The sequence below is a fragment of the Hymenobacter wooponensis genome, assembly GCF_004745865.1.
GTDB lineage: Bacteria > Bacteroidota > Bacteroidia > Cytophagales > Hymenobacteraceae > Hymenobacter > Hymenobacter wooponensis.
This window is the reverse complement of record NZ_SRKZ01000011.1, coordinates 1-55,458: the sequence shown is the minus strand read 5'-3', so window position 1 is coordinate 55,458 and position 55,458 is coordinate 1. Positions and strand designations below refer to the sequence as shown.

At 63.2% G+C, this 55,458-nt stretch carries 58 protein-coding genes and 1 pseudogene (1 of these 59 only partly in view); 30 read left to right on the top strand and 29 right to left on the bottom strand.

Annotation, left to right across the window (positions count from 1 at the left end; genetic code table 11):
- The 8 genes from traM to EU557_RS24715 form a co-directional block, all read right to left on the bottom strand.
- Positions 1-39, bottom strand: partial view of a conjugative transposon protein TraM gene (gene traM, locus EU557_RS24750; protein WP_135533118.1) — the 5' end (the start) only. It extends 1,353 nt beyond the left edge of the window; only the first 39 of its 1,392 coding nucleotides appear in the window; the start codon lies at positions 37-39; its stop codon lies beyond the left edge, outside the window.
- Between the two features lie 20 nt (positions 40-59).
- Positions 60-962, bottom strand: coding sequence for a DUF4138 domain-containing protein (locus EU557_RS24745; protein WP_135533117.1), 903 nt, complete (start codon positions 960-962; stop codon positions 60-62).
- Between the two features lie 12 nt (positions 963-974).
- Positions 975-1,724 (bottom strand): conjugal transfer protein TraK, encoded by a 750-nt coding sequence (locus EU557_RS24740; RefSeq protein ID WP_135533116.1) that lies wholly within the window; start codon positions 1,722-1,724, stop codon positions 975-977.
- A gap of 114 nt (positions 1,725-1,838) precedes the next feature.
- Positions 1,839-2,981, bottom strand: coding sequence for a hypothetical protein (locus tag EU557_RS24735; protein WP_135533115.1), 1,143 nt, complete (start codon positions 2,979-2,981; stop codon positions 1,839-1,841).
- Complete coding sequence (locus EU557_RS24730; RefSeq protein WP_135533114.1) at positions 2,978-5,596, bottom strand: VirB4 family type IV secretion system protein; 2,619 nt, start codon at positions 5,594-5,596, stop codon at positions 2,978-2,980. The genes EU557_RS24735 and EU557_RS24730 overlap by 4 nt, the downstream gene beginning before the upstream one ends.
- Positions 5,565-5,891 (bottom strand): hypothetical protein, encoded by a 327-nt coding sequence (locus EU557_RS24725; RefSeq protein WP_135398388.1) that lies wholly within the window; start codon positions 5,889-5,891, stop codon positions 5,565-5,567. Before EU557_RS24725 ends, EU557_RS24730 begins: the two co-directional genes overlap by 32 nt.
- A 19-nt stretch (positions 5,892-5,910) precedes the next feature.
- Positions 5,911-6,291 carry a hypothetical protein gene (locus tag EU557_RS24720; protein WP_135533113.1) on the bottom strand — a complete coding sequence of 127 codons (381 nt, stop codon included), beginning with the start codon at positions 6,289-6,291 and terminating at the stop codon, positions 5,911-5,913.
- Positions 6,292-6,594: 303 nt separating this feature from the next.
- Positions 6,595-7,368, bottom strand: a complete 774-nt coding sequence (locus EU557_RS24715) for a hypothetical protein (protein WP_135533112.1) — start codon at positions 7,366-7,368, stop codon at positions 6,595-6,597.
- 268 nt (positions 7,369-7,636) lie between these two features.
- Between EU557_RS24715 and EU557_RS24710 the strand changes: the two genes are divergently transcribed.
- Complete coding sequence (locus tag EU557_RS24710; RefSeq protein ID WP_135533111.1) at positions 7,637-8,047, top strand: hypothetical protein; 411 nt, start codon at positions 7,637-7,639, stop codon at positions 8,045-8,047.
- A gap of 104 nt (positions 8,048-8,151) precedes the next feature.
- Complete coding sequence (locus EU557_RS24705; RefSeq protein ID WP_135533110.1) at positions 8,152-10,749, top strand: toprim domain-containing protein; 2,598 nt, start codon at positions 8,152-8,154, stop codon at positions 10,747-10,749.
- Between the two features lie 93 nt (positions 10,750-10,842).
- Here EU557_RS24705 and EU557_RS24700 read toward each other — a convergent pair whose 3' ends face one another.
- Positions 10,843-12,387: a SulP family inorganic anion transporter gene (locus EU557_RS24700; RefSeq protein WP_135398399.1), complete on the bottom strand. Its 1,545-nt coding sequence runs from the start codon at positions 12,385-12,387 to the stop codon at positions 10,843-10,845.
- A 599-nt stretch (positions 12,388-12,986) separates the two neighbouring features.
- Here EU557_RS24700 and EU557_RS24695 point away from each other — a divergent pair.
- The 10 genes from EU557_RS24695 to EU557_RS24650 all read left to right on the top strand — a co-directional run bounded on the left by EU557_RS24695 (position 12,987) and on the right by EU557_RS24650 (position 19,646).
- The gene (locus EU557_RS24695; protein ID WP_135533109.1) at positions 12,987-14,042 is read left to right on the top strand and encodes an ArdC family protein; all 1,056 of its coding nucleotides are present in this window, start codon (positions 12,987-12,989) and stop codon (positions 14,040-14,042) included.
- Between the two features lie 97 nt (positions 14,043-14,139).
- Positions 14,140-14,430: a hypothetical protein gene (locus EU557_RS24690; RefSeq protein WP_092743627.1), complete on the top strand. Its 291-nt coding sequence runs from the start codon at positions 14,140-14,142 to the stop codon at positions 14,428-14,430.
- Between the two features lie 34 nt (positions 14,431-14,464).
- The gene (locus EU557_RS24685) at positions 14,465-14,800 is read left to right on the top strand and encodes a hypothetical protein (protein ID WP_135533108.1); all 336 of its coding nucleotides are present in this window, start codon (positions 14,465-14,467) and stop codon (positions 14,798-14,800) included.
- Positions 14,801-14,856: 56 nt separating this feature from the next.
- Entirely contained in the window at positions 14,857-15,279 is a 423-nt protein-coding gene (locus EU557_RS24680) for a hypothetical protein (RefSeq protein WP_135533107.1), read from the top strand.
- 224 nt (positions 15,280-15,503) lie between these two features.
- Positions 15,504-16,157, top strand: a complete 654-nt coding sequence (locus EU557_RS24675) for a hypothetical protein (protein WP_135533106.1) — start codon at positions 15,504-15,506, stop codon at positions 16,155-16,157.
- Between the two features lie 167 nt (positions 16,158-16,324).
- Positions 16,325-16,612, top strand: coding sequence for a hypothetical protein (locus EU557_RS24670; protein WP_092743619.1), 288 nt, complete (start codon positions 16,325-16,327; stop codon positions 16,610-16,612).
- A 23-nt stretch (positions 16,613-16,635) separates the two neighbouring features.
- A complete protein-coding gene (locus tag EU557_RS24665; RefSeq protein ID WP_135533105.1) occupies positions 16,636-17,388 on the top strand; it encodes a hypothetical protein in 753 nt (250 codons plus the stop codon).
- A 225-nt stretch (positions 17,389-17,613) separates the two neighbouring features.
- Positions 17,614-18,732, top strand: coding sequence for an RES domain-containing protein (locus tag EU557_RS24660; protein WP_135533104.1), 1,119 nt, complete (start codon positions 17,614-17,616; stop codon positions 18,730-18,732).
- 201 nt (positions 18,733-18,933) lie between these two features.
- Positions 18,934-19,251: a hypothetical protein gene (locus EU557_RS24655; RefSeq protein WP_092743615.1), complete on the top strand. Its 318-nt coding sequence runs from the start codon at positions 18,934-18,936 to the stop codon at positions 19,249-19,251.
- Between the two features lie 14 nt (positions 19,252-19,265).
- Complete coding sequence (locus EU557_RS24650) at positions 19,266-19,646, top strand: hypothetical protein (RefSeq protein WP_135533103.1); 381 nt, start codon at positions 19,266-19,268, stop codon at positions 19,644-19,646.
- A gap of 137 nt (positions 19,647-19,783) precedes the next feature.
- On the opposite strand, the gene EU557_RS24645 is transcribed toward EU557_RS24650, so the two are convergent.
- The 7 genes from EU557_RS24645 to EU557_RS24615 all read right to left on the bottom strand — a co-directional run bounded on the left by EU557_RS24645 (position 19,784) and on the right by EU557_RS24615 (position 29,499).
- Positions 19,784-20,398, bottom strand: coding sequence for a TlpA family protein disulfide reductase (locus EU557_RS24645; protein WP_167855356.1), 615 nt, complete (start codon positions 20,396-20,398; stop codon positions 19,784-19,786).
- A 52-nt stretch (positions 20,399-20,450) separates the two neighbouring features.
- The gene (locus tag EU557_RS24640; protein WP_135533102.1) at positions 20,451-21,620 is read right to left on the bottom strand and encodes an efflux RND transporter periplasmic adaptor subunit; all 1,170 of its coding nucleotides are present in this window, start codon (positions 21,618-21,620) and stop codon (positions 20,451-20,453) included.
- Between the two features lie 27 nt (positions 21,621-21,647).
- A complete protein-coding gene (locus tag EU557_RS24635) occupies positions 21,648-24,815 on the bottom strand; it encodes an efflux RND transporter permease subunit (RefSeq protein WP_135533101.1) in 3,168 nt (1,055 codons plus the stop codon).
- A gap of 4 nt (positions 24,816-24,819) precedes the next feature.
- Positions 24,820-26,226, bottom strand: coding sequence for a TolC family protein (locus tag EU557_RS24630; protein WP_135533100.1), 1,407 nt, complete (start codon positions 26,224-26,226; stop codon positions 24,820-24,822).
- A 239-nt stretch (positions 26,227-26,465) separates the two neighbouring features.
- On the bottom strand, positions 26,466-26,837 hold the full coding sequence (locus EU557_RS24625; RefSeq protein WP_135533099.1) for a hypothetical protein: 372 nt from the start codon (positions 26,835-26,837) through the stop codon (positions 26,466-26,468).
- Positions 26,838-27,037: 200 nt separating this feature from the next.
- On the bottom strand, positions 27,038-27,733 hold the full coding sequence (locus EU557_RS24620) for a VIT1/CCC1 transporter family protein (RefSeq protein ID WP_135533098.1): 696 nt from the start codon (positions 27,731-27,733) through the stop codon (positions 27,038-27,040).
- Between the two features lie 107 nt (positions 27,734-27,840).
- A complete protein-coding gene (locus EU557_RS24615) occupies positions 27,841-29,499 on the bottom strand; it encodes a bifunctional metallophosphatase/5'-nucleotidase (RefSeq protein WP_167855355.1) in 1,659 nt (552 codons plus the stop codon).
- A 79-nt stretch (positions 29,500-29,578) separates the two neighbouring features.
- Between EU557_RS24615 and EU557_RS24610 the strand changes: the two genes are divergently transcribed.
- The 18 genes from EU557_RS24610 to EU557_RS24525 all read left to right on the top strand — a co-directional run bounded on the left by EU557_RS24610 (position 29,579) and on the right by EU557_RS24525 (position 46,774).
- Positions 29,579-29,902, top strand: a complete 324-nt coding sequence (locus EU557_RS24610; protein ID WP_240737424.1) for an ArsR/SmtB family transcription factor — start codon at positions 29,579-29,581, stop codon at positions 29,900-29,902.
- Between the two features lie 70 nt (positions 29,903-29,972).
- The gene (locus EU557_RS24605) at positions 29,973-30,788 is read left to right on the top strand and encodes a sulfite exporter TauE/SafE family protein (RefSeq protein ID WP_135533096.1); all 816 of its coding nucleotides are present in this window, start codon (positions 29,973-29,975) and stop codon (positions 30,786-30,788) included.
- A gap of 92 nt (positions 30,789-30,880) precedes the next feature.
- A complete protein-coding gene (locus tag EU557_RS24600; protein WP_135533095.1) occupies positions 30,881-32,236 on the top strand; it encodes an MBL fold metallo-hydrolase in 1,356 nt (451 codons plus the stop codon).
- A gap of 81 nt (positions 32,237-32,317) precedes the next feature.
- A complete protein-coding gene (locus EU557_RS24595; protein WP_135533094.1) occupies positions 32,318-32,656 on the top strand; it encodes a rhodanese-like domain-containing protein in 339 nt (112 codons plus the stop codon).
- A gap of 94 nt (positions 32,657-32,750) precedes the next feature.
- Positions 32,751-33,311: a YeeE/YedE family protein gene (locus EU557_RS24590; protein WP_135398437.1), complete on the top strand. Its 561-nt coding sequence runs from the start codon at positions 32,751-32,753 to the stop codon at positions 33,309-33,311.
- A gap of 17 nt (positions 33,312-33,328) precedes the next feature.
- Complete coding sequence (locus EU557_RS24585; protein WP_135533093.1) at positions 33,329-33,949, top strand: class I SAM-dependent methyltransferase; 621 nt, start codon at positions 33,329-33,331, stop codon at positions 33,947-33,949.
- A gap of 21 nt (positions 33,950-33,970) precedes the next feature.
- Positions 33,971-34,381: a DUF6691 family protein gene (locus EU557_RS24580; RefSeq protein ID WP_135533092.1), complete on the top strand. Its 411-nt coding sequence runs from the start codon at positions 33,971-33,973 to the stop codon at positions 34,379-34,381.
- Between the two features lie 41 nt (positions 34,382-34,422).
- Positions 34,423-35,880, top strand: coding sequence for a hypothetical protein (locus EU557_RS24575; protein ID WP_135533091.1), 1,458 nt, complete (start codon positions 34,423-34,425; stop codon positions 35,878-35,880).
- Between the two features lie 24 nt (positions 35,881-35,904).
- On the top strand, positions 35,905-36,372 hold the full coding sequence (locus EU557_RS24570; protein ID WP_135533090.1) for a DsrE family protein: 468 nt from the start codon (positions 35,905-35,907) through the stop codon (positions 36,370-36,372).
- Positions 36,373-36,400: 28 nt separating this feature from the next.
- On the top strand, positions 36,401-37,738 hold the full coding sequence (locus EU557_RS24565) for an MFS transporter (RefSeq protein WP_135533089.1): 1,338 nt from the start codon (positions 36,401-36,403) through the stop codon (positions 37,736-37,738).
- A 128-nt stretch (positions 37,739-37,866) separates the two neighbouring features.
- A complete protein-coding gene (locus EU557_RS24560) occupies positions 37,867-39,303 on the top strand; it encodes a bifunctional metallophosphatase/5'-nucleotidase (RefSeq protein WP_245326382.1) in 1,437 nt (478 codons plus the stop codon).
- A 46-nt stretch (positions 39,304-39,349) separates the two neighbouring features.
- Positions 39,350-39,601, top strand: coding sequence for a YidH family protein (locus EU557_RS24555; protein WP_135398464.1), 252 nt, complete (start codon positions 39,350-39,352; stop codon positions 39,599-39,601).
- A gap of 295 nt (positions 39,602-39,896) precedes the next feature.
- Positions 39,897-41,009 carry a sensor histidine kinase gene (locus tag EU557_RS24550; RefSeq protein WP_135533088.1) on the top strand — a complete coding sequence of 371 codons (1,113 nt, stop codon included), beginning with the start codon at positions 39,897-39,899 and terminating at the stop codon, positions 41,007-41,009.
- On the top strand, positions 41,006-41,785 hold the full coding sequence (locus EU557_RS24545; protein WP_135533087.1) for a LytR/AlgR family response regulator transcription factor: 780 nt from the start codon (positions 41,006-41,008) through the stop codon (positions 41,783-41,785). Before EU557_RS24550 ends, EU557_RS24545 begins: the two co-directional genes overlap by 4 nt.
- 130 nt (positions 41,786-41,915) lie before the next feature.
- Positions 41,916-42,350: a CopM family metallochaperone gene (gene copM, locus EU557_RS24540; protein WP_200799947.1), complete on the top strand. Its 435-nt coding sequence runs from the start codon at positions 41,916-41,918 to the stop codon at positions 42,348-42,350.
- 96 nt (positions 42,351-42,446) lie between these two features.
- On the top strand, positions 42,447-43,853 hold the full coding sequence (locus EU557_RS24535; protein ID WP_135533086.1) for a YncE family protein: 1,407 nt from the start codon (positions 42,447-42,449) through the stop codon (positions 43,851-43,853).
- 111 nt (positions 43,854-43,964) lie between these two features.
- The gene (locus EU557_RS24530) at positions 43,965-45,194 is read left to right on the top strand and encodes a hypothetical protein (protein ID WP_073112403.1); all 1,230 of its coding nucleotides are present in this window, start codon (positions 43,965-43,967) and stop codon (positions 45,192-45,194) included.
- A gap of 107 nt (positions 45,195-45,301) precedes the next feature.
- Positions 45,302-46,774 (top strand): YncE family protein, encoded by a 1,473-nt coding sequence (locus tag EU557_RS24525; protein WP_135533085.1) that lies wholly within the window; start codon positions 45,302-45,304, stop codon positions 46,772-46,774.
- Between the two features lie 102 nt (positions 46,775-46,876).
- Here the strand turns inward: EU557_RS24525 and EU557_RS24520 are convergent, their stop codons facing one another.
- The 13 genes and pseudogenes from EU557_RS24520 to EU557_RS24460 form a co-directional block, all read right to left on the bottom strand.
- Positions 46,877-47,158: a YidH family protein gene (locus tag EU557_RS24520; RefSeq protein WP_135533084.1), complete on the bottom strand. Its 282-nt coding sequence runs from the start codon at positions 47,156-47,158 to the stop codon at positions 46,877-46,879.
- A gap of 9 nt (positions 47,159-47,167) precedes the next feature.
- Complete coding sequence (locus EU557_RS24515) at positions 47,168-47,830, bottom strand: MBL fold metallo-hydrolase (RefSeq protein ID WP_019949214.1); 663 nt, start codon at positions 47,828-47,830, stop codon at positions 47,168-47,170.
- Positions 47,831-47,918: 88 nt separating this feature from the next.
- Entirely contained in the window at positions 47,919-48,404 is a 486-nt protein-coding gene (locus EU557_RS24510) for a hypothetical protein (protein ID WP_135533083.1), read from the bottom strand.
- 83 nt (positions 48,405-48,487) lie between these two features.
- Entirely contained in the window at positions 48,488-49,138 is a 651-nt protein-coding gene (locus EU557_RS24505) for a TMEM175 family protein (RefSeq protein WP_084539176.1), read from the bottom strand.
- Between the two features lie 3 nt (positions 49,139-49,141).
- The gene (locus EU557_RS24500) at positions 49,142-49,429 is read right to left on the bottom strand and encodes a hypothetical protein (RefSeq protein ID WP_073112411.1); all 288 of its coding nucleotides are present in this window, start codon (positions 49,427-49,429) and stop codon (positions 49,142-49,144) included.
- A 65-nt stretch (positions 49,430-49,494) separates the two neighbouring features.
- A complete protein-coding gene (locus tag EU557_RS24495) occupies positions 49,495-49,719 on the bottom strand; it encodes a hypothetical protein (RefSeq protein ID WP_135533082.1) in 225 nt (74 codons plus the stop codon).
- 98 nt (positions 49,720-49,817) lie between these two features.
- Positions 49,818-50,582: a substrate-binding domain-containing protein gene (locus EU557_RS24490; RefSeq protein WP_073112416.1), complete on the bottom strand. Its 765-nt coding sequence runs from the start codon at positions 50,580-50,582 to the stop codon at positions 49,818-49,820.
- Positions 50,583-50,595: 13 nt separating this feature from the next.
- Positions 50,596-51,552 carry a molybdate ABC transporter substrate-binding protein gene (locus tag EU557_RS24485; RefSeq protein ID WP_019949220.1) on the bottom strand — a complete coding sequence of 319 codons (957 nt, stop codon included), beginning with the start codon at positions 51,550-51,552 and terminating at the stop codon, positions 50,596-50,598.
- A gap of 53 nt (positions 51,553-51,605) precedes the next feature.
- Positions 51,606-52,100 carry a DsrE family protein gene (locus tag EU557_RS24480; protein WP_019949221.1) on the bottom strand — a complete coding sequence of 165 codons (495 nt, stop codon included), beginning with the start codon at positions 52,098-52,100 and terminating at the stop codon, positions 51,606-51,608.
- A 74-nt stretch (positions 52,101-52,174) separates the two neighbouring features.
- Positions 52,175-53,305 (bottom strand): c-type cytochrome, encoded by a 1,131-nt coding sequence (locus EU557_RS24475; protein ID WP_019949222.1) that lies wholly within the window; start codon positions 53,303-53,305, stop codon positions 52,175-52,177.
- A gap of 140 nt (positions 53,306-53,445) precedes the next feature.
- Positions 53,446-54,516 carry a YeiH family protein gene (locus EU557_RS24470; RefSeq protein ID WP_210116127.1) on the bottom strand — a complete coding sequence of 357 codons (1,071 nt, stop codon included), beginning with the start codon at positions 54,514-54,516 and terminating at the stop codon, positions 53,446-53,448.
- Positions 54,517-54,743: 227 nt separating this feature from the next.
- Positions 54,744-55,145 (bottom strand): hypothetical protein, encoded by a 402-nt coding sequence (locus EU557_RS24465; protein WP_135533081.1) that lies wholly within the window; start codon positions 55,143-55,145, stop codon positions 54,744-54,746.
- A 126-nt stretch (positions 55,146-55,271) separates the two neighbouring features.
- Positions 55,272-55,458: pseudogene (locus EU557_RS24460) on the bottom strand (LysR substrate-binding domain-containing protein); the annotation flags it as partial.

Here is a 55,458-nt window from a genome sequence, read left to right as displayed (position 1 = left end):
TTGAACGGCCGGCTGATTTGGGGAGGTGATGGGTTCCATAGTAAAAGGGGCCGGCGGCCTTAAATGGTGGAGGCGCGGTTAATGACCCGCGATGGCACCGGCAGTACCAGCACCCGTGCCCCGTTAAGTTCGCGCAGGGTTACTTCCAGGTAGCCGCGTTCCGTGGCCGCGTACAGGGGAATGGCGTAGGTCAGGTAGCCGGTGGTGCGGCCGGTGATAATCTGATTGGCCAGCCCGCCCGAGGGAGCCAGCGGCCGGCGCGCTTCGTTCTTTTTGCGGGCCAGAAACTTCTTCTGGGCGTTTTCCACCAGCTGAAAATCGGTGAAATCGACGTTGTAGTCGATGTTGGTCTTGTTGATGACCTTGAAACGCAGGTAGGTGAAATCCTTGTCGTTGCGTACGTTGGCCAGCGACAGCACCAGGTCATTATCCACCACGGCTACTGCCTGATGCTCTTCCTTGGCTTTGCGCAGCTTGCTGAGCTTGCCCTCGACCTCGTTTTTCTTCGCCAGCTCCTTGTCCAGCGCCAGCTCGTTTTCCGGGGCCGAGCCGGCCGCCGTGCCGGTGCCGCTCATGCCCAGGGCACCGTCCTTCTGAAAGTCATAGAGCTGCAGAACCGGCCGGTTGACAAACACGAGACGCCCCATCCAATACTTCGAGCCGTAGCGAATGAGCATGGGCGTAGGGGGCGCATTCTTGCGTTTGGCACGCACGAACACGGCATTTGCTTCGATTTTGACCAGGTAGTTATTGGCCATGCCCACATCGACGAGCGACACCGGGCCACCGAACACGAGGTAGGTAGTGGAGCTGTCCGAAACGGCCACGTCCAGCAGAGTTTCATTGGCCACCACCACCGAGGAGGGCGGGCGCTGGGTGCGGGCGGTTTGGGCCGAGGCCCCGGCAGCGGAAAAAAGCAGGCCCAGCAGGGCCGGCAGGATATAGTTAGGCATGATTGACATCAGGTTTAGGGGTTAGCGAGGAGCCGGGCCAGCCGGCGCAGGAGTGGCAGCAGCCGGAGCCGGGGCCTCATCGGGGGCCGGGGCCAGGCCACTTTGCGCTTCCTGCAGGCGACGCTGCCGGTCGGCTTCCTGCGACTGCAGCAGCTCCGTTTCTTCCCGCGTCAGCGTGGGCGTGTAGGGGATGTAGTCGAAGTTGGTAATCAGCAGCCCGTAGGGGTTGGCATCCGAGCGGTTGGTTTCTTCCAGGTTGAATTTGGCGGCCAGCGGGAGGGGCTCTTTCTGTTGGCCGCCGATGAAAATGCGCTGCTTGATGTAGACCTGACCGGCCCAGGGGCGCTTGCTCATGTCCACGAGCACACTATCCACCGTCACGACGTTGCGGGCCGCGTACCGCTCGTAGTTCTGCAGCACCTGACCCCGCGTGAAGCCCTCGTAAATCCGGCGGCCCCCGCGGCCCTCAATCAGCGGCAGGGCCGCATCCAGGTTGGCCTTGTAAGTGTATTGGTCGTGGCCGAACATGGTTTGCATGAACTGGCGCACCAAGTTGCGGGCCTCGTAGGCGGTGTGGGCATCCGTGCCGGCCGAAAGAGCCGCCACCGAGCCGGACTGCGAAACGACGTACACGCGCTTACCGCTGTTCTCGTAGGCCCGGTACACTAGGAAGCCCGAGGCCAGGGCGACTAGCAGCAGGGCTAAAACACTCCCCAGCGCCAGGTTGCGCATGGTGGAGAAGGAGGTACTCAAATCTTTGGCGGAATCCATCGTATAACTGGTTAGAAAGTCAGGCTGGAAGGTTGAAATCAGGTCGTTTGGGCATTTTCTTCCCTACCGCCCCCTTGAGTAAGCAGCAGAGAGTACCCTTTCAGAAGAGGGGATTTAGGTAGTCCAGAGGCCCGAGGCCCGCTGCCGGTAGGAGGGGTTCAGGGCGTCCGACATGGTAATGGAGGGCAGGCCCGAGGAGGCGGAGCTACTTGCTTCGCCGCTCCCCCCGCTGCTGCCGCCACCGCCACCAGAACTACCCCCACTGCTGCCAGCACTGCCGCTACCACTGCTACCGCCGCCGCCAGCGTTGCCCATTGCCCGACCCACGGCTGAGGCAAGACCGCCCCCGCCGGGAGCCGCCACCCCGGCCACCGTCGTCGCCGCGCCCATTGCCATACCGGCCATCTGGCCGGCGAAGCCCTGCACGGCCGAGGAGCCGATAAACATGGACGTGAGGTAGGGCACGATGATGTAGAGCATCACGAAGGCCACCGACATGAGCATGAACTTGGTGTCATCCACCGATTGGGCCGGCCCGCCGCTGGCCAGGATGCCGCCCGCTACCCGCTGGGTGTCGGCAAAAAAGCCGTACATGGTATCCAGCAGCACGAACGTGAGCCCCCACATCTGTACGGCGATGAAGTTCTGCAGCCACTTCATGGCCAGCTGACCGAAGGCCGGAATGACGGAAAGCGTCATGGCGATAGGGCCGGAAACGTAGAGGAAGCCAAGGATGAACTGTTGCAGGAACGTCATTATTTCCCGGACGATAAGCACGGTAGTGGCCGTGAAAAGCCGCGTCATAATGCCCGAGAAGGTGAAGGAACTGAGCGTGTCGGAGATGCTGCTAATCATGGCTGCCGCCCCCGATACAATGTCGCCCATACCGATATTGTCATTGCTGGCCGCTGCCGCCACCGCCGGCGGCGTGGTCAGGGCGCTGAGCGCTTCGGCCGCGGACTGGTCGGTAGAGAACAGGGCCGTAAAGGCCGCAATGCCGGTACCCAGGGTATCAATCAGGCTCTGGTAGAAAAAGAGCAGGAAGAATATCCAGGTAGCCTTGATAATCGGCCCCCAGTCCATTGCCAGGCCGCTACCGCTGATAAAGCCGCGCCCGATGGTGTAGAGCAGGGCGATGCCCATCAGCGAGGGCGTCAAAAACCGACAGGCCGTGAGCACAATGGCTAAGGTCTGGTCACAGGCGCGCAAAAAGCCCGGGTCGATGCCGTAGGCCACCATTAGAAAGTTGCTCATCATTTTCCCCCGAGCTTGCGGCTCTGCTTATCTTCGACAAACTGGTCCACGGCGTAGTCGAGGCGCTGCACTTTCACGTCCTCGTACTGTATCTCCCCATCGGTGCCGACCACGAGCTGGCCGGCCTTGTCCACTTTGGGGCGGCGGTTGGTCTGCTGGTAGAACTTCACCAGCTTGTTGAGGTGGTTGCGCTCCACCGGCTTGGAAGTCAGGATAGCATCGAGCTGGGGTGAGGCCTCCAGGGCAAATACCTTCCCTTTGGCTCCTTGCTTGATGAAGAACTCGCGCAACGCTTCCGTAGAGCGCACCGACTTAATCAGGTCCATCTCGTGGCCCGTCAGACCGAGTGGCGCCTGCAGCTGGGCCAGCGAGTCCGGGTTGATGTGGCGCAGGATAATTTTGGTAGCCGAGTTGTTGATGATGGCCGGGCCAATCTTGCTGCTGGTAATCTCGGTGATGCCCTGGGTAATAATGGTCACCGAGCCGTTGGTTTTTCGAATCGTGCGGTACATGGATTCAATGAACTCCGAGAGCACCCCGCTGAGCATCGTCCAGGCTTCGTCCAGGGCGATGTACTTCACGTCATCCGGGAACTTGCGGAACAGGTCCAGGCTCAGCTCGGTGATGAGCATGGCCACCACCGGGTACAGGTCGGGGTCGGCCTGCACTTTGGCCAGGTCGAAGCAGATGAGCCGGTACTCGCTCAAATCCACGTCGCGCTTGGCGTTGAGCACCCGCTCGTAGCGCCCGCCGCTGATGTACTGACCCAGCACCAGGAAAAACTGGTGCATGTCGATGTACTTCATGTTTTTCTGGTACTGCCGGCGCGCCCCGTCCAGCGGGTCCGCTTCCTGCCCTTCGCCGGGCACCGACACCGGCTTTTGCATATCGGCGTCGTAGCGCTCCACGAAGCGGTAGAAGCTCTCCATGCCGGGAAACTCCTCATCCTTCTGCCCCAGCTTGTCGTGCTCGTTGAGATACACGTAGTATTCAATCAGAAACCGGCTGAGGATGGTGCGCTCCGACTTATCCAGGCCCGTATCCTTGCCCCCTTTCCAGAGGGCGGCAATCAGGGCCAGATGGAAGTTGGTTTTCTCATCGTTGTAGAGCCACTTGTTCCCGTTGGCTTTGTCCCGCGGCACGATGAAGGGGTTGAACTCAATCGGGCGCTGCGGGTCGTACTCGAAGTAGGTGTTGTCGAAATCCTCCCCATTCAGGGATTGCAGCACGTTGCGGTAGGTGCCGCCCACGTCCATGATGATTTGCCGCGCCCCCTTCTCGTAGCGCTGCACAATCAGGTTGCCGAAAGTGTAGGACTTGCCCGAGCCGGAAGGCCCGATAACCATGGCGTTCTGATTGTCCAGCGCCGTGTTGAACAGGTTGACCTGCACCAGATTGCGGAAGCGGTCCGTGAGGTATTCCCCTACCGGGTCGGTTTTGTAGGTAGCGGTCCAGTGCATGTAGCAGGCCCCCCGGTCGGCGGTGGTGGTCAGCCAGCGGTCGGGCACCTGGTTGGCGTTGCCCGGCAGCAGGCCGAAGAACACCGGCAGGGCCAGGTAGCTTTCCACGACGCTTTCCGTGCCGAACATATAGCGGAAGGCGGCCGTGGCCCGCTCGACGTTTTCCCGCCGGCTGGTATCGTTGGTATCCCACAGCATAACCGAGAGATGCAGGCCCACAATCTGCTTGTTTTCGGCCCGAACCTCGGCGGTAAATTCCTCGACTTCGGCCGCTCGCAGGTGGTTATCCTGGGTGGCCAGGAACGAAAGCGAGGCATTTAGCTTGCGGTCGGTATCCAGGCTGCTCAGCTCAGCGCGGGTATCCTGAATCATCAGGGCCTGCGTGAGCACGTGCGGGCACTGGAGAATATGCGTGAGCGGGTAGAGCATGGGCGCGGTGACGCCGTAGCTGTTTTTCACGGCCGGGTAAGCGTCCGAGCCCTGCCCCACCATCGACAGGACATTGACCTTCTGCTCGCCCACGCTGAACGTGCCCATATCGTTGCCCATCTCGCGCTCCTGCCGGGTTGGCTGGCCGTCGAAATTGAGGTTGAAGTACTGCAGGTACAACTGGTGGATTTCCTGGCTGCTGAGCCGCTCGAAGGTGACGCCGCCCAGGTTCTTGATACCCTGAATGAATTCGACCGCGCCGCTTTCGGCCACCTCCAAGGTTTGCACCAGCTGCGCAAACGGATTCTTGAGTACGGCCTCGCCGGCGCGGGCCACCAGGGCATTGACTGCGTTGGTTTTGGGCGACTTTACCGCCGCCGGCGCAAACGAGACAAACAAGTAAGACTTCTGGAACAGCACCAGCCGCTCGAAGAAGTGCTTGTTCATCTTGTTTTCAAAGTAGGTCTGCTGGGTTTTGTCTTCCCGATAAGGCCGGTCGTAATAGATGTCCGTTTTCTGCACGATGCTGCCCACCGGCAGTGCCCGCAGCACCCCGACGAGGGCGGCCTGGAAGGCCTCATAGTCTTCAATGGTCCAGCTTTCCATTTCGGCCGGCTCGACCAGGAAGCCCACGCCGACGCGCCCATCCTTGAACACGACCTTGTCGCCCTCGAAGCTATGCACCGGCATCACCGCGCTAAACGCGGTGGTTTTTGGCTTTTTTGTCATGAGCGGGAGTTGGTAAAGGCCCCACGGCCAGGCGGCGGGGCTGAATGAAGGTGAAGGAGAGCCACCCCATCAGGAAGCCGGGCGCTTGCTTGCGGCTCAGGTAGCGCAGGCCCATAATGAGGCCCAGTTCCACGATGATGACGAGCAGGTAGATAATGCGGGGGATTTTGACCGCCATCCCCAGAAATCCGAGCAGCAGCACGGAACCGATGAACAGGCCAACCATGATGCCCAGGTCCTGAATATTCATGCCCAGGACCTGGGCTGGTCGCTCAATAGACTTATAGGAGCGCATGAGAGCGAAAACTCAGGGCTTAGCGTACGCCACCTTCGCCGCCGCCTACGGCACCTACCAAATCGTCCTTGAACAGCTGGAAACCGAACCACAGAATTACCCCGCCGACGAGCCAGCCCAGGGAGCCGAGCGCATCCGGGGCACCCTGCACGAATTTCATGACCACGCGAATCAGGCCGATAATCAGGATAATGGCGAAAATGACCTGCACGATGCCCACGACGGTTTCCTGTACTCCTTCGAGGGCACCTTGGGCGCTACCGCTTTGAGCAAAAGCCGCCCGGTTGGACAACGCCAGTGCCGTCAGCATGGCGTAGGCGCGTTTCTCTGCTTTGGATGGTTGGTAGGCGTGTCCGGCAACAGCCAATTTCTTGGCCAGGAAAAGGGGGTTGGTGAACATGGGGGAAAGGGTGTTGGAAATGGAGTGTGAGGGCGCTTATCTCCCCGGAAGCGGTGGAAAACGGATTAGGCGCAGCGCAGCAGTTGGCTAATTGGCGCAGGGCTGACGCACGGCAGCGCCCCAGCCAGATAGGTCCTGGCCCGGTGCTTAGAAGCAGCTGGGAGCGGCTGGGGCGGGCACTGGAAGAAGTGGGAAGGCCGGGGCGGCGGGTAGCGGGGATGAGTGAGGTAGCATAGCGGGAGGGTAGAAATGAGAATGGGTAGTTGCTCGTAAGTAGGCCGGGTGCCGGCCGCCGGGGCCGGCTTACTTTCCGGGATATAGCCCCGTCAGCGCCGCTTTCTGGCTGGCATTCTTGGCCGCGAGGGCTGCCCGCTTGCGCTGGCGTAGTTCTACCTGCTTCAACTGATTGGCTTGGTCATTTTTGGTCGGGGCGGCCGTCGTAATCGGGTTGTCATAGAGGGATTCCGGCACGGCATCATCTGCCGCAGCTACCGGGGCTGAATTCGCAGTGTCAGCCGCAGTGGCCGTTTCAGTAGTTGGAACTGCCGCTGCTTCCATGCCCGCAGTTGTCGGGCTTTCCGGCTCGTCGATACCAAGCCTATCAAAAACCGACACTGCCGCCGTACCTAGCGCGTGAACCGAAGAGACTACCGGTGGCGCACCATCGGCCGGCGTGGCCTCTGCCTCCTCAGTGGCCGGCACTTCTGCTGGTATAGCGGCCTCATTCTCAGCTGCAGCATCCACCGCAGATTCCGTAGTCGCCAGCTCCCGCGCCGTGATTTGGTCGGCTTCCATGCGGTCCGCTTCCGCCTGTAGCTCCTGCTCCTCCTTGGCCCGAAAATCTTCTTCGGGCATCAAGCGCGAGATGGGGTTGTCGGCTGACACGGGCGGCGCGGCTTCGGCCGGCGCGGGCGTTGGCTTTGGCCCATAGTGAAAGGAGCGCACCGACCGGTGGTTGCTGGTGGCTACCAGCACCTCCGGCTTGCCCTTCCCGCTGCTGGTGAAGCGCCACCACACCAACCCCAACAGGGCCGCGAGGGGCAGAAGTACCAGCAGGAAGAACAGGGCAGCTTGCATACTGGCGATGCTTTACGCCCTGTGTTCTGATAAAGTTCTGAAAGATTTCTAAAGTAATTCTTTTAAACTTCTTAAGAGTTTCTGCGTTAGCCGCAGTATTCCGTTTCCGCAGCCTCCGCACCCATTAAGCTGACCGGCGGCTAATCGTACTATTTTGGCTTTTTGAGTTACCTGTTTGCAGCGTTTAGCTGCAATTTGTGTCTTTGTGGATTCTTTGCGTAAGCATCTGTCCACTCACACCTTTTGCACTATAACACCAACTGTTTACATGGTACCATCTCCACACATTTCGGCCCCGCTGGGCTTCCCCGACCTAAAGCTTTCCGTCCCCTATGCCGACGCTATCCGCTACGCCCAGTTCCGCCTGTTGATGCTGGCCAAAGGGGAGTTGAAGTCGTTCTGCGAACAGCACGAACTGCCCTACACCAGCATCGTGGGCCTGAAAAACAACTCCCTCAAACGCGAAGAGCCGCGCTTACTACAGCGCCTGCTCCGCAGCCTGGCCGTTGATACGGAGGTAATCCGCATCCCCCCCAACAGCCAGAGTCCCCGCTTCCTGTTTCCCACGGTTGAAGCCCTGACCACTTTTCAGCAGCAGCTCAAGTGCTTTGACAGTGGCAATCCTCCCCTTCCCGAATCCGAAGCCCCCACGGGCGGCGCGGAATCCCCTACCCCGTAACCACGACCGGATAGCCTTCCTGGTAGCCGAGCGGTACTTCTCACCGCTTTTCTTTCCCCGCCCGGAGCTACTGGTCATTTAAGACCATCAGTAAGCTACCCGCGATGAATGCACCCCGTGAGAACGACCCCAACGAGCTTGACCGGTTCAAGCGTGATATTGACCTCGTAGACTACGCCGAGCGGCAGGGCTACCAGATAAAAAAGGAAGGCAAGCGCGGTGACTGGCACCAGCTCGAAAAAGATGGGGAGGTGCTCATCGTCACGCGCAAAGACGACCATCAGGTGTACCTCAATACCGGCGACGACCGGGACAAGGGCAGCGTCATTGATTTTGCGAAAACCCGGGGCGGTGATGGCCACGGGCTGAATTTGGGGCAGGTCCGCCAGCAGCTACGCGAGTATCTGAATGACGGGCCTGCCCCAACTCGTGCCTACGCCCCGGCGGCCGACGTGGCCCGTCTTAACGCGTTGCCCGTCGGCAACCCCGACCACGAGCGCCAGGCCGAGGAAGACCGTCGGACGCGGCTGATTTCCGAGGTGCTGGGCGTGAAGCGGGAACTGACCGACCGCACGTACCTGCACGGCCGCGGCATCGAGGACCAGACTATCGACAGCCCGGCTTTTCAGGGCCGCATCTTCACCGCGCAGCAGAACGAGCATAAGAACACGGCCTTTCCCTTATACAACGCCGAGGGGCTGGCCAGCGTCGAGCAGAAGAACGAGCACTATAAAAACCTGCTTCCATTGCCTAAAAACGGCATTTGGGTATCCCACCCTACCGAGGGGAAAGGCACCCAGGTGGAGCGCATCATCGTCAGCGAGTCGGCCATTGATTCGTTGTCCCACCACCAACTGAAAAGCGGCCAGGACCAAAAAAACACCATCTACATTGCTACCAGCGGCACACCGACCGAGGCCCAGGTAGCCCTGATTCAGCGGGTGATTGACAAGCAGGAGCCCCGGGAGGTCGTCTTGGCCAACGACCGTGACGCCGGGGGGCGGCAGTTCAACATGAACTACCTGAACGAGCTGCACCCGGCCCGGCCGCTGGTGCCCGTGGCCGAGCAGGAAGCCTACAAAGAGCCAACGCGGCCGGTGGAGTGGCATGCCACCAGCGACAAGTACCACACGGGCTTGAAAGTGACCTATCACCACGACTCGGCCGAAGCCGGCGCGCAGCAGGTGCAGCAGCTTAGTGACCGGGTGAGCCAGATGAACGGCACCCAGGAAGCCGGCCCCACCATTGCCCTGGAGGTGCAGCGCAGCTCCGACCGGGAGACGGTACTGCGACTGTCGGTGGCCAAAGCCGACACCGCGCAGCTGGAGGTGCTGACCCACGAGCTATACCGGCAGCGCGAACAGCTACGCCCGGAGCCGGAGCGCCAGCAAGAGACGTTCCTGCGGGTAGATTACCCGGTAGCAAAAGACTGGAACCGCGACCTGGAGTTAACCCGGCAGGGCCTGAATGCCGAGCAAATCCGCGCCCAGGCCCAGCGCGACGAGCAGCAGCGCGAAGCGGAGCGGCAGCAGCGCCTCGCTGAGCAGCACCGCCAAGAGCAGGAGAAGCGCCAACTGGCGCGCCAGCAGGAGCAGCAGCGCCGCGAGAGCACCCCGGAAGCGCAAGAGCAGCGCGAGGCGGACGACCGCCGATTCAATCAGGCCGTGCTGGGCGCGGCCGTCGCCAGTGCCGGCGCGGAGCCGGAGTCGCGCCCGTTCCGCTCCTACCAGTCCGAGCAGGAAGCCGCCGCGCACACCGCGCAGTTCGTGCACGCCCGCGATGCGGGGTTGGTTTTGCTGAAAGAGTACATCAACGATAACCCCGCCCCCACCGGCCGCAAGGTGGATGAAACCGAGCAGCAGGAGAACCGTGACCGGGCGCGCTACGCCGAACGAAACCCAGCCCCGGCGCTGGCCACCGTGCTGGCCGCTGAGGAGAAAACCGCGACGTGGAAGATTGACGAAGTTGCCCCCAACACCACCGGCCGCGCCGAGGCCTGGAAGGAGGTGTTGGATAACAGTTCGTACAGCTACAAGACGAGCGAAATCCGCAGCACGATTGACGAGCAGGGCATCCGCCGTGCTGAGTTCGATATGACCTATCGTAACGACCAGCCTGATATTGCCATCATCCACGCCATCATTACGAACACCAACGCCCGGGCCGAGGCCGGCCAGGAAGTATATGCCGGCGTTAGCGTCAGCGAGAGCGAGGCCGACCGTGCAGCACGCCAAGTGGTCGCCGAGGCCGCCGCCATTCAGCCCCACAACCGAGACCGGAGCATGGACCAGGCGCCAGCAACGCTGGCAACTGAGGGGCAGCCGGAGCCCCGGGCTGCTGAAGCGGTACCCGCGCCGCAGGGCGACGAGAAGCAGGTCATTATCAAGGTGGACGAGGTTGCACCCGCGCCGGGTGCCCGCGGCCAGGCTGAAGCCGTGAAAGAGGCTGTGTCCGGCAGCGGCGCGAAGACCGGCAACATTCAGAGCACGACTGATGCGCAGGGTATTCGCCACTCGGAGATGAAGGTTTCGTACCGGACAGACCAGCCCGAAATTGCCCGCGTCAGCCAAACGCTCGATGCCGTGGCCAGCCAGCCAGGCAGCAGCGTGATTGAGCACAGCAGCGACCGGGCCGAGCGCCGCGAAATCAGCAAGGGCTACGAAATGGCCCAGCCGCAGCGTACCCAGGAAATCACCCGGTAGCCGGGCGCTTCGCGCCCAGCTAACTGACTGGCCACAACGAAAAACACCGCCCTGATTTGCAGAGCGGTGTTTTTCGTTGTGGCCAGTTGGGTGTTAATACATGACGTTGGCTCCGGCCACGGTGTAGAGCGGGTCTTCCATAATGTTGACCTCGATAATGGAATCAGCTTTGCCCAACAGGCGGCGGCAGTCGGGGCTGAGATGGCGCAGGTGCACAGTTTTGCCGGCCCGGTGGTAGCGCTCGGTGAGCTTGTTCAGGGCCTCAATGGCCGACATGTCAGCCACGCGGCTTTCCTTGAAATCAATGATGACTTCACGCGGGTCGTCCAGCACGTCGAACTTCTCGCCGAAGGCCTGAGCCGAGCCGAAGAACAGCGGTCCGTAAATCTCGTAGTGGCGCACGCCGGCTTCGTCCACGTATTTGCGGGCTCGGATGCGCTTGGCATTCTCCCAGGCAAAGACCAGGGCGGCGATAATCACGCCGATGAGCACGGCCAGGGCCAGGTTGTGCAACAGCACGGTGATGGCCGTTACGAGCACCATAACAATGAGGTCCGACACCGGCATCTTGCCGAAGGTTTTCAGCGAGGCCCACTCGAATGTGCCCACGGCCACCATAATCATGAGGCCGGTGAGCGCTGCCATCGGCACGCGTTCAATCAGCGAGGCCCCGAACATGATGAATACCAGCAGCATGACGGCTGCCACGATGCCCGAGAGGCGAGCCCGCGCCCCAGAGGAGATGTTAATCAGGCTCTGGCCAATCATGGCGCAACCGCCCATGCCGAAGAGAAAGCCCGAGGCGATGTTGGCCGCGCCCTGCGCCACACACTCCCGGTTGGTGCTGCCCCGCGTCTCGGTGATTTCGTCAATCAGGTTGAGCGTGAGCAGGCTCTCAATCAGTCCCACCCCGGCCATAATGGCCGCGTAGGGGAAAATGATGCCCAGCGTGGCCAGCGTCAGCGGCACGGCCGGTATGTGGAACGGCGGAAAACCGCCCTTGATGGAAGCGATGTCGCCCACCGTCTTGGTTGAAATGCCGAGCCCAATCACCAGCCCGGACACCACCAGAATGGCCACCAGCGAGGCCGGTACCACTTTGGTGAGGCGCGGTAGCCCGGCAATGATAAGGATGGTGAGGCCTACCAGCCCCAGCATGGTGTAAAGGGCCGAACCCGTGAGCCACTGGTGCGCGCCGGCCGCATCCACGGTCTGAAACTGCACCAGCTGCGAAAGGAAGATGATAATGGCCAGTCCGTTGACGAAGCCGAACATGACCGAGTGCGGCACCAACCGAATGAACTTGCCCAGACGCAGCACGCCGGCGGCTACTTGCAGTACGCCGGCCAGGATGACGGTGGCGAAGATGTATTCCACCCCGTGGCTTTTGGCCAGAGCGAGCAGCACCACGGCAATGGCCCCGGTGGCGCCGGAAATCATGCCCGGCCGGCCGCCGATGAGCGAGGTAACAAGGCCCATGACGAAGGCCGCATACAGACCTACTAGGGGCGAGAGCCCGGCAATGAGGGAAAAGGCTACGGCTTCCGGCACCAGGGCCAGGGCCACCGTGAGGCCCGAGAGAATTTCGTTTTTGTAACTGACTTTGTACTGGCTGAAGTACTGAACTACTTGTTGCATGAATCACACTGAAAAATGGGCAAAAGAAAAGCCGCACCCATCCAGCAGGATGGGGCGGCCAGGGCATTCTAAGCCGGTCGTCAGGGTGGGGTGAGCTTGAAAGTAGGAGAAGGGAAAAAGGGCATTACGGGGGCAAAGGTACGGAAACCAGCGCAGCCGGGTATTCAATTGGTCAAAATGCCCACTTCAGCACATTCATAATAGTAGCAGAAAGCCACACCAACGTGCCAATAATCATTGGCCTGCTTGCTTTTCATCACAGTATCTCACGAAACGGGCCACGCCGGAAAGCAAGTCTGCTGTCTCCGCTCCCGTTGGTCGTTACGACTATAGACCAGCTTTCCGGCCGCTACACAAGCCTGCTGTCTTCACTCCCGCTGGTCGTTACGACTGCAGGCCCGCTTTTTCCAGCCCGCCCGAATACCAGAATTAGTGCCCAATGCTGCCAAACGAAATCGGGAAACGATTGGGGCAGTGGGGGAAAAAGGCGGCATAAATCTATGTAAAACGCGCTTTAATAAATGTACATAATGTAACTGTAAAGGTATGATTTGCGTTTAATAAGTATATAACAACACACACAACAGCAACCGCTTATCATGAAAAAGACCACGAAAGCCGCCGCCAAGAAATCCACCAGCAAGGCCGCCACCGCCCGCCCCGACGTGTACCAGATTGTGACTGACCGCATCATTTCGGCCCTCGAAGGCGGCATCATTCCGTGGCGCAAGCCGTGGAACGCGGTTTACGGCTTGCCCCGCAACTACGCCACCGGCCGCGTTTATAGTGGTATCAACCTGTTTTTGCTGCATTTCAGCGGTGCCCTGCCGTTTTTCATGACGTTCAAACAGGCCCTCGAAATGGGCGGTAATGTCCGCAAGGGGGCCAAAGGCCATCAGGTGGTGTATTACAACGTTTCCACCCGCGAGAACAAGCAAACCGGCAAAGAGGAGAAAATGCCCTTTCTAAAGTATTACACCGTGTTTTCGGTGGAGGATATCGAGGGCATTGAGTTTGATTTGCCCAAAGTGGTGAAGCGCGAATTTACCCCCAGCGAGGTAGCCGAAGGTATTGTGGAGGCGTGGGACGGTAAGCCCGCTATTCAACACCTGCACCAGCGCGCCTACTACTCCCCTTCGCTGGACTTTGTGAATATGCCCAAGCCGGAGACGTTCACCACGTCGGAAGGCTACTACCAAACGCTTTTCCACGAGTTGACCCACAGCACCGGCCACAAGGCCCGCCTTGACCGCGCCGACCTGACCGCCGGCGAAGGCAAGCAAAGCCTGAGCTATGCCCGCGAGGAGTTGACCGCCGAAATGGGCGCTTCGTTCCTGAGTGCCGCCGCCGGCATTGCGACCGAGCAGACCGAGGAAAACGCCGTGGCCTATATCCAAAGCTGGTTGGAGCGGCTGAAAAATGATAAGCAGCTAGTCATAAAAGCCGCTAGCAAGGCCCAGAAAGCCGCCGAGCTCATTCTGGGTCACACCACCGAGCCGGACGAGCCGCAGGCTCAAGAGCAGCCCGCCGAGCAGCTGCAGCTGCCGGAGCCCGGCGCGGTGATGGTGGCCGCCACGAGCGAGGCAGCGCCCGAACTTGACGCCATCGGCCGCGAGTACGCCGCCGCTGAGTTGAGCTGGCTAGCCGCCGCTTAGCTCTCAGGGCTGGGGTAGCAGCAAAGCCGCTGCTACCCCAAAGCTCCTAGCCCTAGCCATAATTCTAGCCCTAGCTCTAATTATAGTCTCTTTCCTGATGAAAGCCAGCGAAGCCCCCACCATTCGGCACCCCAGTTGGAACCAGTACCGCAACCGGATAATAGCCGCCATCGCCGACGTGGAGGTAATGATGCAGCAGCTTGGCAAGGGCATCAACAGCGAGGTGCTGACCGAGGAGGTAGCCGAGCGCCTGATGATGGAAATAGACACGCCCGAGGCGTACGAGGCGCTGCTAAAGCTGGTTCGGGCGACCCGGGCAATAGCCCGCGAGGGCCTGCGCATGACCCGCGAGGAGCAGGGAGGCCAATACGCCTTGCTTCTCGTATGATTTCCTTCTCTTTTCCATCTTATGCTACCTACCCATGCCAGAATATAAGGATTTAGCCGTAGGCGAGGCCGTGTATTACCCCTTTGAGAAGGCGGTAGGGCTGATTTATGAAACCTATACGTTCGTTGACGGACCCGACCACCGGCCCGGCGTTTCGCTGCTGCTGAGCGACGGGCGCAACGTGGGCGGCTTCAATGCCGAGGAGGCTGACCTATACCTGGTGCCGCTGGGTGATACGGGCCTGCGCTACGAATTTGCTGACGTCGGCCAGCTGGCTGCCGACTTCCGGCGCGGCGTGTTTGCCGAGGCCTTCCACAACGCCCACGTGCTGCACCTCTCGCGCACATTAGCCAGCGCCCCGCAGCGCTAGGCCGCCGGCCGGGCCTGACCAGCCTGGCCGCTTCTTCATCCCTAACCAGTACCCCGATGAGCCAAGCCGAGAAATTCGCCCCCATCGCCCTTACCTACGCTGCGCAGCAGGCATATTTAGCCATTGAGCAGCAACCCCGCAATAAGGCCGAAAAGCAGTTGCTGGAGCAGGCGCGCCGCTATGTGCAGGCCCACAGCCACCAGAATGATTTGCGCGACCTGGCCGGCGCAATCCGGGAACTGATGGGCGACGCGTACCAGATAGGGTGCGGCAGTTGCCACATCTGGATTAAGCGTACCCCGGCCGACGCCGGGCAGCATAGCCCGGAGCGGCTGGCCGTCGTCGCTGACCGGCTGACCACGGCCTACCGGGATTGGTTCGAGCCCAGGGTGCCCAGCGGCCCCCGCCGTAGTATCCGCACCGAACAGGGTTTGCCCGTTGCTGGGGTTCCAATCACTACCAGCACCACTACGCGATGACTGAGCGCGTGGCGTGCATACTACACGCGTAGCCCCGCCGCCATCAAGCCACCGAGCGCAGCAGCCTTACCGGTTGTTGCGCTCTTTTGTTGCCCATTCCAGCGGGGGCAGTGGGGAAAAACGAAGTATAAAATACGCCATTAAAAATGTATAACATGCATCTATTTAGGTATGATTTGCGTTTAATAAGTAAGTAGGAAACGCATCTAAACCCCCTTTCTGATATGGAAATTACCCCCGTTCCCCAGCCCGCCGCGCACCCTATCGTTCTAGCTGGCCCCCACTTTTTCAATCTGTCCAATGTGCAGATGTTCTACGGTGGTGCCGGTGCCGACCTGACCGTGGCCGCATGGTGGAAGAAGCTCCCCGCTACCGTGTTTCTGCAAGTCACCCAGCGCGGCGCGGCCTTGCTGGCAACGACGGTCGGCGTAACCGCCCGCGGCCAGGTGGTGACGACGCCGGCTTACTACTTAGGCCCGTTCCGCATCGAGGGCACCGAACGCATATTTTCTACCATCTGGGAGCTAGGTGAGTACCTGTTGGCCCAGCGTACCGCAATGGTGCCGGCCGAGGGCACTGCCACGGTGCTGGGTTTGGATGGGAGCCTGACCGAGATACGCCCGAGCAAAGGCAAAACCTTCAAATTCGACCAGCTACGGCCCCTTATCGGCGCTGATACGCTGGACATTCACTATTTCCAGCACGGCCCGCTTGCCGGCTATATTCTGGTAATCGACGACAACGGCAAATACAGCGGGTCCGCGCTCAATATGTTGGCTACGGCCGCTTGGTTCGACACCTACCCGCCCGAGCAGTACAGCCCGATTGATGTAGTAGTCGGCACCGTTGTTCTAATGAAATCCGAGCAGCTGCGCTAGTTACTTCCGGTAAGAAAGCCGCCCCCGACCGGGCGGCTTTTTTCATGTCCATTCCGCAGAAACTTGCTAATAAAAAACGCATAGATAAATGCACAAAGTGCATCTATCTAGGTATGATTTACGTTTAATAAGTATAGCAAAGCCGCTCACCCTTTAGCCCTCTTTCTATGCTGACCGCCCCCACTCCCGCCCCCGTTGCCACGCTTTCCAATGCTGGCCTGATGCTGATGGTACAGTCAGCCCGCAGCAACCTACGGCGCGTGCTGAACCACCCGGCTTTCACGCCGGAGCGCCGCCAGAAGGCGGAGGACCTGATTAGCAAATCCACTGACGCGGCCCAACTGATGAAGTGGAAGGCCCTGGCCATTGCCGAGAGCGAGAAATGGGAAGACGCTCAGCTTGAGAAAGAAGCCCGTGAGTTAGGCCCAGCCGCTCACCCCAACTACCTCTATTAGTCCCTACCCTAGCCCTTACTCCGATGAAAAAGACCAGCCCAGAAATGCCCGCTTCCAACCAGCCAGTTTGCCATTTCCAGCACCGCGAGAACGGTAGCCTTATTGTAGTCCGGGGCGAGTTGTCCGATTTCTATGGCTTCTATGATATAGAAGAGTTTGCCGGCACCGACCAACAGGATGCCGCGCAGCGGGCCGATGCTGGCAACTGGAAATACCTTACTGACTTCTTGTACTTGGAAGTGCCCGCCGAAGGGGCACCGCGGATTCTTGAACTCGTCGCCGGCACCGTTGACCAGGTGCAGGACGTGACCGCCCAGCACCCCGGCCCGTTTCGCATTCCGGGGCGGGTACCCTTCACGGCCACTGACCAGGCCGACGAGTACGCGACGCTGAGCGACCTGGCTGCTGAAATGAAGCCCCAGCCCGCACAGTACCGGGGGCGCATCGTGGCGCAGGGCGGGCTACTCCGGTGGTTTGCGTTTGAGGAAGAGATGGGCGGCAGCGGGGAATGCCCGTGGGAGCCGGTAGAGTTGAACTTGGGCACCTATCCGCACGATTCGTACGCCTACTATTCCGGCAAGCGGGCCACCCCGGAACAGGGCCAGGGCTACGGCACCGTGACCCTGTGGCAGCAGCCAGACGGGGCGCAGCAGTACTACGTCGAAATTGCTCCCATTGAGGGCCACGCCTTTCCCTACCTCGTGGCCCACACGCCAGTTGAGGTGCGTAGCTGGTATGATTTCCGATTTACGCCCTACGCCCCGCCGACTGTCTGATTAAACTGGTCCACCCCCGCTCAGACTGGGAGGTGGGCCATTTTTTTCTCCCCACCGCCCTTGTTTTGTTCGCTACTGGAGCATCGTAGGTTTATTATATGAACTTGCGTTTCAAAGTCTTATTTGCCGAATTAGAAACCAGACATAAGCTATAGCTCAGGCTAGCTTTGCTTCAGGATAGTTTTGCATCTCGCTCTTACCGCCGCTTATCCTCACTTGCACACTATGACAGTCAATGATTTGCTCCAACATCCAGTTCTTGATATCCCAAAGGATTGGCGGGAAAAAGATAGGGAATCATACTATCAGCACGTCATACAGACTATCAGAGAGTACACTTTACTTGTCGATAAACTGGATGATTTTGAGGTAGATGGCAGTAAGATGTATATGGGGCAAATACCTAATACTGCTTTCATCCAACACCCAGTAAGGAATATAAATCAAGCTCTGATACATGCACTGCAACGCTATTTCAATCAAGGCAGTCCAAGTGTAGCTTATAAGATGTTTGCCGAGTTCTTTGCTCAAAGCACGAAGGGCCAGCAGTATGCCATGCTATCCCCTGATTCTTTTCTTACTTCCAAAACACTGCGCGAAAGCGATGTGCTGTACCGCTTGCGGTCAGAAAGCGCGTATGCGCCAGATGCTGCTGGCATGTTTCACATCCCATTTGACAGGCGTTACTTAGTAGCTAACCAGCGATTCAGTATATCAGGTTACCCTTGTCTCTATGCTGCAAGTTCGGTCCACCTAGCTTACAAAGAACTCAGGAATCCTGGCTGGACGCCAAGCCTTTATGCAGCAAAGCTTAAGGCAGTACGTAATGAGATTGGTCAAATTGTGTTATTGGATTTACGCAATCATGTCAGCGAAATGCGTCGCAAGCACATAGACAGACCACACTCCTATGATGGTCAGTTGATGAAGTTCTTTGCCACTTGGCCTTTAGTGATGGCAACGAGTGTCCCAGTCCGAGATTCTGACAGATTTCACGAAGAATACGTTATCCCTCAACTGGTTTTGGAATGGGTAAACACGACTAGCCGAGGTGGCGGTAGAGGTGGATTTTTTAGCGGAATAGCATTTTCATCTTCACGGTTATCCCCAGAAGACCCAACTTATGCTGATGCTTACAATGTGGTTATCCCTGCGCATAGCTCTACTTCAAAGGGGTTGTGCCCAGTACGCACAAAGCAGATTCAGGTATCATCTCCTATCACAATCGAAAGCCTAGACCCACATACACTGAGTAATGCTATTGCTGATAATCAGCACGCTCAACTGCTTCAGGATGCCTTACAAACCAAGGAATTTGAAACCATCCACCCATATAGAGGATAGCACTATCATGCGTATGCCAATAGCTAGTTAACTATTTGGCTCAATCAATGTGCAATTGAACTAGTCATTATTGAAGTATAGAGAGTTTCGTTGTGCAACTACACCAGTGGGCCATATTTTACCGTATTCCCCAATGAGGAATTTACCAGCGCATCAAGCAAAGAGGTAACTTTCCGGCTGGTATTACCCTTCATCCTCCTTATGGCATCCACTTCCGCACCCGCGCCCATTTCCTTTAAGGTCACGTTAGACAACACCGACCTGACTATTAAAGCTTCGACGCTGGCGGAGCTGCTGGACGGAACCCGGATGCTGAAAAAGGATATTGTCGCCCTGTGGAACATCAATCCGCGCACCTACGATAAGCGCCACGACCAGCCGGGCGGCATGACCCAGGACGAGCTACACAAGCTTGCTGCGGCCCTGAAAGTGCCGTACTTAGATATTGCCAAGCTAGTGTATCAGGAGTGTGCGGCCGACCCCAACGCTCGTAAAACGCCACTCAACAAGGCCGAGTAACATCTTGTGCTGCGATGAACATCAACGACCTGCTTGTTCCCCGGCATCCCCTCCCGCGCCTGCACGAGCAGCAGGTGCAGGCGTTGCAGCAACTGCCGGAAACGGAACGTGCCGAGCAGGCGCAGCTGTTGCGCGTGGGCAATGCCGCGTATCGCTACCACCAATTAGCGGATAGCCACCTCACAGAAGTTGATTTTCACCACTGGCTGGCTGGGCTGCCGCCCCGGATGCGTCAGGCGATGACTGCCGCCGGTTTCGCGGCGGCAAATAGCAGCTGGGCTTTCCGCCGCCACGTGCTGGAACGCCGCGACCTTGGGTACACGGCCTTTATGCAGCAGCAGCTTTCGGCAGAGGATTGGGCTTTCCTGCAGCAGCAGGATGCCGAGTCAGCTTAGCGTAATGGTACTACCCAACGGCATAAGAAGGTCAAAAAGCCCGCGGAATTCGCAGGGGATAGTGCGGCAGGTAACGCAAACCGGGCAACCTCCCATCGGAAGCTGCCCGGTCGAATTACATAATATACCTGAGTGAGCTAGTTTTTCACCTGCTTGGCCAGGTCATCAAGGGCCGCCTTAAATTCGGGCGTGTCGTACTCGGCCATCCCGTCGTGGCGGGCGGCCACTTGCCCATCCGGGCCCAGAATGACCGTAGAAGGAATGGAGTTGGAGTCGAATGGCGGGGCCAGGGGGCCGGCGGGGAAATATACCGGGAAGGTATAGCCCTGGCGCTTGAGCATCGCCTGGGCCTTGGCGGGGTTTTCATCCAGCGAGAGCATCACGAAGGCTACCTTTTTCGGGTCCATTTTCTTGTACAATGCGTGAATGCCGGGCATCTCGGCCACGCAGGGCGGGCACCAGCTAGCCCACAGGTTGACGAACACCACCTTGCCTTTGAGGTCACTCAGGTTGACGGATTTTCCATCTAGCGTGGTCAACGGCAGGCTATGCGGATAGGCGGCCGTCCCGCCCGTCGGCGTGATGGGCGCGGCTGCCGAAGCCACCGTGGCTACCGGCACTTCGGCCTTCCAGAGGCCCGTGGCCAGTAGGCCGCGCTGAATACCACCCAGAACCGGGGTGCGCAGCGGGGTGAACAAAACGAGGGCAAACAAAGCCAGCGGCAGCCACTGGAGAAGATTCTTACGATTCATGGTCAAAGGATTTAAGAGCGCAACACTAAACAAATGACAAAACGTTCATATATCAAACCCCAGCGGGCTTACCCTTCGCGACCGTGAGGGGCTGGCCGTCGGGCACCTGCTCACCGGCTTCCCGGACTAGCTCATCGCCGGGCTGCAGCGGCCCAAACACCACCACGGTGTCACGGCTGAGCAGCTGACCTTTGCGCACGGGCACCCACTGGGCCCGCCCCTGCTGCACGCGCACTACCTGCGCCTGCTTAGGCGCGTCTGGGGTGGCAAACACGGCCGAGGTGGGCACGGCGACGGCTTTTGCTTCGGTGGGCAGGGCCACCAGCACCTGGGCGTACATGCCCGCTTTCAGGCGGCCGTCGGCATTAGGCACATCCATCTCCACCAGCTCTGAGCGCACCGTCTGGCTCAGGCGGCTGGCATTGCGGCGGAACACGCCGGTGAAGGTCTGCCCGGGAAAGGCCGGCACGGTGAACGGCACCGAAGCGCCCGGCTGCAGCCACTGGCCGGCCGCGGCCTCGGGCACGGCCACCTCCAGGCGCAGAGTGCGGCTGTTTTCCAGCGAAAACATGGGCGCGGCCGGCTGGCCCCCGCCCGGCCCCACCAGAGCCCCGGCCGACACGTTGCGAGCCGTGATGATACCGCTGAACGGAGCCCTTACCACCAAATAATTGCTCAGCTCCCGGCTGGCCTGCAGCTCGGAATAGGCGGCCTGCACGTTGGCCTGGTCGGCCTGCATTTCGGCGCGGGCCCGCTCCAGGTCATTGGGCGAGATGGTGCCCGGCTCCTGGCTGGTGCGCAATAGCCGTTCGTAGCTGGCCCGGGTGCCGGAAAGCTTGGCCTGCGCGGCCTGCCAGCGCGAGCGGGCCCGGGCCAGCTGGGCGGCCAGCTCGGGGGCTTCGAGCACGGCCAGGGTCTGGCCTTTGCTCACGCGCGAGCCGCGGTCCACCAGCACCTGCTTCACAAAAGCGCCCACGCGGGGAAACAGGTCCACTTGCTCGTAGGGCTTGAGCTCGGCAGGCAACCGCAGCCGGCGCACGGCCGGGGCGGCGCTCAGCCGGAAGGTGGTGACGGCGGCCGGCGCGGCCGGCGTGGGCTTCTCGGCCGCAGGTTCCGAAGCACCAGACGAGCAGCTACTGAGCGCGCCGCTCAGCAGCAGGCCCGCCGCCAGCAGGGCAGTATAGCGGGGCGAACGGGCAATCAATTTCAGGAAGGCATTCATAAGTAGTCAGTCTGGAAAAAGAGAAGGTTAAGAAGCCTGCCGGGTGCGGGCGGGCAGCAGGGAGCCGGATTCGTAGCCCACGCGGCGCATGGCCCAGCCAAACACGTGGGGCAGGACCAGCAGCGAGGCCAGCGTGGAGGCGATGAGCCCGCCGATAACGGCCTGGCCCAGCGGGGCAATCTGGTCGCCGCTCTCGCCCAAGCCCGAGGCCATGGGCAGCATGCCGGCAATCATGGCGATGCTGGTCATCAGGATGGGCCGGATGCGGGTGTCGGCGGCCAGGCGGGCGGCCAGCCCCACGTCGCGGTGCTCGTGCCGCAAGTGCTCGGCGCTGGTGATGAGCAGAATGGCATTGGCCACGGACACGCCCACCGACATAATCATGCCCATGTAGGACTGCAGGTTGAGCGTGGCCCCGGTGGCCAGCAGCAGCAGCAGGGAGCCGGCCACCACCGCCGGCACCACCGAGAGCACCACCAGCGAGAGGCGGAAGCTCTGGAAGTTGGCCGCCAGCAGCAGGAAAATCACCACGATGGCCATGCCCAGCCCGGTCTGCAGGCTGCTCATGGTGTCTTCCAGCAGCTGGGGCTGGCCTACGAGGTTGGCCACGACGCCCCGCGGGGGCTCCCCGACTTGTTGCAGGGCCCGACGCACGGCCTGGGCGGCGGTGCCCAGGTCGCGGTCCTGCACGTTGGCCGTGATGCTCACCAGCCGGTAAGGTCCCTGGCGGTCAATCTGGCCGGGCATCATGCGGGCCGAGACGGTGGCCACCTCCCCAATGGTAGGGCGGGCCTGCCCGGCCTTGACGGGCAGCGCCTCCAAATCCTGGAGCTGGGTGAGCTGGTCTTCGGGCAGCTGCACCTGCACCTGGTAGCCCAGGCCGGACTTGGGGTCGAGCCAGAGGTTTTTGCTCGTAAAGCGCGAGGAGGACGTGGCCGCCACCACCGACTGGGTGATTTCCTGGCTGGTGAGCCCGAACTGGGCGGCCCGCTCCCGGTCCACGTCGATGCGCAAAGCCGGGTACTGCAGGGGCTGGGCAATCTGCACGTCGCGCAGGAAGGGAATTCGCTTCAGTTCGGCCAGCACCTTGCGGGCGTGGCCGGCGGCTTCCTTCAGGTTTTTGCCCCCCACATTCACCTGGATGGGCGTGGGTGCCCCGTCGCTCATCACCTTTTCCACCAACTCGATGGGCTCGAAGCTTAGTTGTAAGCCCGGCTGCGCGGCGTGGATGCGCTTACGCAAGCGCTCCTTGAGCTGACTCAAGTTCACGTGCACGCCCTCTTTCAGGGCCACCTGCATCAAGGCCTCGTGGGGGCCGGCGGTGAAGACGAACACGGAGTTAACCGCGAAGCTGGCCGGCTGGGTGCCCACGAAGGTGGAGGATATTTCCACGTTGTCGGGGCCAACCTCCTGGTTGATGATGGCCTGCACGGCCGCCACCGTCTGCTCGGTTTTCTCCAGGCGGGTGCCCACCTTCTCGCGCAGCCGCAGCTGAAACTGCCCGCTGTTGGCCTGCGGGAAGATGTCCGTGCCGATGACGGCAAACCCCGCTCCCACTACCACTACCGACAAGGCCAGGTAGCCCAGCACCACGCCGCGCTGTCGGCCTTGGGCTCGGGCGAGCAGGCGCTGGTAGCCGGCCTGGAAGCGAGCGAAAAAGCCGGGTTTTCCCTCCGGCTCTTCATGGCTGTGCGCCCCGTGGCCGGCGGCCGGTGCGTGGTCTTTCATCAGCCAGTTGGCCATGACCGGTACCAGCGTCTGCGAGAGCAGAAACGAGGCCACCATGGCAAAGCCCACCGCCAGTGACAGGGGCAGGAACATGGCCCGCGGCACGCCTTCCATAATCAGGGCGGGCGCGAATACGGCCAGGATGCAGAGCAGAATCAGCAGCTTGGGCAGGGCAATTTCCCGGGCCGCGTCCCAGATGGCGTGGGCCTTGGGTTTGCCCCGCTCCAGGTGCTGGTGAATGTTCTCAATCGTCACCGTGGCCTCGTCCACGAGCACGCCGATGGCCAGCGCCAGCCCCGACAGGGTCATGATGTTGAGCGTCTGCCCGAAGAGCTTGAGCAGAATCACGGCCGAGAGCACCGAGAGCGGAATGGTGGTAATGACGATGAGCACGCTGCGCCAGTCGCGCAAAAACAAGAGCACCATCAGCCCGGTGAGCACCGCGCCCAGAATGCCCTCGGTCACCAGGCTTTTCAGCGAGTTGGCCACGTAAGTGGACTGGTCGAAGGCGTAGCTGAGCTTCACGTCCTCGGGCAGCAGGGCCCGCAGCGTGGGCAGCTTGTCCTTGACCTGCTGCACGACTTTCAGGGTCGAGGCGTCGGCCTTTTTGATGACGGGCATGTAAATAGCCCGCTTGCCGTTGATGACGGCGTAGCCCGTCGTGACGTCGGCGGCATCTTCCACCGTGGCCACGTCGCGCAAATACACACCCGGCCCAGAACCCGTGCGCAGGGGCACGTCCAGAAAATCGGCCGGGTTTTCAATCAGCGAGTTCACCGGGGCCATGTAGGCCACGTCGCCCATCTTCACGTTGCCAGCCGCCGAGGGCTGGTTGCTGCTGACGATGGCCTTGACCACGTCGTCGGGCGTGAGCTGGTAGCCCCGCAGCTTGGCCGGGTCGGCCTTGACCACGATGGTGCGAATGTTACCGCCGAACGGGGCCGTGGACGTGACGCCCGGAATGGTGGTGAACATGGGCCGGATGCGGCTGGCGGCCAAATCCTGCAGCTGGGTCAGCGAGCTTTTCTCGCTTTCCAGCACCAACTGGCCCACGGGCAGGGAGCTGGCGTCGAATCGCACCACCTGCGGGGGCAAGGTACCGAGCGGCATAAACGCCGTGGCCCGCGACACCTGGGTAGCCACCTCGGCCGCGGCCTGGGCCATGTCAGTGCCGGGATAAAAGGAGAGCTTGATGAGCGTCAGGCCCTGGATGCTCTTGGTTTCAATCTTCTTGACCCCGGATACGAAGAGGAAGTTGTTCTGGAACTGGTTGGCCATGAAGCCGTCGAGCTGCTCGGGGGAGAGCCCGCCGTAGGGCTCGGCCACGTAGATGGCCGGCACGTCCATGCTCGGGAAAATGTCCACGGCAATGTCGCGCACGGCGGCGAAGGCGAAGAAGAGGATGGCCAGCATGGCCACCACCACGGTGAGGGGCCGCTGCAGGGCCGACCGGATGAGTTCGTACATGCGGCTAGGGGGTTACGTGGGTGAAAAAGAAGGAGAAGTCGCCGGCGGCCGCGCTTTGCAACAGCACGGCCTGCCAGGCGGCGTTGGCCGTGAGCACCTGGTCCTGCTCGGCCTGCTGCAGCCCGTACAGGGCCTGGGTGACATCCACTACCGTGGCCAGTCCCGAGTTGTAAAGGGCCAGCTTCTGGCGGTAGGCCTGGCGGGCGGCCGCGAGCTGCAGCGGGGCCTGGCGGGCGCGCTCGGCGGCCAGCTGCAGGCGCTGCTCAGCGAGAGTGGCCTGGTTGCTGAGCTCCAGCTGCTGCTGGCGGTGCTCGGCCTGCAGGCCCTGGGTGCGCAGGTTTTCCGCCTTGGCCTGGGCCTGCACGCGGGGCCAGTCGAGCAGATCGAACACCACGCCCACGCCCACGGCGTAATTGAAGCGGGTGGGCGCGGCCCCGCCCAGCCCGTAGTCAGTCTGGCCATTAGTGCCCAGGCCGGAGCCCCGGCCCCAGGTAGCACCCAGCAGGGAAAGCCGGGGCCGGTACTGGCGGCGAATGACCGTCTCGCGGGCCTGGCCCAGCGCCACGGCCCGCTGCTGCAGCCCCAGCGTGGGGTGGGTGGCGGCGGGCGGCACCAGCGCGGGCGGTAGGGTTTGGTTGTAGAGCGTGTCGGGCTGCCAGGTGGCGCCGGGCTGGCCTAGCAAGGTCGAAAGGCGGGCCTGGCGGTCGGCTTCCTGCTCCTGGGCGCTGAGCAATGCCAGCTTCGACTGGGCCTCAGTGGCACGGGCTTGCGTGCTGTCTACGCCCGGGCGCAGGCCGTTCAGGGCCAGCCGGGTGATGGTCTTTTTGAGTACGGCTACCCGGCGCACGTCCTGCTCGCGCACTTGGCGCAAACTCTGGGTAGCCAGCAGGTCGAGGTAGGTCTGGGCCACCCGCAGCTGCTGGGTGAACAGCTCGTTGTCGGCATCAGCCTGGGCGTAGCCGCGGGCCGCTTCGGCGCGGGCCCGCTGGGCCGGGTACTGCCCGAAGGTGACCGGGCTCCACTCCACGAGGGCCGTGCCCATACTGCCGAACACGGCGTTGTAGGAGTTGACCCCGCTCAGCGAGCCGCTGCTGGGGATGATGGTGCCTATGGGCAGCATGGTGCCGGCAACGGCGTTCGTGGAGCCGTAGCTCACCTGCCCGCTGAGCCGTACGGAGGGCAGGCGCTGGGTTTTGGTTTGGGTGAGGTCGGCCTCGGCGGCTTGCACCTGGTAGGCTTTGGCTTGCAGGTGCGGGGCCTGGGTGCGGGCCAGCTCCAGGGCTTCTTTTAAGGATAACGGCCGGCCCGGTACCTGGGCGTGGCTGGCCGTTGTCGCCAGCAGCAGCGTGGCGGCCAGCAGCCAGCGGCCCGGCGGCACCAGCCCCTGGGATAAATGACAAAAAGAAAACATGGCTGAGAGAAGTCAGGACAGAAATCCGGGCCGGGCGCGCAGAGGCGTAGCCGGCCAGTTGACAGGCAGATTTGCTGGGGCTCTCAGGAAAAAGCGGGGCTGTCCGGTGGCCGGTGGCCGGGGCAGCAGAAAGGTGCCACACAAGGTGGCAGGCCGGTCAGGGCATAAAAAAACCGGTCATCGCCCCTACTGGCAGGGACAATTAACCGGGTACAAACCCGGCTCCACTGCGCATTTTCCTAAGAAAAGCGAACGGGCGGAGCCTTGTTGGGGTGGTTGGCAAACGACTGCTCGGGGCCGGCATTCGGGCCGCGGGCAGGGTTGAGCGTGGGCTCGTCGGCCGGAAACAGGAGGCCGAAATAGAGGGCCGGGAAGTCATCGCCCAGCGCGAGGTCGAGCGGCAGCAGCTTGGCTTTCGCTACCGGCGCGTGGTCGGCCTGCGGGTCCGCCTGTACGGTTTGCAGCTTCTTCTTGCAGAGGCCGGTCTGAGGTGGTGCCTGCTGGCTGCTATAGTCCGTAGGCGGTGTCAGGACCCGGGCAGGCAGTGGCTGGCAATGCAGGTAAATACCCGCATAGAGCAGCAACAGCAGATGAGTCAGCAGACGAGACATAGACCAACGGGACCAGGTGCAAAGGTGCACACTTTTGCCGGAACGCAACCGGGGCAAAGGCACAGCGACCCGCTGAAGGGTTGCAGCCCGCCACCGGATATGCCCCCGGTTTCATACTATCTGCCCTCGTCAATAGCGTTCCGGTCGGCTGCTACCGGCCACCTAAACTGTTGGGTACTGTACCCGGCCGACAGTCCCCGTTAGCCCTGGGGCGTTACGTTGAAAAAATTGCCCACCACGGCCGACAATGCCATGGCCAGCACCCCCCAGAAGGTTACCCGGGCGGCCGCTTTCAGCACGCTGGACCCACCTACGTAGGCGGCCAGCCCGCCCAGCGCAGCCAGAAACAACAGGGAGGTAATGGAAACCGTCCAGCTCAGATACGTCGCCGGGGCCACCAGAATGACCAGCAGCGGCAGCGCCGCGCCCACGGTAAACGTAGCAGCCGACGCCAGCGCCGCCTGAATGGGGTTGGCGCTCATGGTTTCGGAAATGCCCAGCTCCTCCCGGGCGTGAGTACCCAGCGCGTCCCGGGCCATCAACTGCTCGGCCACCTGCGCGGCCAGGTCCGGTTCCACCCCGCGCTCCACGTAGATGGCGGTAAGTTCCTGGTGTTCTGCGGCGGCATCGTTGGTTAACTCGGCCTGCTCCCGGGCCAGGTCCGCCGCTTCCGTATCGGCCTGCGAGCTGACGGAGACGTATTCGCCCGTCGCCATGGACATGGCCCCCGCCACCAGCCCGGCCACGCCGGCCACCAGCACACTCTCCCGCGTGGCGCTGGCGGCAGCTACCCCCACTACCAGGCTGGCCGTGGAAATAATGCCGTCGTTGGCTCCGAGCACGGCGGCCCGTAACCAACCAATCCGATGCGTGCGATGCTGCTCCAGGTGTCTCATAGGGAAAGGGAAATGGGGTGAAGTCTGCTGTACGAACGAGCACAAATGAAGGGCATCACAACCATCCGGCCGAATCGTCTAACGCGGATTTTGCAGCAAACAGCCGCTCACTTCGCCACCACCACCTGCACCCGTGCCAGCGTGGGCGGAGCCACGGTGCCCCGCTTGCGCAGGCCGGCCTCCACTACCTCCGTCACGCCCTTGTCCAGCTTCTGGATATTTTGCCCCTTCGCGAAGGTGGTGTAGCGGTGGATGCCGCTGAGCATGCCGTTGTGAGTGACCACCGGGTAGCGGCGCTGCGGGTTGAGCGGCTGCCCGTTTACCTGCACCCCGCGCACCCGCTGGCCGGTGGGTTGGTTCAGGTCGGCCGCCCAGTCCAGGCCACTGGACTGCAGCAGGCCACCCACGCGGGCCAGGTCGTTGCCGGGGTTCTGGTTGGTGGCCGTCTGCTCCAGCAGTTCCAGCACCTGCGCGCCGGTCAGCTCCAGCGTCACCACTTTGGAGGGGTGGGGCAGCAGGGTGTAGAGCATTTCGCGGGTGATGGGGCCCGGCTCCAGCGACACGCCGTAGCCCACGCCGGGCAGGAAAGCCAGCTCGGCGCCGGTGGCTTCGCGCAGCAGCTCGCCGGCCAACTGGTCGAAGGGGCTGGCCGACTTGTACTGCCGCCCGATGCGGCCGGTAGCCGTGGCCAGCACTGCTTCCAGCTGCGCTTTGTGCGGGGCCCGCAGCGAGTCCACCAGCTGCGCTATCTTCGACTCGGCGGGGTATTCCGTGGTCCAGAGCGTGGGCGCGATGCCCTCCACGCTGGTCACCTTGCCTTCCTGCACCTGCACGGTAAGCTGGCCCAGCACGGCCGCGTCCGACAGCGCCTGCACTACCCACACATTTCCAATGTGGCGGGGCGGGGCAATCCGGTCGTGGGAGTGGGCCCCTACGATCAGGTCGATGCCCGGCACCTCCCGCGCCAGCAACTCATCCACCTTGGTGCCCTGGTGGGAGAGAATCACCACCACGTCGGCGCGGGCGCGCAGGCCGGGCACGTAGCGCCGGGCCGCCTCCAGGCCGCTGCCGAAGGTCAGCTCCTGGGTATTGTCGGGGTTGCCGGTCTGGGCCGTGTTGTGGTAGGCCAGCGCCAGCACGCCCACGCGCAGGCCGCCCACGGTAAACACCTTGGCCGGTTCGCCCAGAAACGGCTGGCCCGTCGCTTTTTCCGTGACGTTGGCCCCGCGCATGGGAAAGCGGGCCAGCTCTTGCAGTTCGCGAGTGCGGGCCGTGCCGTAGTCGAAGTCGTGGTTGCCCAGGGCCATGAACTGGTAGCCCAGCGCGTTCATCAGCCGGATGTTGGCCGCGCCCTTGGTCAGGTTGGCCAGCAGGTCGTCGCTGAATGTGTCGCCCCCATCCAGCAGCAGCACGTTGCCGGCACCCCGCTCCTGCCGGACCCGCTGCACGGCCGTGGCCAGGTGGGCAAAGCCGCCCACCTGGCCGGCGCGCTCAAACGAGGACGGGCTGCGGCCCGCGTCGCCGGTCTGGGCGGTAGCGTTGCCAGGACTCACGGCGAAGGGCCGGTGCCGGCCGTGGATATCGTTGGTGTGCAGAATAGTGAATGAGCCACTGGCTGACTGAACAGGCGGCCGGGAAGTGGAGCCCTGGCAACTGCTCAGGCCCCAGGCCGTCGCTAGTACCAGACTGCCCAGCGCCACTCCGCGCCACGCGCCTAAAAGCCGCGAGAAAGAGGCGCCAGGCCGGTTATGCGAGAAAACTGACATGCGAAAAGAATTTTTTTGGAACCAATAGACGAAGCAAACTTGTATACATGAACAAATGAACATACATTTGTAGCACCTTATGAAAACGACCACTGCCACCGCTCCTGCCGACTTGAACCTGACCACTGAGAAGATGGAGAAGGTGGCGTTCATTCTCAAAACCACGGCCCATCCGACGCGCATCGCCATTGTGCAGCTGCTCGCCAACCAAGAGCGCCTGTCCGTGACCGAACTCAGCGAGGAATTGAATATCGAGCAGAGCTTAGTGTCCCACCACTTGACCGGTATGAAGCTTAAAGGCATCCTGAGCAGCCACCGTGACGGCAAGAACATTTTCTACGCGCTGAAGATGCGCGAAGTAGTGGACGTGATTCAGTGCCTGGCCGGCTGCACGTTCCTGTAAAGGGAGCCGGCTTTTTTTGCTGAAATACATGAACAACCTTTCATAACTACATACGTTCACCCGTTCATCCATGTTACATTACCTCGGCTACTTCGCGGCTATTTTCATCGGCCTCTCCCTCGGCATCATGGGCGGGGGCGGCTCCATTCTCACGGTGCCGGTGCTGGTGTATCTGATGGGCGTGAGCCCGGTGCTGAGCACGGCTTACTCGCTGTTCGTGGTGGGCTCTACCTCCGTAGTAGGCGCCTGGGGCTACTTCCGCAAGGGGCTGGTATCGCTGAAAACGGCCGTGGTCTTTCTGCTACCCTCGCTGCTGGCCGTGTTTGCGGTGCGCAAGCTGCTGATGCCCGCCATCCCGCACGAGCTGTTCACGCTGGGCAGCATTGTGTTCACCAAAGACTTACTGGTGCTGGTGGCCTTTGCCGTGCTGATGGTCGTAGCCGCCACGTCGATGATCCGCAGTAAGCAGGCCGAGGTCGTGCTCGACGAGGAGTTGCATCAGAAGCACGCGTTCAATTACCCGCTGGTGCTGGGCATCGGCCTGGTGGTGGGCACGCTCACGGGCTTCGTGGGCGCGGGCGGCGGCTTCCTGATTATTCCGGCCCTGGTGCTGGGGGCCCGCCTGCCCATGAAGCTGGCCGTGGGTACCTCGCTGGCCATCATTGCCCTGAACTCGCTGATTGGCTTTACCGGCGACCTCAGCGCGGGCACGCCCATTGCCTGGTCGTTTCTGGCGGGCTTCCTGGCCTTCGCCTTGGGTGGCATCGTCCTGGGCACCTATCTGGCCCGCTTCATTCCCGGCGCTAAGCTGAAGCCGGCCTTCGGCTGGTTCACGCTGGCCATGGGTACGTTTATTCTGCTGCGCGAGCTGGTCTTCACCTCCTAAGCTGCTGACCCTCCCCCCGGCAGTTCTCGTTTTACTCCTTTTCCTGCGTTGCTTTCTTCTCGCTTCCACTCACCTCCCAACCGCTTTCCGTCATGAAAATCGAACAGTTTGAAGACAAGGGCCTGGCCCATTTCTCCTATGCTATCCTCAGTGAGTCGGCCCGCGAAATCGTGCTCATCGACCCGGCCCGTAACCCGCAGCCCTATTACGACTACGCGAAGGCCAACGACGCCAAAATCGTCAGCATCATCGAAACGCACCCCCACGCCGACTTTGTGAGCAGCCACCTGGAAATTGCCCAGGCTACCGGCGCCGTCATCCGCGTGAGTAAGCTGCTGGGGGCCGACTACACCCACGAAGCCTTCGACGAAGGCCAGGAGTTCACCGTCGGTAAGCTCACGTTCCGGGCCCTGAACACGCCCGGCCATTCCCCCGACTCGATCAGTATTGTGCTCAGCCGAGAAGGAAAGGACGAAGCCGTCTTCACCGGCGACACGCTCTTTATCGGCGACGTGGGCCGCCCCGACCTGCGCGAAAGTGCCGGCAACATGACTGCCAAGCGCGAGGAGCTGGCCCGGCAGATGTACCACTCGCTGCGCGATAAGCTCATGCCGCTGGCCGGCACGGTGCTCGTGTACCCCGCCCACGGCGCGGGCAGCCTGTGCGGCAAGGCCCTGAGCGGGGCCAACAGCAGCACGATTGCCGATGAGAAATTCGGCAACCCCATGCTGCGCAAGCTGAGCGAGGCGGAGTTCGTGAAAGAGCTGCTGGCCGACCAGCCCTTCATCCCCAAATACTTCGGCTACGACGTGGCCCTCAACAAAGCCGGCGCGCCTGACTACGCGCCGAGCGTGCAGCAGGTGCCGCGCCTGACCGCCGGCGCAAAGCTGGAAACCGGTGCGGTCATCATCGATTCACGTCCCGAGGCCGAGTTTAAAAAAGGGCACGCGGACGGCGCTATCAACATTCAACAGGGCGGCAAATTTGAAACCTGGCTGGGCTCGATTGTCGGCCCCGAGGAGCCGTTCTATCTCCTTGCGGCCGACGAGGCCACGCTCGAAGACCTGATTCAGAAAACGGCCAAAATCGGCTACGAGCCGCTGATTAAGGGCGCGCTGGTGGGCACGCCCGCTACCGAAGCCACCATGCCCGTGCTGGACGTGGAGCAGTTCCGCCAGCATCCCGAGCAGTACACCGTCGTGGATATCCGTAACGCCACCGAGCACCGTGACGAGCCCATTTTTGCTGGCTCCCTCAACATTGCGCTGCCCGAGCTGCGCGAGCGGGCTGGTGAGATTCCGACCGATAAGCCGGTGGTGGTGCATTGCGCCGGCGGCTACCGCTCGGCGGCCGGTTCCAGCATCGTGGCCGACGCGCTGCCCGGCACCAAGGTGCTGGATTTGAGCGAAGCCGTGAAATCCTTCCAGTCGGCTGCGGCCGCGCACTAATTCCGCCGGAGGGTGCCGCCGCCCAGCCCTGGCCGGGTGGCAGCTACGCTCCTGCCTTCACTCTCTAATTATGTTCCCGCCATGTTTGGTCTTTTTAATTCCGCTTCCAAAGCCTATCAGGACTTGAAGCCCGCTGAGTTTTCTGCCGCCGTGCGTCAGCCCGGTATCGTGCTGCTGGACGTGCGCCGGCCCGACGAGTTTGCCGGCGGCCACCTGCCCGGCGCGGTCAACCTCGACGTCACCGCGCCCGACTTCGCCCGGCGCGTAGCGGCCCTGGATAAAACCCGGCCCACCTACGTGTACTGCCGTAGCGGGGCCCGCTCAGCAACCGCCGCAGCCCAGCTCACCGGGGCCGGCTTCACTACCGTGGCCAACCTGCTGGGGGGCGTGCTGGACTGGCCCGAAAAGCTGGTCCGCTAGACCGCTTCCTTTTCCCCTCCTGATTTATCAAGGACTCCGGCCGGCCGCTGCTGCAGGCGGGCCGGAGCTCTATTCCCTTTGACTTTCTGACTTCATGCTTGAATTACTTCGCCAGCCCTGGCCCTGGTATATCGCCGGCCCCCTCATTGGCCTGACCGTGCCGGCCCTGCTGCTCATCGGCAACAAAGCGCTGGGCATCAGCTCCTCGCTGCGCCACGTGTGCGCCGCCTGCGTGCCGGCCGGCATCCCGTTTCTGACCTACAACTGGCGCGCTGAAATCTGGAACCTGTGGTTTGTGCTCGGCATCGGCCTGGGCGGCTACGTGGGCTACCAGCTGCTGGGCCACCCCGACACCATCGCCATTTCGGCCGAAACCGTGCGCGACCTGAAAGCGCAGATGGGGTTGACCGATTTCTCGGGCCTGCTGCCCAAAGAGCTGTTTGCCCTGGAAAACCTGGCCAACTGGAAAGGCTGGGTGTTCCTGGTACTGGGCGGCTTTCTCGTCGGCTTCGGCACCCGCTACGCCGGCGGCTGCACCTCGGGCCACGCCATTTCGGGCCTCTCGAATCTGCAGTGGGTGTCGCTGGTGGCCGTTATCGCCTTCTTTGTCGGCGGCCTGCTCATGACGTGGGTGTTCTACCCGATGCTGTTCTAATCCTTCCCCACTGCCCCATGCCTACCATCCTGCCTGCTGCCGCCGAGTTCTGGGATGCCCGCTACGAAAGCGAGGCCTATGCCTACGGCACCGAGCCCAACACCTACTTCCGCCAGCAGCTGGATAAGCTGCCGCCCGGCCGCTTGCTGCTGCTGGCCGAGGGCGAAGGCCGCAACGCGGTGTACGCCGCCCGGCGCGGCTGGCAGGTAACGGCCGTGGACTTCAGCGACGAGGCCCGCGCCAAAGCCCAGCGCCTGGCCGTAGCCCAGGGCGTGCACCTAACCTACCAGGTGGCCGATATCACCAGCCTGGGCTGGCAGCAGCCCGGCGCCTACGATGCCATCGGCCTGATTTACGCCCACCTGCCGCCCGTGGCCCGCTGGGCCGTGCACGCCGCCGCCGCCCGCAGCCTGGCACCCGGGGGGCACCTGATTCTGGAAGCCTTTAGTACCCGGCAGCTGGGCTTGCCCTCCGGTGGTCCCACGGCGGCCGAGCTGCTCTACGCCCCTGACACCCTGGCCGCGGACTTTGCCGAGTTGACGGTGCGGGAAAACCACGAGCTGGGCGTGGTCCTGCACGAAGGCAGCTTCCACTCGGGTCCGGCCACTGTCGTGCGCCTGCTGGCGGTACGCTCTTAACTTCTTCTTCTGTTACTTGACATGAAAAATCTTAAATACCTGGTGCTGGGCGTGTTGTTCGGCATTATTCTCACCAAGAGCGAAGTCATCAGCTGGTGGCGCATCCAGGAGATGTTCCGCTTCCAGGCCTTCCACATGTACGGCGTTATCGGCTCGGCCATCCTGGTGGGCATGATTTCCATTCAGCTCATCAAGCGCAACCACCTCAAGACCATCAACGGCGAGGAAATCAAGCTGGCCGACAAGAAGTATAACCACGGCACCTGGATCGGGGGCACCATCTTCGGGCTGGGCTGGGCCCTGACCGGCGCCTGCCCCGGCCCCCTGTTTGCCCAGCTGGGCAGCGGCGTGGCCTCAGCCGCCGTGCTGATTCTGGCCGCGCTGGCCGGCACCTGGACCTACAGCGCCCTGCGCGAGCGGCTGCCCATGTAGTAGCCGCGGCCTGGCCGCCGGCTCCCCTTATCCCGTTTCTGATGACTCGTTGGTTTCTGCTGGGAGCCGTGCTGCTGGCCAGCGCCCGGCTCAGTGTGGCCCAGTCCCTGGCCCCCGATACACTGCTGGCTCACCCGGCCCCGGCCGCTCCGGCAGTGGCCGCACCGCAAATGGCTGAAATGCAAACGGCCGAAGAGGCCGATTCGTCGGCGGCCCGCTCGCTGGGCGAGGCCCTGCGCCGGGGCGAGTTCCACGCCCACGCCCGCACCGTTTTCATGGCCACCCGCAACCGGGGCGCGGCCCCCGACTATTTCGCCCAGGGCGTGGGCGCGGGCCTGCGCTACGAAAGCCGCGCCTGGCACGGCGTGCGGGTGGGCGTGGAAGGCTTCTTCCTCAAAAACCTGTTTTCCAGTACCCTGGCCGCCGAGCCCGGCCGCCCGGAAAGCCGCTACGAGCTGGGCCTCTTCGACCAGGAGCATCCCCACCACCGCGAGATTCTGCACCAGGTGGAGGAGCTCTGGGTGAGCTGGCAGCCCCGGGCGGGTCTGCAGCTCACCTACGGCCGGCAGCAACTGGACACACCTTTACTCAACTCCCAGGACTCGCGGCTAAGTCCCAACTTCGTGCAGGGCCTGTGGGCGGTGGCCAAAGCCGGCCCCGCCACCACGGTGCAGGGCGGCTGGCTTACCCACGTGGCCCCCCGCTCGCTGGACCGGTGGTATACTCTCGGGGAGGCTGTGGGCCGCTACTCGATGGGCGTAGCCCCCGACAGCAGCCGAGCCGACTACCTGGGCCGCGTGCCCACGCCCGGGCTGGCCGTGCTGGGCGTGCGGCGCACGCTCGGGCCGCACGCCACCGTGCAGGCTTGGCAGTATTTCGCCCCCCGGCTGCTGGCCACCAGCTGGCTGGAAGGCACGCGCACGTTTGCGCGCCCCGCCGGCCGCTGGACGGCCAGCGGCCAACTGCTGTGGCAGCGCAGCCTGACCGGCCAAGCCGGTGGGCCAACCAATCAACGGTACAGCGAGCCCGGTGAGCAGGCCCGCGCCCTGAGCGGGCGCCTGGCCTATCAGCACCGGGCCTGGCAGTACGCGGCGCAGTATACCCGGCTCACGGCGCACGGGCGGTTTCTGTTTCCGCGCGAATGGGGCCGGGAGCCCTTCTACACCACCTTGCCCCGCGAGCGGATCGAAGGAGCCGGTGACGTGCACGCGCTGGGAGCCACCGTGGCCTGGCAGCGGCCGCGCGCGCCCCGGCTGGAAGCGGGCTACGGCTACTTTCGCCTGTCGCGGGAAGCACGGCTCAACAAGTACAGCCTGCCGGATTTTCACCAGCTCAATCTCACCGCCACGCACGCCTTTACCGGCGCGGCCGACGGGCTGCGGCTGCGCACGCTGTACGCGGCCAAGTGGGGGGCCAACCGGGCTTCCTACCTGCCCGCCCGGGCCATCAACAAAGTTGATTTGCACCACCTGACCGTGGCGCTGGATTACGCGTTCTAACCACTGCTTATTTTCCTTTGCCCTATGCTTTCTCTGCGTTCATTGCTGGCATTGCTATTCCTGACCAGCCTTAGCCTGACGGTTTCCGCCCAAACCCCGACCCCGCCGGACAAGCCGGCCTTCGTGGGAGCGGTGGCAAAAAAAGCCCGGTACCGGGCCGTGTACCAGCTCGATAGCGACGACCCGAAGCTTATTAAGCAAACGCTGCGCAATATGAAAAACGCGCTGGCTGACCCGCGCCTGCTGGGCAAGCTGCAACTGGAGCTGGTCGTGTTCGGGGGCGGCACCGACGTGTTTCGCAAAAGCCAGCCCTACGAGGCCGAGCTGCGGGCCTTGCAGCAGCAGGGTGTACTGCTGGCCCAGTGCCAGAACACGATGAAGGAACGCCAGATCAGCCCGGACGAGCTGTTTCCCTTCATTTCCTACGTGCCCACCGGCAACGGCGAATTAATTATCCGGCAGCAGCAGGGCTGGGCGTTGGTGCATCCCTAACTTCCTGCTTCTTTACCCTATCAACTCAATGGCAATTCCCCAACTCGGTCTGCGTGAAAACTGGCACCAGTTTGCGCTGCTGGTGCTCATCAACGCCTTCGTGGGCGGGATGGTGGGGCTGGAACGCAGCATCCTGCCCCGGCTGGCCGAGCAGGAGTTCCACCTGGTGGCCCGCTCGGCTATCCTGTCGTTTATCGTTGTCTTTGGCCTCACCAAGGCCGTAGCCAACTACTACGCGGGGGCCTGGGCCAATAAGATTGGTCGCAAGAACCTGCTGCTCATCGGCTGGCTGTTCGGCCTGCCCGTGCCGCTGCTGCTGCTCTGGGCGCCCACCTGGGGCTGGGTCATCGCGGCTAATGTGCTGCTGGGCCTTAACCAGGGCCTGGCGTGGTCGAGCACCGTGGTGATGAAGATTGACCTGGTGGGGCCGAAGCAGCGCGGCCTGGCCATGGGCCTGAACGAGTCGGCCGGCTACCTGGCCGTGGCGGCCACGGCCTTCGCCTCGGGCTGGCTGGCCACCGAGTACGGCCTGCGGCCCTATCCGTTCTACCTCGGCATCGGGCTGGCGGTGCTGGGTTTGCTGGGCTCGCTGCTGGTGCGCGACACCCGCCACCACGTGGCCCTGGAAGCCGCGCAGGCCCCGGCTGTTCCCACCGGCCCGCCGCTTTCTTTCTGGGACGTGACGTGGCGGCACCCCAACCTAGGCTCCGTTACGCAGGCAGGGCTGGTAAATAACCTCAACGACGGCATGGTGTGGGGCCTGTTGCCGCTGCTGCTGGCCAGTAAGGGCTTCACCCTGACGCAGATTGGCACCGTGGCGGCTGTATACCCGGCTGTTTGGGGCCTGGGCCAGCTGGTCACCGGCCCGCTGGCCGACCGGCTGTGTAAGAAAGACTTGCTGTTCTGGGGCATGCTGTTGCAGGGCGCGGTGCTGCTGGCCATGCTCTTCACCTCGTCCTATCCCGTGTTTCTGCTGTTGGCGGCGCTGCTGGGGGCGGGCACGGCGCTGGTATATCCCACGTTTCTGGCCGCCGTGGCCGAGTACGCGCCGCTTCCGCAACGGGCACACAGCGTGGGCATCTTCCGCTTCTGGCGCGACGCGGGCTACTCCATCGGGGCGCTGCTGACGGGTCTGCTCGCTGATGCCTTCGGGCTAGGGGCCGCGCTGGCCGCCATCGGGGGCATGACGGTGCTTTCCGCTCTGGTCATCCGGCGGCGCATGTACTGCCTGCCCGTGCCGGAGGGGCTGGATACGCCCGGGGTTACTTGCATTCGCTCCTCCCCCACCTCCCGGGGTAACAGCACGCTGCTATATCGTTGGCTTAGCCGTCCGTATTCCCCGCCCTTGCCGAGCGGTGTGGGATAACCACGGCACGGGGTTCCTTCCCTCACGGCAACCTTTGCCCGTAAAACTCCGGACGCGCAGTCGTAGTACGTTAGCAAGAAGTCACGCGGGCTACGGCCCGGCTCATGAACCTGGTTTTCCTTGCCCCTATGCCCACCACCCTCTCCCTGTTCCAGCTTAACGACGTGCATGGCTACCTGAACCTGCACCAGGAGCTGTTTTACGGGCCCGCCGGCCCCACGTACCGGCCCAGTGGGGGCTACGCCCGCATTGCCACGCTGTTGCAGCAGTGGCGCCAGCAGTACCCGGAGAGTCTGCTATTCGATGGGGGCGACACCTTCCACGGTACCCGGCCGGTGGTGGACACCCAGGGCGAAATCCTAGTGCCCATCCTCAACGAGCTGGGGGTGGCAGGCATGACGGCCCACTGGGATTTTGCCTACGGCCCCGCCCAGCTACGCCAGCTGGTTGACCAGTTGAACTACCCGTTGCTGGCGGCCAACGTGTATGACCAGACCTCGGGGGACTTGGTATACGCTCCGTACCAGGTCTACGAGGCGGCCGGGCTGCGCGTCGGGGTTATCGGGCTTGCGTGTCCTATCGTCGACAAAACGATGCCTGCCCATTTCGGCGAGGGCTTGCGCTTCACCGATGGTACGCTGGAACTGCCGCGCCACGTGGCCCAGCTACGCCAGGCTGAACGCGTGGACTTGGTAGTACTGCTTTCCCACTGCGGCTTTCCGCAGGATGTAGCCTTGCTGCAGGCGCACCCCGGCGTGGACGTATGCCTGAGCAGCCACACCCACAACCGCCTCTATGAGCCCTTCCGTGCCGGCGACTGCCTGGTTATCCAGTCCGGCGCCCACGGCTCCTTTGTAGGCCGCCTCACGCTGACCATAGAAGGTGGCCGCGTCACGGCCCACGAGCACGAACTGCGCGAAGTCACGGCCGACCTGGTGCCTGACCCGGGCCTGCAGGCCCGCATTGACGCGGCGCTGCTGCCCTATGCCTACCTGCGGGAAACGGTGGGCGTCACGACTACGGGCCTGCACCGGGGTACCGCGGTGGAATGCCCCATGGATGATTTCCTGCTGGAAAGCCTGCGGGCCCGGGTGCCGGCCGACCTGTACTTTTCCAACGGCTGGCGCTACGGGGTCCCCGTGCCGCCCGGCCCGGTGCGCCTGGAAGACCTCTACAACATGGTGCCCATGGACCCCGAGGTTGAAACCGTGCAGCTGACCGGGGCCGAAGTCCGGCAACTGCTGGAAGCCAATCTGGAAAGCACTTACAGCGGGCAGCCCCTGCACCAGATGGGGGGTTACGTGAAGCGGGCTCTGGGCCTGAAAGCCTACTTTAAGATCGAGAACCCGCCAGGCAGCCGCCTGCAGACCGTGTACGTGCAGGGCCAGCCGCTAGACCCCGCCCGCACCTACACGGCCGCTTTCATCACCGCGCAGGGCGTACCGCTCCGCTTCGGGCGGGAGCGGCGCAAGACCGGCCACCACGTGGTGGCGGCCATGCGCGCCTACCTGGAGCAGCACCGCCCGCTGGCCATCGGCAACCACGAAACCTTTCAGGTGGTATAGCAACATCCACCTGCTTTGTTCCCCACGGCCCCCTTTATTTCTACTGATGCCCCCTACCGCTTATGATCAGCAGGGCCTGGCCGCCGCTCGCACCCGCATGGCCAACGAGCGTACTTTTCTGACGTACGTGCGCACCAGCTTGGCCATGCTCGGCTTCGGCTTGGCCCTGATTCAGCTGCACCCCGTGCGGGCCGGCTCGCTGGGTTACTGGGCCGTGGGCTTGGCCGCATTGCTGCTCGTCATCGGCTGGGTACGATTTCGCATGCGGCAGCGCGAAATTGAAAAGTGCCGCCTGTAGCTTCAAACCTCCGCCCCTACGCCGACGTTTTGCGGTAGCGCCATACCGCCACAACAGTGGCCTTGGTTAAAAGTTTGGTACAAAGGTTAAACAGGCTAGTGAGAATTGTCTGACTCTCGGCGGGAGGCCCGCGCCTGCTACGGCTAACCTTTTTCACAAACTTCCCGTGCGCTTAGCCCCGGCGGGGTAATCGAGCTCGCCCAACACCGGCCCGAAGGCCCATTGGCCCGCCAAAAAGGCCAACCTGGAGGCCGGGCCAGCGCGGCAGCGGCGGGTTTCGCTACCTTTAAAGCCTATGAGCACGACCGCCCGGCCCCCAGAACCGCAGAAGACCCCGCCTCTGGTGAGCGGCGCCACCATTGCCCTGGCGTGGCTGCTGTTCAGCGGGTTCATGGTGCTGCTGATTTTCGTGCAGAACCTCTCGGCCGGCACGCCCACCGACTGGCGCGAGGCCTTGGGCGGGCGCCTGCTGCACGGCCTGATTTGGGGGCTGCTCACGCCGGTGGTGTTTGCCCTGGCGGCCCGCTTCAACCTCCTCGAGAGCCGCCACCGGCTGCGGCACCTGCTGGCCCACGCGGCGGCCAGCTACGTCCTCACGCTTGCTTACCGCCTCGTGTACGCCGCCGTGATGCACGGCAGCGGGGCCGTGCCGGGCCGGGTTTCCCTCGCCGAGGTCGTGGCCAACGCCAACAGCTGGGTGCCCATTTACTGGATGCTGCTCTGCATCGCCTACGCCGTGCAGTACCGCGAGCGGTACCGCGAAGGGCGGGTGCGGGCCGCCCAGCTCGAAACCCAGCTGGTGCAGGCCCAGCTGCAGGCCCTGAAAATGCAGCTCCAGCCGCACTTTCTCTTCAATTCCATGAACGCCGTGTCGGCCCTGATGAGCCAGGACGTGAAAGCTGCCCGGCGCATGCTGGCCCAGCTCAGCCAGTTTCTGCGGCTGGTGCTGGAAGGCACCGACGAGCAGGAAGTGACCCTGGAACAGGAGCTGCGCCTCACCCGCCTCTACCTCGAAATTGAGCAAACCCGCTTCCCCGACCGGCTGGCCGTGCGCTACAATATTGCCCCCGATACCGAAGGGGCGCTGCTGCCCGCCCTGCTGCTGCAGCCGGTGGTAGAAAACGCCGTGCGCCACGGCCTGGCGCCCCGCGCCGGGGCCGGTGAGCTGGCCGTGCGGGCCGAAAAACAGGGCGACCGGCTGCTGCTGCAGGTGCAGGACAACGGCCGGGGCGCGGCCGACACCGCCGCGCGGGGCATCGGTCTGCGCAACCTGGAAAGCCGGCTGGCCACACTCTACGGCCCGGACTATGCCCTGGCGGTGGAGTCGGCCCCGGCGTGCGGCTACTGCCTGCGCCTGTCCATCCCGTTCCGGCGGGCGGCGGCCGGCGTTACCCCGGAGCCCGCATGAGCCCCATCCGCACGCTGCTGGTCGACGACGAGCCCCTGGCGCGCAGCCTGCTGCGCGAGCTGCTGGCCGATTTTCCGGCGCTGGCCGTAACAGGCGAAGCCGCCAACGGCACCGAGGCCCTCGCCGCCCTGCACACCGGCGCATACGACGTCGTTTTCCTTGATGTGCAGATGCCCGACCTTGATGGCGTGCAGGTGCTGCGGCGGCTGCAGGCGGCCGGCCAGCCGCTCCCGCTGGTGGTGTTCGTGACGGCCTACGACCAGTACGCGGTGCAGGCCTTCGCCCTCCACGCCGTGGATTACCTGCTCAAGCCCCTGGACCCCGACCGGTTTGCCGACTGCGTAGGCCGGGTGCAGCAGCAGCTGGCGCTGCGCCAGGACCAGGCCCGCGTCCCCGAACTGGAGGCCCTGCTGCACGGTTGGACCGCCCCGGCGGCCGACTACCAGGACCAGTTTCTGGTGAAACTGCCGGCGCGCAGCTTCTTCGTGCCGGCCGCCGAGGTGTGCTACTTCGAAGCCACCGGCAACGGCGTGCTGCTGCACGCGGCCGGCAGGCACTACCCGCTGCGCACGGCCCTAGGCCAGTTGGCCGAGCGGCTCGACCCGGCCGTGTTCCTACGCATCCACCGCTCGTGCATCGTCAACCCGGCCCACATCGTCGACTTCAAGCACTGGTCGCATGGCGAGTACCTGTTTCGCATGGCCAACGGCCAGCACGTCACCTCCTCGCGCAGCTACAGCGCCGGGGTGCAGCAACTGCTCAAGCGCTTCGCCTGAGCCCAGGCCGGGCCGTTGAAGTCCGGTTCAAACTGGTATTGGTCCAGTTGGCCCTCCGGCGGCAGTCATTTCCCCGGGTTGCGCGTTAGCCCTCCAGCCCCCCGCTCATGGGGCGGCCCCAGTGCACGACATGACCAAATCCCTCCTCTTTTTGCTGGCGCTCACCTTCGGCGGAGCCGTTGCGGCCCGCGCCCAACACCACCCGGCCAGCGCCCCCCCGATGCCGGGCATGGCCGGCATGCACATGAACCACGGCATGGCCGCCCCGGGCACCCCGGTCGCCGCCTTCCAGCACGGCATGGATTCGGTGATGGTGGTGATGGACGAGGGCATGCGCCGCATGACCGGCGCCACCCCCAACGACATCGACGCCAGCTTCGCGGCCATGATGCTGCCCCACCACCAGGGTGCCGTGGACATGGCCCGCCTGCAACTGCTCTACGGCAAAGACCCGGCCCTACGCCGCCTCGCCCAAAGCATCATCGCCGAGCAGCAGGTCGAGATTCAGCAGATGGCCGCCTGGCTGAAGCAGCATCCGGTGGCGAGCCAGAGTTCTGGCAAATAGCGCCCAATCAATCAGAACCGTCATGCTTCGACTACGGCTGCGCTCCTGGCTTGATGCGCCACATGCTCAGCATGACGTTCTTTTTCCCAATCCCAAATGAAATTTTCCCTTCTCCCCGGTCTGTTGCTCATTACCAGCGCCGCCGCGGCCCAGGCCGTGAGCCACCGCGACCGGGTGTACACCGCCGACCAGATTTCCAACACCGTTTCGGTCATCGACCCCGTCGACAACAAGCTGCTGGGCCAGATTGTGCTGGGCAAGCCGCAGCCCGATTTGCTCTCGGCGCTCTACAAAGGGCAGGCGCTGGTGCACGGCCTGGGCGCTTCGCCCGACCACAAATTGCTGGCCGTGGTGTCGGTGGGCTCCAATAACGTCACTTTCATCGAAACGGCTACGAATGCCATCCGGGGCAGCGTGTACGTGGGCCGCGCCCCGCACGAGGCTACGTTCCGGCCCGACGGCAAGGAGGCCTGGATAACGGTGCGCGGCGAGGACTACCTCTCCGTCATCGACGTGGCCACGCTGCGCGAAACCCGCCGCGTGCCCGTGCCCAACGGCCCCGGCCAGATTGCCTTCAGCCCCGACGGCAAGCGCGCCTTCGTGTGCTCCAGCTTTTCGCCCGAGCTGGCGGTGGTGGACGTGGCCACCTACAAAGTCATCAAAAAAGTCCCCGTGGTGAGCCCCTTCTCGCCCAATATCTTCCCTACCCGGGACGGCCAGCAAATCTGGTTCACGCACAAGGACGTGGGCAAGGTGTCGGTGCTGGATACCAAGACGCTCACCATCAGCGGCGTGCTGACGACCGGCCCCATCTCCAACCACGTGGCCACGGTGGACGTGGCCGCCGGCAAGCTGGCCTACGTGACGGTGGGCGGCGAGGACGTGGTGAAGGTGTACAGCCGCGCCCCGGGTTTTAAGCAGCTGGCCACCATTCCGGTGGGGGCGCTGCCGCACGGCATCTGGCCCTCGGGCGATGGCAGCCGGGTGTACGTGGGCCTGGAAAACGGCGACTCGGCCGTGGCCATCAGCACCGCGAGCAATAAAGTGCTGGCCAAAATAAAAGTCGGCCAGGCCCCGATGGCCCTGATGTACGTGCCCAACGCCGTGCCGGCCGGCGCGGCCGGCGCCACCGGCCTGGGCCGGCAGCTGGTGGACCAGCCCGCCATCGTCCGCACCCTGAAGCCGCCCACTCCCGGCCCCGCCACCGGCACCATGACCCTGCGCTCGGAAGGGCTGGTGGATTTGGCCACTTTCGCCCTGCGCGGCCTGACGCCCAACACCGACTACGACATCTTCCTGACCAGCGGCACCAAGGCACCCTACCCCCGCGACTACGCCCTGACCACCGTGCGCACCGACGCCAAAGGCGGGGCCATGGGCCAGGCGCTGGGGCCGGTGCAGCGCATCGCGGGCGGGGATTTGAATACATCCGGCAAAAAGTTTTCGCGGGTAATCGTCGCGCCCAAAGCCGCTGACAGCGAACCCGTTTTGGTGGCCGAATAGTCCGCCTTTGGACGGCCACCCAAAGGCCATTAATGGCCGCCGGGACAACCATTCCTGCTGCAATGCCGAGCTAATCTAAACTGAATTCACTTGTAACCACAACCCTACAACATGCAATCCATTTTCAATCAACACACTGGCATCAGCTCGCGGGCGCAGTCGCTCAAACGGTTTCTGCTGCCGGTGGCGGCGTGTGCGCTGCTGCTCGGCGGCTGCAAGAAAGACAACGAGGCCATCGCCGACACCAGCGCGCCGCCGGTGCTCAACATCGTCTCGCCGGTGGAGGGCGCGACCATCATGCCCGGCGGGCGGCTGGGCAACGCCACCACGGCCGACTACAACGGCACGGGCTTCGCCATCAACCTGGAAATCGTGACCAAGGACACCGTCACCATCCCCACCAAGGAAAGCCTCAACATCCGCAACACCGCCGCCCTAGGCCAGCCCAACGTGAACCTGCCCGGCTTCACGGCCAGCCTCGACGTGGACCTGATTAAGCCCGACGGCGGCACCATCCCCAAGGGAACCAACCTGGCCTCGCTCTTCAACATTGCGGGCACCGACGACACGCCCGGCCCCGGCGTGACCACCTGGGTGAGCTGGCACGTGCTGGAGTCGGTGGCGGCCGGTACTACCAGCTGCACGCTGACTACTTCCGTAACGGACCGCGCCGGCCGCAAGGTCACGGCCACCCGCTTGCTGAAGGTAGGCCCCGGACCCAACGGGGCCCTCAGCGGTGAGGCCCTGACGCCCGCCCCCAAACCCATCACTTACGGCACGGTGGACAACCCCGACGGCCCCACGGTGACCATGATTGCCCCGCGCACCCCCTCCAGCATCAGCCCCGGCATCCAGACGGCCGGCGTGCTGCCGGCCCCGCCCACCAGCGGCGCGCTGTTTTTCATCCAGGTGTCGGCGCTCGATAAGTCGCGCAACGGCATCAACGTGGCCGAAAACGGGGACGGCACCTTTGGCAAGCCCGCCGCTGACCGCGGCACGATTGAAGACAAGACGCAATCCAACGCCGGCGTGAACCGCTACGTGCCGGGCCTGAAAGTCACCTTCGACGTGCCCCTGCTCCAGCCCAACGGCAACGTGATTCCGGCCGGCGGCAACCTGGCCCCGGTGTTCAACACGGCTGGCAGCGAGTTGGACCCGAGCGGCTTCGTGCGCACCACCTTCGGCTGGAGCGTGGGCGGTACCCTGCAGCTGGGCGGCAAAACCAGCGTCACCATCAAAGCCGCCGTGACCGACGCGGCGGGCAAAACCGGCAGCGCCACGCAGGTAGTGCAAATCAGCCCCGTGGCCAACGGCCAGCTGCTGACCCCGGCCCCGCGCTAAGGCCCTGAATTTTAGGACGTAGCTCCGCAACGGCCCGAAGGCTGGCCCGTTTCACGACGAGCCAGCCTTCGTTTTTTAGCATCCCTTCCACTCCATTTTATTTTTCCATGCGCATTACTAACTTCTCCACTTTCGCCCTCGCGGCCACCCTGCTGCTCGGGGCCTGCTCGAAAAATAACGATGAGGATGCCCAGCCCGACATGGTAGTGCCGGCCGACCCCGGCCCTCAAGCGCCCAGCGCCAGCGACCGGGTGTACACGTCCGACCAGTCGTCGAACACGGTGTCGGTGCATGACCCGAACACCAACCAGCTGCTGGGCGTGATTCGCCTGGGTAAAGGGCGGCCCCAGTTCCTGAGCCCGCTCTACGACCGGGAAACCAACGTGCACGGCATGGGCGTCTCGCCCGACGGCAAGACGCTGGGCGTCATTGCTACCCTTACCAACGCGGTGGTGTTCATCGACCTGGCCACCAACGCCATTAAGAACACCGTGTATGTGGACCGTAATCCCCACGAGGGCTTTTTCACGCCCGACGGCAAGCAGTTCTGGGTGACGGTACGCGGGGCCGACTACGTAACGGTGATTGACGTGGAGAAAATGCAGGCCGTGAAAAACATCAAGACTGCGCCGGGCCCCGGCATGGTGGTGTTCCGGCCTGACGGCAAGGTGGCCTTTGTGGACCACTCCTTCACGGCCGAGCTGGATGTGGTGGATGTGAAAACCCGCGAAGTAATAGCGCGCGTACCGGTGGTGAGCAAGTTTTCCCCTAACCTGGCCGTAACGGCCGACGGCCAGCAGGTATGGCTTACGCACAAGGACGTGGGCAAGGTGACGGTGGTGAATGCCCAGACCTACGCCGTGGAGGGCGTGATTGACACCGGCCCCGGCACCAACCACGTGAACCTGGCCGGCCCCGGCGGTGGCACCCGCTTCAGCGGCGCGGCGGCCGGCGACTTTGCCTACGTAACCGTGGGCGGCGAAAACGCGGTGAAGGTATACACCCGCCAACGCCAGTTGGTGGCCACCATTCCGGTGGGCCCCAATCCGCACGGCGTGTGGCCCAATGGCGACGGCAGCAAGGTGTACGTAGGCCTGGAATACGGCGACGCGCTGGTGAGCATCGATACCAAAACCAATACCAAGCTGAGCGAAACTCCCAGTGGCCAGGACCCGAACGCCATCATTTACGTGGTGAAGGCCGGCGGTGGCAGTCCCGGCACCGGCAACCTGGAAGCCTTTGTGCCAGTCGCGCCCGTTAACCTGCGCCTGGTACCCGTCGGTACGCAGCCGGTACCCGGGGTAGGCGGCGTGGCCGTTATCCGGCCGGTAGAAGACGTGGACGAGTTGATTCTGGCTCTCAAGCGGCTGGCCCCGAACACGAACTACACCTTATACTTATCGGACAATAAAACCGCGCTGGTAGCCCCGGAACCGGTTATCGCCTTCAAAACCGATGCCGAGGGCGCGGTCGAAGTCAACGCCTACTACCAGATTCGGCTGCGGCTGGCGGGGCGCTTTGCCGTGGTGGTGCTCGGCGACAAGAACCCGGCCGGCGCGGTCACGCTCACGCAGCCGTAAGCCGGCTGCTGACCAAAAAGGCCCCTGGTGCATGACGCATCAGGGGCCTTTTTTATGGGTGCAAACGCTTTTGCCTCGGGTAGCACCGGGGGTGTTTGTTGCTCAACTACCGCCACCAGCCGGGAGCTGGCAGGCCGCCAGCTCCCGGCGGTGCGCCCGAAAGCGCAGCAGCCCTACCGCCAGCACCAATCCCGCCACGGCCAGCGCGGAGTACCCCAACCGGCCGCCCCGCTCGGGGTGAAATTGAAGGAGCGCCAACCCGAAGCCCACCAGTGCCAGGCTGGTGCGCACGTAGGTGAGCAAGGTCCGCTCATTGGCCAGCCGGGTCCGTTGCAGGGCCAGCCGGTCCGACAGGGTGAGGGGGTTGGTGGGGGTAAGCGGCATGGGGGTGGGCTACGTGAGGGTAATGGCCGCGCCCGGTTCGGCCAGCCGGTGAAACGTGATGCCGTGCTTCTCAAAGTACGGCCCGTAGTTCGCGTATCGCTGCTGCACGAAGAAGGGCTTGATGTAGCCGTCGTGCACTGGCAGAATCTGCTGCGGCCGCATTTTCAGGGCGAAATCGGCCACCACCAGCTCCGTGAGAAAAGGCGCGGTGATGGGCAGAATGAGCAGCTCCACGCCCGCGAAGGGGAGCAGATTATGGGCAAAAGAGTCGGCCGGGTTCAGCACCTTGCCATTCACCAGCCAGGCTGTCATCTGTGGCAAGGGGCTGTCGAGAATGGCCTCGTGCTGCACCGGCAGGGCGTGCAGCTGAAACGCGCCCAACTCCAGGGGGCCTTCCTCGTGGATTTGCACGGCCAGGCCGTGCTTTTTCAATTCGGCCGCCACTTCACGATTGGAAATGATGACGGCCTGGCGCAGGGCCACGATTTTCTTTAGCGCCACCACATCAAGGTGGTCGGGGTGGTCGTGGGTAATGAGGACGACCGAGACGTCCTTAAAAACCTCCGGCTGCACCAGGCCTTCGTTGAAGGAAAACTTGCCGGGGTCGAAGAGAATTTGTTGGCCGTCGAGCTCAAACAGCAGGCAGGAATGGATGTACTTGGTGATTTTCATGACCAGACTTAAATAGTGGGGCAGGACGGAAATGCGCGCCGAGAAGAGCGGAAATTTAACTAGCAAACGCTTACGGAAACAAGCGCTGCTAGACCCCTGCCGCCTCCTGCTGCTGGCGCAGGTACACATACAGCCCGCCCAGCACCAGCCCGAACACCGCGTTGGCAACAAAAAAGTACGCCATGCCGCCGGCCGTCAGCACGTGCCCGCCCGCCAAGCCCTGCCCCAGCAGCGGCAGCACCACGAAGCCGTTGAGGACCCAGGGCAGCAGCGAAAACAGGCCGCCTTTTACCCAGCCATTGCCCGGCAGCCGGGGTTCGAACACCAGCACGTACAGCCCCACCATGCCCAGCCCCGTGAGGTAATGAAACAGCAGCTTGAAGCCCTCGGCTTTGACCACGGGCAGCAGCCCGGCCGGCAACACCGGCGTGGTATGCAGCAGCACAAGCTTGAGCAGGCCACCGCTTTCGGCGTTGACGGCCATCAGCGGGGCCGCTTTCAGCACCAGCGTATTGGCGGTGATGGCGACCACGCCGGCCAGCAGGCCCAGGTACAGGCAGGGGTGTTTTTTCATGGGAGGGAGCAGAAAGGAAATAGGACAGGCAATGGGGGAGTATACGGCCACCCACGCGGCACCATTTGGCCCCGATGGGTTCTTCAGTCGCCCAGCCAGCGGTCGGCCACCAGGCCCAACGCGTAGTTAAGCTGCACCAGCAGCAGCAGCCCCGCCCCGGCCGGCACGCTGAGCAAGCACAGGCCCGCCGCTGCCGCGTACTGCACCTGCATCAGGCCCAGGCGGCGCATCAGGGCCCGGCCCACGGCCGCGTGCTCGGGCCGCAGCAGTCCGTGGCGCTGGGCGTAGCGGTAGCTGCCCAGCAACGCCCCGCCCAGCAGCAGCAGGTTGGCCCAGTACACCAGCACGGCCCCGCGCAGGGGAAAATGGGTGGTGAGAAACGCCGTGGAAAAGGGCAGCAGCCCCACCACCAGCAGAAAGGCAATGTGCCACCAGGCCAGCCGGCGGTCGCTGCGCGCCAGGTAGGTGAACTGCGTGCTCTGGCACACCCAGAAAATGCCCAGCGAGAGAAACCCCAGCACGTAGCCCCCGATGCTGGGCAGCAGCGCCCGCAGGGCCGGCCCCACGTCGGCCTCGGTGCGCACGAGGGCGGCGGCCGGCACCCGCAGGTTGAGCACGAGCAGGGTCATGGCGATGGAAAACACGCCGTCGCTGAGCGACTCGATGCGGCGCAGGCTCTGGCCCGCTACTTCAGTGTAGGCCAGGGGCGGTGCGTGGGACGAAGACTGGGCCATCGGCTAGCGCGGCGAACCGCCCGCCCGCCGGGTTTTGCGCGGGGCGGGGGCCTGGCGATGGTCCAGCCGGTCTTCCTCCCGAACGAGCTTGGGCTCTTTGCTCAGGCTTTGGCCGTGGTTCACGCGGCCGTCGCGCATCATGCGGCGGTTTTCGCGCAGCAACTTGTCGTCGGTTTTGCCTTCTTTTTTGAGCATTTTGCCGCCTTCCTGGCCGTGACCCGGTGGGTTGATGGCGGTGAGCAGCAGGCCGGTCAGGGCGAGCAGGCCGGGGTGTTGAGCGAGACGGGTCATGGGGTTTGGATGATGGAGAAGCGGTTGCCGCAGGTACGGCGGCCCGTATTTTCAAACTTGCTTTGTTAGCCCAGCTGCAAGCGAAACAGCGTGGAAAGCGTGCCCGCCACCAGAGCCCAAGCCATGCCCGTAAGCAGGTACTGTTTGGCAATGGTCTTGGGGTCCTGGCTGAATACGTAGCGAAACAGCCAGTGCGGCGTTTCGTGGTCGGCCGGGGGGGCGGCGGGCAACGGGGTGCTAGGCACCGGCATCGGAAGCGAAGGAATAGCCATGCGAATGCGGGAAAGCAAGGTGGAATAGTGAAAACCAAGAGCCATTTGCCCGTCCTGCTGAGCGCAGCCGAAGCAGGACGTTCTTCGTGTTTGCTTTCCGGCCGCCAACGCCCGGCCTATTCCCAGCCGTTGCGGCGGAAAATGGCGTGCCCGTCGGCCGACTGCAGAAAGGCCACGAACTGCCGGGCCGCGGCGGCCTGCGTGGTGCGCTGGGTGAGGGCAATGGGCGTGCCCCGACTCACGCGCTGGTCGCGGGGCAGGCGCACGAGGGCCGAGCCGGGCAGGCGCGGCTGCCAGGAGGCATAGGTTATCCAGGCGTCGTAGTCCTGGGGCTTTTGCTGCCAGAGGGCCACGGCCTCGGCGCTGGTTTTGACCGACGTTTTGGTGTTGTGCTGCAGGTTGCTGATGAGGGCCGGGGTGCGGGCCATGTCCTCGGTCATGCCCATCTGGCCGGCCCCGTTCACGTCGAGCAGGCGCACGCCGGGCCGGGCCAGGTCTTCGAGCCGCTTGATGTGCAGCGGATTGCCCGGGCGTACCAGCACCGCCGACTCGCGGGCATACAGGCTGGTGCGGCTGGCTTCGTCGATAAAGCCGGGGTGGGCCAGCGCCGTTTGGGTGAGCATGTACTCGGCCCCGCCGTACACCAGGTCGGCGTCCTGCTGCGCCTGGGCCAGCCACTTGGGCTCGGGGCCGGCCGTGACGGCCACGTCCAGGCCGGTTTGTTTGGTGAAGGCGGCGGCGCATTCCTTCATGGCCGTGGCCGGGCCGCCGGGGCCGTACACGTGCAGGGTTTGGGCGGCGGCCGGCGCGGCCGCGAGCAGAGCAGGAGACATGAGCAATAGAGCGAAGCGGCGGAGCCGGGTAAGCGGGGATGTTTTCATGGGTATTAGCGCGTTACTTAACGGGCGGCAAAAAGCCGTATTTCTGGTACACGGCCTGCCCGTCTGGGCTGTTAAGGAAGGCCACAAAGTCTTCGGCGGCCTTGGCGTGGGGCGCGGCTTTCATCACCCCGGCCACGTAGTTGGCCATGATGTTTTCCTTGGCCGGGATGGCCACGCTTTCCACCGGGTGGCCCAGCATTTTCTGATAAAAGGCCTCCGTGTACCACACCGGGGCCGCGTCGGACTGGTCGTAGAGCACCCTCAGGGGCGACTGGCGGTGGTGAATCTGGGTCAGGTAAGTGCTGCCGGCTTTCACTTTGGTCGTCATCACGGCCGTTTTCAAGGCCGCGCCCCCGGCCTTCTCGTACGATTCCTCGATGCGCTTGCCGATGCCTTCCCATTCGGGGTTAGGCATGCTCACGCGCACCTCGGGCCGGCCCAAATCGCGCAGGCTGGTCACCTTCTTGGGGTTGCCCTGGCGCACGAGGATGGCCAGCCGGTTCTGGGCGTAGCTGGTGGTGCGGGCAAACCACTCCGGCGTCATATCCATGCGGTTTTTGCCGGCCGCGTACACGTCGGGCTTCAGCTCGATGCGCAGGTTGCCTACTACCAGGCTGCCCTGCGTAATCTGCTTAGCTAGGATGCCGGGCGGCAGCGTTTCCACGAAAATGCGCACGTACTCGGGGTGGGCCTTGCGGAACTCCTTCAGCAAATCATCGAGCACCATGAACTGGTTGCCCCCGAAAAACACCACCAACTGCGGGTCCACCACGTCGCCGTAGAGGTCGGGCGCGTTGTCGATGCCCGGCACCGTGAAGGGCACTCCAGCCTGAAACGGCGCGTTCCAGGGCGGGTCAAAGCGGTGGGCCGGCTCGGGCGGCGTGGGCTTTTGGATAGGCATGGTCTGGGCGAAAAGGGCGGCCGGGGCGGCCAGTGCCAGCGCCAGCAGCAGGTGCGGAAGGGGTTTCATGGGGTTGGGTAAGGAAAGCGGAGAAAAGCACGAAAGCAGCGGAGAGCCCGGCGCTACGGATGCACCAGCGACCAGCCCTGGGCCTGCCGGATAATAAGCTCGCCGTTGCCGCTGGGCACGTAGGAAATCAGCGGCAGCAGCTCGTCCTTGCTCATTTTCCTTTCCTTCAGCGTGTTCAGGCACTGGGCCAGAATCACGCCTTTCTGCTTGAGGGCCGTGAGCTGGGCCTCGTAGGGCTGGTCCTTGCGGTAGAGCGTGGTGCCCCCGCCGAAGGCAATCAGCTCCACGGTGAGCTTGCCTTTAAGCCGGCTGTCCTCCAGCGCGTTGCCGATGTTACGCAGCGTCTGCTGGATGAGCTTGGGGTCGTCGCTGTCGAGCTGGTAGATGACATGGTACTGGGCCTGGTCGGCCGTGGCCCCTTGGAAGGCACCTTTTTGAAAAGCTTCGCGGTCATGCATGGCGGTGGCGTTGCGGGTGGCGGGCGTCTGGGCGCGGGCCGAGAGGGTGAGGCCGGCGAGCAGCGCGGCGGTCAGCAGCAGGTGTTTCATGGCAACTGGGGAAAGGGCACCACCGAAGCAGCGCGGTGAAAACGAAAGGGGTGAAACTGGAAATCGGTGCGGGGCTACTCGCCGCCCTTTTTGCCCGCTTCCATCGCCGCGTAGGGACCAAACTGGTGCTGGTGCTGCGTAAACCGGTCGGCGTAAGGCGGGTAAGGGCAGTCGGCGGGCTTCTTTTTCAGGTTGGGGTAGTCCTTTTCCAGGTGGGCCATGCGCGGGCGGGGCAGCGAGTTGATGTAGGCCGCCACGTCGTAGGCGGCGTCATCGGTGAGGATGCTGTGCTCGGCCGTGGCGCCGAAAGGCATGTTGGCCTTGATAAAGCGGGCCGCCGTTTGCAGGCGGTGCATGCCGGCCCCGTCGTTGTAGCTGTCGGGCCCCCACAGCGGCGGGTACTGGTAGCCATCGGCGGCCAGCGTGCCGTTGAGGCGGCCCTGGCCATTGGCTCCGTGGCAGCTGGTGCACTGCTGGGCGAAGACGATTTTGCCCTGCCCGAGATTCGCCTCGCGGTTGGGCATGGTGAACTTAACAAAACCCTGGCCCTTCACCTTCTCCCCCACTGGCACCTGGCGGCCCAGCCATTTCATGTAGGTGATGATGGCCTTCATCTCCTTGCCGTCCACCGGCAGGGGCCGGCCGTTGAGGCTGCGCGTCATGCACCCATTGATGCGGTCCTCCAGGGTGCTGATGGCATCCTCGCGCCCTTTGTAGGTGGGGTAAATGCCCCAGATGCCCACGTAGGGGGCCGAAAACGCCTTCTGGCCGGCCTGCAGGTGGCAGTTCTGGCAGGCCAGGTTGCTGCCGGCCAGCCGCAGGGCCGGGTTGGCCACTTGCGGGCCGAGGTAGTGGGCGGTGTGGGCAATCAGCTCGTGGCCGTAGCGGATGAGCTGGCCCTCCGGGTCGGGCTTCACGCTGTCGAGCACGAAGCGGGCGGGCTGGAAGAAGTTGGTTTTGCTCCCCACAGCCCCCCCGGCAACGTCAGGCAAGCCCGCCGCAGGCCCACTCGCAGCGGCGGCCGTCGTGGCCGGGGCATCGGCCAGCAGGTCGGGCGTTTTGGGGTTGAAGACGACGATGTAGGCCGTCACGGCTACTACCAGCACCATCAGGGCAATCACCCAGGTCAGCAGGCCAGCGATTTTGATGAAGGCCTGCTTGTCTTCCGGCTGCAGCCGAGGCGAGGGGTCGGGAGTGGTTTCCATGAGGCCAAGGAGAGAGGTGAAACAGGCGGCAATGGCCAGCCAGCGCGCAAAACAACTTGTTTTGCGGAATGCAGACAGTCAATTAGTTAAATCGGGCAAAGCAAGCGCTACCATTCGGCCGCTCTGCCCCGTTCAGGCGGCTAGACCGTGTGCAGAATCACGTAGAGCGAGCCGGTCGAAATCACTACCCAGAGCAGAATGCCCAGCACGTAGGGCTTTATTCCCACCGAGCGCACCACCTTGGCCGAGAGGCCCGCGCCGATAAAGAACAGCGTCACCGTGAGGCCGATTTTGGCCAGATTCACCATCACCGGGCCCAGGGGCTTGGCGGCGGGAATAAAGGTGTTGACCAGCATGGCGGCGATGAAACCAAAGATGAAGTAGGGAATTTTCACCTTCACGCCCTTCTGCTTGAATAGCATGGCCGTGCCGATGGAAATTGGGATAATCCAGAGGGCGCGGGCCAGCTTCACGGTGGTGGCCACTTCCAGGGCCTGGTTGCCGTAGGCCGCCGCCGCCCCCACCACCGAAGAGGTGTCGTGGATGGCAATGGCGCACCACAGGCCGAACTGGTTCTGCGTCATGGCCAGGGCGTGGCCGATGGGCGGGAAGGCGAATAGGGCCACGGCATTGAGCACGAACACCGTGCCCAGCGCCACCGACATTTCCTCGTCCTTGGCCCGCAGCACCGGTCCGATGGCCGCGATGGCCGAGCCGCCGCAAATAGCGGTGCCGCACGAAATCAAATGCACCACGTGCTTGCCCAGCCCCAGCCACCGGCCCACCACCAGGCCCAGCAGCAGCGTGCCGAAGATGGACACCACCGTGAAAATGATGCCCTCCTTGCCGGCCTGCACCGCCGCGTGGGCATTCATGCCAAAGCCCAGCCCGATAACCGAAAACTGGAGCAGCTTGGCCGTGGCCTGCTTGGTTTGCGTGGTGAAGGGGTTGCCGATGGTTTGGGCCAGCAGCAGGCCCAGCGCCAGGGCAATGGGCGGCGAGGCCCAGGGCGTGAGGCAGAACACGAAGAACAGCACGAACACCACCTGCTTCAAGGTGAAGTCCTGCCCGAAGGCCACCCGGGGCGTGTGCAGGTGCCGGAAGAAGCCGGTGGTTTCGTTGAATTCGGGGGCGGCGGTTTCCCCGGCCGGGGCAGGGGCGGGCAGCGGGGTGGAAGCTTGAAGCGGCGTGGGCTGAACTGGGAGGGCCATGAGCGGGAGCGGTTTGTTTCTGAGGCAAATATACGGCGTTGCCCACCGGTTGGATTATCCAATAATATTATCCTGCATAACCAAAAGTTATTGACTGCCCGGGCCGAGCCAGGGTGGCGCGTCCGTTTTGCGTGGCCAAGCCGGCCGCCGCGAGGGCTGGAAACGCCAGCGGCCGGCTCGTACACCACGAGCCGGCCGCTGGACGGATGAACTACTGGTCTGAGGGCTTAGAAGCCGGTTTGCTCGTCTTTCAAATCGAATACGTCGCCGCCAGCGTAGCGCGGGTCGTCGAGGGCGTAGGCGGCGCGCTCTTCGGCGTCGCTGCCCCCCTCGGCTGCGGCAATGGCTTCGGGGTGCTGGTTTTGCTCGACGTGCCCGCGCTGCAAATTTGGGTCAGCAATAGCACCGGGTAGGCAGTATTGCTCGGTGGCTGAGGCATTTTTGCCGCGAAATTCGCTGAACTCGTCGGGGTTGTCGTTCGAGCCGTCGTTGGTCAGGGCCTGGTAGTGGCGGGGCGCGGTGGGGTCGGCGGGGTGGCCGAAGTCGCCGTAGTGCGGGGTGCCATCGTGGGCGGCCGGTTCGGCGGCGGGTTGCGCATCGGTTGGGGCGGGCTGCGGAGTGTTTTCCATGAGTATAAGCAAGTAGGGTGAAGATGGGCGAACCACCCGGTCCGCACTACGCTGCAATGGTACGTAAGCTGCTCATAAAGTGGTGCTTTCAGCGGATACCGAATAGTTATCCAGCATCACCATTTTTTATTTGCCCCCCTTCAGCTGCCCCTGCACGAAGCTCAGGAAGCGCTGCGCCGGCCGGGCCAGTGGCTGCCCCTGCACCGATACCGCCTCAAACTGCCGGGCCAGGTGCAGCCCGGCAATGGGCACGATTTCGAGCAGCCCGGCCGCCAGCTCGCGGTCCAGGGCCCGGCGCGACACGAAGCCCAGG

Excerpts from the sequence above, each read along its gene's own strand:
- EU557_RS24745 (WP_135533117.1), bottom strand. The coding sequence starts at position 962 with ATGTCAATCATGCCTAACTATATCCTGCCGGCCCTGCTGGGCCTGCTT.
- EU557_RS24740 (WP_135533116.1), bottom strand. The coding sequence starts at position 1,724 with ATGGATTCCGCCAAAGATTTGAGTACCTCCTTCTCCACCATGCGCAAC.
- EU557_RS24735 (WP_135533115.1), bottom strand. The coding sequence starts at position 2,981 with ATGATGAGCAACTTTCTAATGGTGGCCTACGGCATCGACCCGGGCTTT.
- EU557_RS24730 (WP_135533114.1), bottom strand. The coding sequence starts at position 5,596 with ATGACAAAAAAGCCAAAAACCACCGCGTTTAGCGCGGTGATGCCGGTG.
- EU557_RS24725 (WP_135398388.1), bottom strand. The coding sequence starts at position 5,891 with ATGCGCTCCTATAAGTCTATTGAGCGACCAGCCCAGGTCCTGGGCATG.
- EU557_RS24720 (WP_135533113.1), bottom strand. The coding sequence starts at position 6,291 with ATGTTCACCAACCCCCTTTTCCTGGCCAAGAAATTGGCTGTTGCCGGA.
- EU557_RS24715 (WP_135533112.1), bottom strand. The coding sequence starts at position 7,368 with ATGCAAGCTGCCCTGTTCTTCCTGCTGGTACTTCTGCCCCTCGCGGCC.
- EU557_RS24710 (WP_135533111.1), top strand. The coding sequence starts at position 7,637 with ATGGTACCATCTCCACACATTTCGGCCCCGCTGGGCTTCCCCGACCTA.
- EU557_RS24705 (WP_135533110.1), top strand. The coding sequence starts at position 8,152 with ATGAATGCACCCCGTGAGAACGACCCCAACGAGCTTGACCGGTTCAAG.
- EU557_RS24700 (WP_135398399.1), bottom strand. The coding sequence starts at position 12,387 with ATGCAACAAGTAGTTCAGTACTTCAGCCAGTACAAAGTCAGTTACAAA.
- EU557_RS24695 (WP_135533109.1), top strand. The coding sequence starts at position 12,987 with ATGAAAAAGACCACGAAAGCCGCCGCCAAGAAATCCACCAGCAAGGCC.
- EU557_RS24690 (WP_092743627.1), top strand. The coding sequence starts at position 14,140 with ATGAAAGCCAGCGAAGCCCCCACCATTCGGCACCCCAGTTGGAACCAG.
- EU557_RS24685 (WP_135533108.1), top strand. The coding sequence starts at position 14,465 with ATGCCAGAATATAAGGATTTAGCCGTAGGCGAGGCCGTGTATTACCCC.
- EU557_RS24680 (WP_135533107.1), top strand. The coding sequence starts at position 14,857 with ATGAGCCAAGCCGAGAAATTCGCCCCCATCGCCCTTACCTACGCTGCG.
- EU557_RS24675 (WP_135533106.1), top strand. The coding sequence starts at position 15,504 with ATGGAAATTACCCCCGTTCCCCAGCCCGCCGCGCACCCTATCGTTCTA.
- EU557_RS24670 (WP_092743619.1), top strand. The coding sequence starts at position 16,325 with ATGCTGACCGCCCCCACTCCCGCCCCCGTTGCCACGCTTTCCAATGCT.
- EU557_RS24665 (WP_135533105.1), top strand. The coding sequence starts at position 16,636 with ATGAAAAAGACCAGCCCAGAAATGCCCGCTTCCAACCAGCCAGTTTGC.
- EU557_RS24660 (WP_135533104.1), top strand. The coding sequence starts at position 17,614 with ATGACAGTCAATGATTTGCTCCAACATCCAGTTCTTGATATCCCAAAG.
- EU557_RS24655 (WP_092743615.1), top strand. The coding sequence starts at position 18,934 with ATGGCATCCACTTCCGCACCCGCGCCCATTTCCTTTAAGGTCACGTTA.
- EU557_RS24650 (WP_135533103.1), top strand. The coding sequence starts at position 19,266 with ATGAACATCAACGACCTGCTTGTTCCCCGGCATCCCCTCCCGCGCCTG.
- EU557_RS24645 (WP_167855356.1), bottom strand. The coding sequence starts at position 20,398 with ATGAATCGTAAGAATCTTCTCCAGTGGCTGCCGCTGGCTTTGTTTGCC.
- EU557_RS24640 (WP_135533102.1), bottom strand. The coding sequence starts at position 21,620 with ATGAATGCCTTCCTGAAATTGATTGCCCGTTCGCCCCGCTATACTGCC.
- EU557_RS24635 (WP_135533101.1), bottom strand. The coding sequence starts at position 24,815 with ATGTACGAACTCATCCGGTCGGCCCTGCAGCGGCCCCTCACCGTGGTG.
- EU557_RS24630 (WP_135533100.1), bottom strand. The coding sequence starts at position 26,226 with ATGTTTTCTTTTTGTCATTTATCCCAGGGGCTGGTGCCGCCGGGCCGC.
- EU557_RS24625 (WP_135533099.1), bottom strand. The coding sequence starts at position 26,837 with ATGTCTCGTCTGCTGACTCATCTGCTGTTGCTGCTCTATGCGGGTATT.
- EU557_RS24620 (WP_135533098.1), bottom strand. The coding sequence starts at position 27,733 with ATGAGACACCTGGAGCAGCATCGCACGCATCGGATTGGTTGGTTACGG.
- EU557_RS24615 (WP_167855355.1), bottom strand. The coding sequence starts at position 29,499 with ATGTCAGTTTTCTCGCATAACCGGCCTGGCGCCTCTTTCTCGCGGCTT.
- EU557_RS24610 (WP_240737424.1), top strand. The coding sequence starts at position 29,579 with ATGAAAACGACCACTGCCACCGCTCCTGCCGACTTGAACCTGACCACT.
- EU557_RS24605 (WP_135533096.1), top strand. The coding sequence starts at position 29,973 with ATGTTACATTACCTCGGCTACTTCGCGGCTATTTTCATCGGCCTCTCC.
- EU557_RS24600 (WP_135533095.1), top strand. The coding sequence starts at position 30,881 with ATGAAAATCGAACAGTTTGAAGACAAGGGCCTGGCCCATTTCTCCTAT.
- EU557_RS24595 (WP_135533094.1), top strand. The coding sequence starts at position 32,318 with ATGTTTGGTCTTTTTAATTCCGCTTCCAAAGCCTATCAGGACTTGAAG.
- EU557_RS24590 (WP_135398437.1), top strand. The coding sequence starts at position 32,751 with ATGCTTGAATTACTTCGCCAGCCCTGGCCCTGGTATATCGCCGGCCCC.
- EU557_RS24585 (WP_135533093.1), top strand. The coding sequence starts at position 33,329 with ATGCCTACCATCCTGCCTGCTGCCGCCGAGTTCTGGGATGCCCGCTAC.
- EU557_RS24580 (WP_135533092.1), top strand. The coding sequence starts at position 33,971 with ATGAAAAATCTTAAATACCTGGTGCTGGGCGTGTTGTTCGGCATTATT.
- EU557_RS24575 (WP_135533091.1), top strand. The coding sequence starts at position 34,423 with ATGACTCGTTGGTTTCTGCTGGGAGCCGTGCTGCTGGCCAGCGCCCGG.
- EU557_RS24570 (WP_135533090.1), top strand. The coding sequence starts at position 35,905 with ATGCTTTCTCTGCGTTCATTGCTGGCATTGCTATTCCTGACCAGCCTT.
- EU557_RS24565 (WP_135533089.1), top strand. The coding sequence starts at position 36,401 with ATGGCAATTCCCCAACTCGGTCTGCGTGAAAACTGGCACCAGTTTGCG.
- EU557_RS24560 (WP_245326382.1), top strand. The coding sequence starts at position 37,867 with ATGCCCACCACCCTCTCCCTGTTCCAGCTTAACGACGTGCATGGCTAC.
- EU557_RS24555 (WP_135398464.1), top strand. The coding sequence starts at position 39,350 with ATGCCCCCTACCGCTTATGATCAGCAGGGCCTGGCCGCCGCTCGCACC.
- EU557_RS24550 (WP_135533088.1), top strand. The coding sequence starts at position 39,897 with ATGAGCACGACCGCCCGGCCCCCAGAACCGCAGAAGACCCCGCCTCTG.
- EU557_RS24545 (WP_135533087.1), top strand. The coding sequence starts at position 41,006 with ATGAGCCCCATCCGCACGCTGCTGGTCGACGACGAGCCCCTGGCGCGC.
- copM (WP_200799947.1), top strand. The coding sequence starts at position 41,916 with ATGACCAAATCCCTCCTCTTTTTGCTGGCGCTCACCTTCGGCGGAGCC.
- EU557_RS24535 (WP_135533086.1), top strand. The coding sequence starts at position 42,447 with ATGAAATTTTCCCTTCTCCCCGGTCTGTTGCTCATTACCAGCGCCGCC.
- EU557_RS24530 (WP_073112403.1), top strand. The coding sequence starts at position 43,965 with ATGCAATCCATTTTCAATCAACACACTGGCATCAGCTCGCGGGCGCAG.
- EU557_RS24525 (WP_135533085.1), top strand. The coding sequence starts at position 45,302 with ATGCGCATTACTAACTTCTCCACTTTCGCCCTCGCGGCCACCCTGCTG.
- EU557_RS24520 (WP_135533084.1), bottom strand. The coding sequence starts at position 47,158 with ATGCCGCTTACCCCCACCAACCCCCTCACCCTGTCGGACCGGCTGGCC.
- EU557_RS24515 (WP_019949214.1), bottom strand. The coding sequence starts at position 47,830 with ATGAAAATCACCAAGTACATCCATTCCTGCCTGCTGTTTGAGCTCGAC.
- EU557_RS24510 (WP_135533083.1), bottom strand. The coding sequence starts at position 48,404 with ATGAAAAAACACCCCTGCCTGTACCTGGGCCTGCTGGCCGGCGTGGTC.
- EU557_RS24505 (WP_084539176.1), bottom strand. The coding sequence starts at position 49,138 with ATGGCCCAGTCTTCGTCCCACGCACCGCCCCTGGCCTACACTGAAGTA.
- EU557_RS24500 (WP_073112411.1), bottom strand. The coding sequence starts at position 49,429 with ATGACCCGTCTCGCTCAACACCCCGGCCTGCTCGCCCTGACCGGCCTG.
- EU557_RS24490 (WP_073112416.1), bottom strand. The coding sequence starts at position 50,582 with ATGAAAACATCCCCGCTTACCCGGCTCCGCCGCTTCGCTCTATTGCTC.
- EU557_RS24485 (WP_019949220.1), bottom strand. The coding sequence starts at position 51,552 with ATGAAACCCCTTCCGCACCTGCTGCTGGCGCTGGCACTGGCCGCCCCG.
- EU557_RS24480 (WP_019949221.1), bottom strand. The coding sequence starts at position 52,100 with ATGAAACACCTGCTGCTGACCGCCGCGCTGCTCGCCGGCCTCACCCTC.
- EU557_RS24475 (WP_019949222.1), bottom strand. The coding sequence starts at position 53,305 with ATGGAAACCACTCCCGACCCCTCGCCTCGGCTGCAGCCGGAAGACAAG.
- EU557_RS24470 (WP_210116127.1), bottom strand. The coding sequence starts at position 54,516 with ATGGCCCTCCCAGTTCAGCCCACGCCGCTTCAAGCTTCCACCCCGCTG.
- EU557_RS24465 (WP_135533081.1), bottom strand. The coding sequence starts at position 55,145 with ATGGAAAACACTCCGCAGCCCGCCCCAACCGATGCGCAACCCGCCGCC.